Genomic DNA, 57,671 nt, shown 5'->3' on the forward strand with positions numbered 1-57,671 from the left:
AGAGGTATTGTGGGAAGGATGGTTTAGGTTACAAACCATCCTTGAGGGTTACGAATTGGCCATGTCTCTCAATCACGAAGACTTGTGATCAAGAGACAGCCCTCGGGTGGCTTTATTACCTTTAACGCTTTGCCCCATTCATTTAGCTTTGCCAAGCAAGCTAAAATACGGCCGAGCAATAATACCTTGAGTGATTCAAGAAGAAGCGAACCAATGATCTAGGCCGAAATTGCCAATGGTAAAACTGGCGTCATATCTTTAGCCTTAGAGATTTGCCAAGAGAACCCAGCAAGAAACGCCTTCCCCGCCTTTATCCCTTGCTGGTAATCAATCCGTAAATCCACATCTGTACTGCCTAACAGCTTGCTCTGTAAGGGCGCCTTCGCAAAAATCTGCACAATTTCAACATCATCGGGAGGATTGGCAATAAAGTCTAGCTCGGCCTGATAGGCCTCTTCATGCTGCACTAAGTAATCAATGGTCTTAGGACAAAAACCAGAAACACAGATCCACGATTTAAGCTTATGTACCCAAGCCGATTGGGCTTGAAAGTCCTCATTGACTGTTCTCACTACCACAATTTTGCGGGCCCCCCGTTTATACGCCTCACGCACGGGCAGCGGCGCCGCTAAGCCACCATCGAGGTAATAGTCTTGCTCGGGTTCGAGTGCCGCATCGCTATGATTAGCAGATCCAATCCCTAACCAAGGCGTTAACTTGACCCCCTGTTTATATAAAAAAGGCAAGGCGCTAGAGGCTTTGAGTAGTTCACGCCAGTGCTCATGACTGGTTGGACTCAAGAAATACCCTTGGCGATCAGAGACTCGTGTGGTGGTTATAAGGAGTTCTCGCCCATTAAGGGATTGACTCGCCGCCGCTAAATCCAGCTTAAAACTGCCACGCTGAGTCTGCTCGAAATACCAGTCGAGATCGATCACATTGGCGCCAATCAGACCTCGTCCTAATTGATAGAAGCGTTTATGACGCGTTAAGCCACGGATGAGTTTTTTAGCGTATCCCTTTTGCCTAGCTAAGAAACTCGTCAAGTTTTGCGAGCCAGCGGAGGTACCAATCAATAAATCGAAAGGGTCGAACTCCGCATCAAGCCAAGCATCGAGTACGCCTGCGGTAAAAATACCGCGCTGACCACCACCCTCTGCAATTAACGCCACTTTAGGCGCGGTAACAGATTGAGAAGCTGAGGATAAATGGTTAATCGGCGGCATAACTGACCTTATCGCAATGGAGAATAGATAAGCCCAGTCTAAACAAAGAAAGCCATAGTAAAAAACGGATAGAATCTATTGTTGTAATCGCTAAATAAATATAAGAAGCGTTTTGCGTGAATTAAAGCACTTTAGCAACGATGCAATACTCGCATACATAGTTAAAAGCTATAGGTAAAGTTGCTTGTAGATACAATGCGTTGCATATGCAATCTAAGCCCGCGAATCGTCACGCTGGCTTAGATTGCACTTGGTTTCTTAACGTTAGAACTTATGGCTCAGTTCAAGCGTGACATTGCGCGGCTCGCCAGGGAAATGACCATTGCGTTCACTAAACCCGCTGACAGCATATTCCTTATCGAAGATATTCTTCAGATTTACGCGCACTTGGGTTTGGTCCCACTGGGTCGTCCAGCTCATATCAAACACTGTATGGGGTTTCACCGTTTGACCATTGAGGCTAAATTGCTCGCCCACATAGTCCATCCCAAAAGCAATGGCCGAATCAATCGCTTGAATATCGTAGCGCGTCCATAGCCCTGCTTGATGGCGCGGCGCATTGGCAAAGTGTTTGCCGTCGCCAAAGGTGTTGGTTAGGCTGTCGTTGGTCACGCCCTTGATCACTTCGGTATCGTTATAGGCATAGTTAGCCGTTACGGTAAGGTTATCTGTGAGATCGCCCACCAGCGTCCATTCCACCCCTTGGCTACGTACTTCGCCAAAATTAACTAAATTCGGAATACCATCGTCATCTCCAGTATCTAAAGGGTTAGCCTGGGCCACATTTTGTTTTTCAATGCGATAGAGTGCGAGTGTGGTCATAAACTGGCCATCGAGCCACTCGTTTTTCATCCCAAGTTCTATTTGATTACCAGTTTCGGGATCGAGTGCGCCGTCGCTTTTGATGCTCTCTTGATCAGACAATGCTGCCGGATTGAAACTCTCTGAGTAGTTCAAGTAGAAAGACATCGCATCGATTGGACGATAATTCAATCCAGCCCTTGGGGTAATGGCATTATCGCTAAAGGAAAACCCGGTCTTTTTATCGTAATCATCAAACTGGCTGAAGCGTAGACCCGCAATTAAAGACCACTGCTCGTTGAAATGCAGATGCTCTTGCAAATAGAGGCCAAAACGGTTGGCACGGGTACCGTCGGTATCCATGTCTTTCAACTGATAAGCACTTGGGTTTGTTTCGCCGTAATTCAGCTCAAAGATATTCAGATTACCCACGCCTTCCTTACTGGTCGCCAACTTGTAATGGTATTCGGTTTCGACGTAGTGATAATCACCACCAAACAGGAACTCATGCTCAAAACCTAAGGCATTAAAACGATAGACAAAATCATTGGTTAAACTGATTTCGTCATTGGCACGGGATTGGACACGATATTCACGTTTGATCGTACCATCTGCGCTGTTTGCCTTGCCATCACCATTCACATCGACCCAACCACGGGATTCGTGATATTGCTGATCGGATTCATTATTCAGGTAACGAATTTGAGTTTTTACCGAAAAATCATCACTAAATTGATGATCGAGAATCGCTTGCAGCACCAAGGCATCCATTTTCTGGAAATCGCTTTTCTCGTTGGCATTGTAGGAAGGATCAACAAGGAAATTACCCGCATCATCCACGGGTACACCACGGAGTCGATTGCCACCCAAATCCTGCCTTATCAGATCGAAGGTGGTGGTGAGCTTGGTATCTTCACTGATTTCATAGAGTAAACCACCTGCCACTTCGGCATTTAAGCTATCGGCATTGTTACGAAAGCTATCTTCCTGCTGATAGTAGCCCCCCAATCGATAGGCTAAATCCTCGGTTAAGCCGCCAGTGAAATCCAGCGAGCCGCCCATCATGTCGTAGCTACCCGTGCTTAGGATGAGATCTTTACGCTCGACAAAGGTCGGTTTCTTCGTCACATAGTTAATCATTCCGCCGGGTTCACCGCCGCCATAGAGTGCCGATGCAGGGCCTTTTAATACTTCAACCCGCTGTACGTTGAACAGTTGTGGCACCGAAAATCCCGAATACGGGTCGCCACGTACACCATCATAAAACACGTTTGCATCATCGCGAAAGCCACGAAAAGTCACGCCGGAATAGCTAAATTCACTCACACCGGCAATGGAGCGATATAAGTCAGTAATATTACGAGCGGCTTGATCGTCAATCAGTTGCTCGGTCAGCACTTGTACAGACTGCGGCAATTCCATCACATTGATTGCCGTTTTAGTGCCGATTTCAGTCTCTTTATCAACATACATTTGCATGGCGCGACCACGCACCACAATTCGCTCTGGCGCCTTAGTCTCAGCTTGTGTGCTGGCTTGCGCTTCGGCCTGTGTGTTGGTTTGTATATCGGCTTGTGCCGTTGAAGCACTTTCTTGCTCGGGTTTACTCTCTTGAGCGTTAGGCGCAACCGCAAAGACCAAATGCGGCATCAGGGCAAGCGTTAGTATTGAATAGGCAAAACGTGATTTCACAAAGTCCCCCAACCTTGAGCAAACCGGTGGTTTACCCATGTCATCTAAAATGTGCCGTCATTATAAAGTTTGATTATTAGATGACAATAATTCTCATTTAAATTTACATCGGTCAGGATTTGTAACAATTGTAAAGAGAGTCCATTCGTTAGGTGTGGATATAGCGGCATGGCTCTTACTGAATGGCTGAATGGATCTTAGTGCATCGCTCTTACTGAATGGCGCTGAATGAAAGCTATCTTAATAAAAAAGCCAGCATCACACTGCTGGCTTTGACTGGTTGTAACACTTTGAAGGTAAAACTTAAAAAATCGCCTCATCGAGTGTAGTTAGCATCTCACTCGCCTGCTCCAATTGTTTACGCAGGCTGCGGCTCTGCACGCTCCAATACGCCATATAAAAGTCCGCCGTTTTCAGTTTAGCCTGGTAAAAGTCAGCCTCTTGTGTGCCGTTTTCGAGCGCAGTCAGGGCAATCTTAGCCGTACGCGCCCACATCCATGCAAGGGCAGTAATGCCAAATAACTCGAGATACGCCATTGATGCCGCGCCGATAATGTCGGGATTGCTGGCCGCATGGGTCGCTATATAACCGCTCGCCTTTTGTAAATCGGTGGCGCAATCCATTAGCCCACTGATATAGGGCTGCATTTGCGGATCTCTGCCCTGTGATTGAATAAACTCAGTCACTAGTGCAGACCATTGTTGCATGGCAGCGCCGCGATCACTCAGCAATTTACGCCCAACTAAATCGAGCGCCTGAATACCGTTAGTGCCTTCATAAATCAAGGCGATACGGCTATCACGCACGAATTGCTCCATTCCCCACTCATGGATATAGCCATGGCCACCAAACACTTGTTGGGCATCCACACAGGCGTTAAAACCACGATTTGTGATAAAGCCTTTCACCACTGGCGTAAATAACGCCGCTAACTGGGCAGCCACCTTCGCCTTGGCAGGATCGCTATGGCGCTCTGCCTCATCGAGCCACAGCGCCTGCTGGCCAACGAGTGCCCGAGCACCTTCATTAAAGGCTTTTTGCGATAACAACATCCGGCGCACATCACCGTGTACCAAAATCGGGTCGGCAGCTTTTTCAGGCGCTTTAGCGCCACTAATGGCGCGGCTCTGCAATCTGTCCTTGGCATAGGCTAAGGCATTTTGATAGGCGATTTCGGACACGCCTAATCCCTGCATTCCAACCCCCAAACGCGCTTGGTTCATCATGGTAAACATGGCGCGCAGCCCTTGGTGGGGTTCTCCCACTAACTCACCGAGTGCACCCTCAAATACCATCACACAGGTTGAGTTACCGTGGATGCCCATTTTGTGTTCAAGCCCACTGGCATAGAGGCTGTTCGCCTCACCTAAACTGCCATCACTGTTCACAAACACTTTGGGCACAGCAAACAGCGAAATGCCCTTAACCCCTTCGGGCGCATCGGGCAAGCGTGCTAACACTAAGTGCACTATGTTATCGGTAAATTGATGGTCGCCCGAAGAGATAAAAATCTTCTCACCAGTGATCGCAAAGTAGCCGTCCGCCGCAGGCACGGCCTTAGTACGCAATAGTGCTAAGTCGGTTCCGGCATGGGATTCAGTTAGATTCATGGTGCCAGTCCATTCACCACTCACTAATTTCGCTAGATACTTCTGTTTAAGTGCCTCACTGCCGTGGGCATGAATGGCCGCATAGGCGCCGTGGGTAAGGCCGGGATACATGGCAAAGGCCATATTAGTCGAGGTTTGCATCTCGGTGGCGAAAATCCCGACTACTTCGGGCAGTCCTTGGCCACCGTACGCAGGATCGCAGGTCAGTGTCGGCCAACCATTGTCGACAAACTGCTGATAGGCGTCGGCAAAACCTTCGGGGGTAACCACTTTGCCATCCACGAGTTTGCAGCCCTGCACATCCCCTACGCTATTTAACGGCAACATCACCTCAGTACTGAAATCCGCCATACCTTGGAGGATGGCATCGACCAAATCGGGGTCGATCTCATCGAAGCCTTTTAGGGCATCTTGCTGATAAATATGCAACATTTCATCGAGGATAAATTGATAGTCACGCAGTGGTGCTTGATAGACTGTCATAATCGCTTCCCTTTCTTGTTTTATGGCAATGGACTAAGTGCTCTGACCACTTTAGCTAAATCTGTTGAAAAAGGAAGCATCTGAGCCTCTGTGCAGTGACTTTTGTTTGCACAATCGAACAGCAAAACCGTAAATTGATCGCAACAAAGGCTTATGCTCAAGTGCAAAAGTTTGTAAGCTAAGTGTCTGTATTGCTGATACGTCATCAGGTTGAGGATATTGTTACTATGGGTTCTGTTACCACCAAAAAACACGCAAACGGGCTCGATTATGTCGAAGTGAACACTGCGTTATGCCAAGCAAGGATTTTTTTACAGGGCGCGCAAATCGATCATTTTCAACCCGTAGGTAAGCCCCCCTTGTTGTGGGTGTCTTCAGCGGATGACTATCAACCTGGTAATGGGATCCGTGGCGGAGTGCCCGTCTGCTGGCCTTGGTTTGGTATGAGCAATCAAGCTAATTTCCCACAACATGGTTTTGCCCGTACCCGAATTTGGACACTCGAGTCGGTTGAGATGCGTAATCAACTGGTGGATTTACGTTTTAGCTTAGCCATCAGCGAAGAAGATAAGGTCTTTTGGCCGCACCATACCCAAGTCAACGTACTCTTTACCTTAGGTGAAACCTTAAGTATCAGCTTAGTTAACACTAACCTTGGCGATGTCCCGGTTACACTCACCCAAGCGCTACACAGCTATTTTCCGATTGAAGATATTCACCAGCTTAAAGCCACTGGTTTTAGCGGTGCTCAATATATTGAGTTTTCCGAAGGGCCTTACCCGCAAACGACGGATGACGTGCTATTTGACCGCGAAACCGACCGCGTTTACACCAACCTAGGTCCAGTACAACACTTACATACGCCCAAAGGTGTGATTGAAGTGAGCCGTGAAAATAGCCACTCGGCCGTGTTGTGGAACCCTTGGATTGAAAAATCGACCCGTCTTGCCCGCTTTAATGACGATGACTATCTCACCATGGTGTGTCTCGAAGCCGCCAATGTGCTTGAAGATAAGTTAACGCTGGCTCCCGGCGAGAGTCACAGTTTAGTTACCCATATTCGCTGGGCAGACTAATCGGTCTTTATCACCTCATCAATGAAAAGCCCAGTGCATGACTGGGCTTTTTTATACTATCAAATTCACGATGGTCATCTATTTGGCAATAACCGCCTACTTAGTGTTTTTCTCAAAACGGGCTAACAAGCTTGAGGTATCCCAGCGATTACCGCCCATGGCTTGAACTTCTGAGTAAAACTGATCCACAAGTGCGGTTAAGGGTAAGTGCGAGCCATTGCGGCGAGCTTCTTCTAGGGCAATGCCTAAATCCTTACGCATCCAATCAACGGCAAAACCAAAATCATAGCTTTGGCCCCACATGGTCTTGTAACGATTTTCCATCTGCCAGCTTTGCGCCGCACCTTTACTGATCACTTCCACCACTTTTTCACCGTCAAGACCGGCCTTACGAGCAAATTGCAGCGCTTCGGCAAGGCCTTGAACCACACCTGCGATACAAATTTGGTTGACCATCTTAGTGAGTTGGCCGGCACCTACCTCACCTAAGCGCTCTGCGCAGCGCGCAAACGCTTCGATAACGGGCTTTACACGCTCGAACGCGGCTTGATCGCCCCCGACCATCACAGTCAGTACGCCATTTTCGGCACCAGCTTGGCCACCCGATACAGGCGCATCGAGAAAATCGACGCCTTTTTCGGCCAGCACTTTATGTAATTCACGGGCCACATCGGCTGAAGCCGTCGTATGGTCCACCAATACAGTGCCTGGCGCCATTCCATGGATCACGCCATCATTGCCTAATACCACTTCACGCAAGTCGTTATCGTTGCCTACGCAGGTAAAAACAATATCTTGGCCGATTGCCGCCTCTTTAGGCGTTGGGCAGCAGCGACCACCGTAGTTCTCGACCCAGGTTTGTGCCTTGGCAAAAGTGCGGTTATACACAGTAACCTCATGGCCCTTGTTGAGTAAGTGTCTTGCCATGGGGTAACCCATTACGCCTAAACCAATAAATGCGACTTTTGCCATGAGGAACTCCTTTAATTGATAAACAAGGTGAAACGTTTTACACCACACATTTGCACTGCGTTCATTTAACCTCACTGAATTAACACAATAGATTAACGACACACAGGATGCGCGCTTATGTTACTCCGAGAAAGACCCGACCCAAACTAAAAAAATGCGAGCAAGTGTTTCAACTTAAAAGGTCAATCTGTAGCTAAAACGGTGGCGGCAGTGTAGCACTCGATTAGGCGAGCGTCAGAGTAAAAATGCCCTTGGTAACAAACGCAGTGTTCGACAGAAACAACAAAGGCGCACAGAGGCGACTTTGTTTTTATAACTAACCCAAATCACTTTTGTACGTGTGCTTCCATTTCGGCGCCAATTTTCTTGCGCATTTCCATTAAGCGCAGTGCGGAATCACGCAGATGAATATCATATTCAGTCTGCGGCACCCATTCAGGCACGGGTGTCGGTTGTCCGTTTTCATCCACGGCAACCATGATGACGATACAGTGAGTGGTGAGATGACGCTCAGAGACCTTAGGATCCCCTGCCCGCACATCAATACCGATGTGCATAGAGGTCTTACCGGTATAAATCACCTTAGCGCTGACTTCGACGATATTTCCCACGAGGATAGGCTGAACAAATCGAATTCCACCCGCATAGGCGGTAATACAATATTTACCACTCCAGCCCGCAGCACAGGCATAAGCCGCAAGGTCAATCCATTTCATCACAGCGCCACCGTGAACCTTACCACCAAAATTCACATCTGCGGGTTCTGACAAAAATCTCAGGGTAATTTGTCTATCGATACCAGCCATATAACCTCAACTTATTCAGCCTCTGTGGCTCAATGATTTTGCAATGAGTTGAGTTTACGATAGAAATGCGCAATAGCGTAAAGATAATTACGATTGTCCCAGTGAAGAGAACCGATTTAGCCAAAGTAACTTATCAACCCACAGGAGAGTAATAATCCCGGCAACGCCAGGCGATACAACCACAGCTGTAATTGACTGCTAACAAAGCGAGTGCCCTTGCCATAAGTGTAAACACCCAACCCTGCCAAAAACAGCCCAATCACTTCAAATCCCGATGACATATGGTTACTGCCACCGACACTGATGGCGGTCACCAATAACGCGAACCACACCAACACATATGCCGCAATCGCAAAGGTGAAGGTCTTCATGCCGATATCCATATTAGGATGCCAAGCTTTGGATTCACCACGAATTAATTCGGTCAAATTTGCGGTTACGGCACCAACGATAGGCACAAGCGGGATCACCAGAGGGTTTAACATGACAGATTTCCTTTTAAATAGAATATGCCTGTCATTATCGGCGGCAAAGGGCATTAAACAAGCTTGATGAACAAAGGTTAACTATTTGGATATCAGCAGGTTAGAAAGTGATATTAGGCACAATTCGAGCATAAAAAAATGCGCCAGTAGGCGCATTTTTTATCGAGCTAACCGCTGTTTAGACTTTCTTAAACAGCAATGAACCGTTAGTGCCACCAAATCCGAAGGAGTTACACAGAGCATACTCTAACTTTACATCACGGGCAGTATGCGCCACGAAGTCTAAATCACAGCCTTCATCTGGATTATCGAGGTTGATGGTCGGTGGTACGGCTTGATCGCGCAGCGCAAGCAGAGTGAAAATCGCTTCAACCGCACCCGCAGCGCCCAGCAAGTGACCCGTCATAGACTTAGTCGAGCTGACAAGCAGGTTGTAGGCATGATCGCCAAACACAGATTTCACCGCGGCCGCTTCCGCTTTATCACCCGCAGGCGTTGAAGTGCCGTGCGCATTGATATAACCAATTTTTTCAAATGGCAGCTTAGCATCATTCACTGCATTGACCATAGCCGCCGCAGCGCCCGCACCATCGCTTGGCGGCGATGTCATATGGAACGCATCACCGCTCATACCAAAGCCAACGAGCTCACCATAAATGGTCGCACCGCGCGCCTTCGCGTGCTCGTATTCTTCCATCACCATCACACCCGCACCATCACCGATGACAAAACCATCACGGTCTTTATCCCATGGGCGACTGGCCGCCGTTGGGTCATCGTTACGGGTTGACAGCGCTTTAGCTGCGCCAAAACCACCAACACCGAGTGGACAAGTGACATCTTCGGCGCCACCGGCAACCATCACGTCAGCATCGCCATAAGCGATAGTGCGCGCCGCAAAACCGATGTTGTGCACACCGGTTGTACAAGCGGTCGTGACGGCAAAGTTAGGGCCTGTCATTCCGTACATAATCGATAAATGGCCGGCAATCATATTAATGATGGTGCTCGGCACGAAGAAAGGCGAAATTTTACGAGGGCCACCACTTAATAGCGCGCTGTGGTTTTGTTCAATCAACCACATACCGCCCATGCCAGCACCGATTGCGGTACCCACACGGCCAGGGTTTTCTTTACTCATATCCAGACCTGAGTCTTGGATAGCTTGGATGCCCGCAGCCATACCATACTGAATAAAGAGGTCCATTTTGCGGGCGTCTTTTTTAGTTAAGTACTGCTCAACATCGAAATCTTTTACAGAACCACTGAAACGAGTGGTAAATTCGCTGGCATCAAATTTGGTTATGGGCGCAATCCCACTCTTACCCGAAAGCAGGGCTTTCCAAGTAGTGTCGACAGTATTGCCCACGGGCGTTACTAATCCTAAACCGGTTACCACTACACGACGTTTAGACACGGCAGTCACCTTTTGAATGCTAAATAGATTAAGTTATGACAGACAAATGCGGTTCTATCATTAAAATGTCTTCGCCAATCTGCGGCGAGCATCTCATGGATAAATTCAACACAGCTTCCAGAGACGATTGAATGGCACTATTGCAGAATTAGGCGGGGATAAAACAAAAACAGGCGGCATATTTGCCGCCTGTTCTCTAGAATTCAGAATTACTGATTCTTAGAAACGTAATCGATCGCTGCTTGAACAGTAGTGATCTTTTCAGCTTCTTCATCAGGGATCTCGGTATCAAACTCTTCTTCCAGAGCCATAACCAACTCAACAGTGTCCAGAGAATCTGCACCCAGATCGTCAACGAAAGATGCCGCTGGTTTAACGTCTTCTTCTTTAACGCCCAGTTGCTCTACAATGATTTTCTTTACACGTTCTTCGATGTTGCTCATTAGTTTTCTTTCCTATTCAAATTACGCACTTGCGTAAGATTGCGAGTAGTTTATTAGATTTGGCTGACAATGCAAGCTTAGTTTTCGTGGTCTAACCACGAAATTTAGCGACCAATTGATACAGATCACTACTCAGTTGCGACAGTATCCCTGCCATCCGCCCTTAAACCATGTACATTCCGCCATTCACATGCAAAGTCTCGCCTGTGATATAAGCGGCAGAGTCCGACGCCAAGAAGAGTACGGCATTGGCAATTTCTTGCGCTTGCCCTAATCGTTCCATCGGAACCTGAGACATGATAGCTTTTTGCTGATCTTCGGTCAGCTCATCAGTCATATCGGTCTGGATAAATCCAGGAGCGATAGCATTAACTGTAATTTGACGAGATGCAACCTCTCTTGCAAGAGATTTTGTAAATCCGATCAAACCAGCTTTTGCTGCCGAGTAGTTAACTTGACCTGCATTGCCCATAGTGCCTACCACTGAACCGATATTGATGATCCGGCCGAAACGCTTTTTCATCATGGTACGCATCACAGGTTTTGATAGTCTGAACAATGATGTCAGGTTGGTATCGATGATATCGTTCCATTCATCATCTTTCATTCGCATCAGCAAATTATCACGGGTGATACCCGCGTTGTTGACTAGAATATCAACATCACCCGCTTTTTCTTTGATCGAATCGAATAAATCGGTGACGGATTGACTATCGGTAACATTAAGCACTAAACCAAAACCTTTGTCACCCAGATATTCTTGAATTGCTGCGGCGCCCTTCTCACTTGTGGCAGTTCCAACCACAATCGCACCGGCTTCGACTAAGGTTTCGGCAATCGCACGGCCAATACCACGGCTCGCGCCTGTCACTAAGGCAACTTTGCCCGCTAAACTCAGATTGATACTCATACAAACTCCTTATTCAGTTAACGCGGCAAGGGATGCAACGTCATTAACTGCTTGGGCAGAAAGAGATTTATTAATGCGTTTCGTAAGACCTGTCAATACTTTACCAGGACCGCACTCAACTAACTGGGTAATACCTTTTTCGGCCATTAATTCAACGGTTTCGCTCCAGCGTACTGGGCAATACAGTTGACGAACCAGCGCATCTTTAATGTCGGCAACCACAGTGGGTGATGCCACATCTACGTTATTAATAACGGTGATGCTCGGCGCATTAAACTGCACATCGTTTAACGCAAGAGCTAATTTATCAGCAGCAGGTTTCATTAATGCGCAGTGTGATGGCACGCTGACAGGCAAGGCTACCGCCATTTTGGCGCCCGCAGCTTTACAGGCCGCAGCAGCGCGTTCAACCGCATCTTTTTGACCGGCGATAACCACTTGGCCAGGGCTGTTGAAGTTAACTGGGCTTACCACTTCGCCTTGAGCGGCTTCAATACACGCATTAGCAATACCGTCATTATCTAGACCGATAATCGCGTACATAGCGCCAGTACCGGCGGGTACGGCTTGCTGCATCAATTGACCACGTAGCTCAACCAGTTTGATCGCATCTTTAAAGTCGATGACACCAGCACAAACTAATGCAGAATATTCGCCTAGGCTGTGACCCGCTAACATCGCAGGCATAGCTTTACCAGAGGCAACATAGGCACGCCAAATCGCCACACTTGCCGCTAATAAAGCAGGCTGAGTTTTATCGGTTTCATTTAAGGTTTCAACGGGGCCGTCTTGCACTAATGCCCACAAGTCATACCCTAACACCTCACTCGCTTCGGCAAAGGTTTGTCCCACAATCGGCTGTACAGCAGCCAGTTCGGCTAACATGCCTAGGGCCTGTGAACCTTGGCCTGGGAATACAAAAGCTACATTTTCCATATCAAATTACCTATGGCGAACTTAATTTATTGAACACTAAACCGTTATCTTGGACAGCTAACCAAGATAACGATGAGCAGGAATTTATTCGTATACAGATACGGTTAAAAACGGACGAGCGCACTGCCCCACGCAAAACCAGCGCCAAAGGCTTCGAGCAGCAAGAGCTGACCACGTTGGATCCGACCATCACGCACAGCTTCATCCAGAGCAATAGGTACCGAAGCCGCCGAGGTATTACCATGCTTAGCAAGGGTTAACACCACTTTATCTAAGCTCATGTCTAGCTTTTTCGCCGTGGCATTAATAATGCGGAAGTTAGCCTGATGGGGAACCAACCAGTCGATTTCCGACTTATCGATATTATTCAGGCGCAAGGTTTCAGTCACGACATGGGATAACTGGGTCACCGCCACTTTAAAGACGTCATTGCCTTTCATCGTCATAAAACCAACCGCTTCAGAGGTTTCCCCCTGACGTGGTGGGAAAGCGCACTTAAGCAAATCGCCTTGACGACCATCGGCATAAATATGGGTTGAAATAATCCCGGGCTCATCGGAAGCACCGATAACCACCGCCCCCGCACCATCCCCAAACAGAATGATGGTGGTACGATCTTCCGGCTCACACAGACGGGATAAAACGTCAGCACCAATCACTAATACTTTTTTCGCGGTACCGTTTTTAACGAATTGGTCCGCAACCGATAAGGCATACACAAAACCTGAACAAGCCGCCGCAATATCAAAGGCTGGAATGGTATGCACACCGAGCATGGCTTGGATTTCGCAGGCCGCGGCAGGGAATGCATTTGCCGCACTGGTTGTACCGCAAATGATCATATCTAAATCTGATGCCTCAATACCGGCCATCTCTAACGCATTTAATGCCGCCTGATAGCCCATCGTTGAGACAGTTTCGTCTTGCGCTGCAATGCGGCGCTCTGAAATACCAGTGCGTTCAACAATCCATTGGTCACTGGTTTCCACCATTTTTTCCAAATCTTGATTACTACGCACCTGCACCGGTAGGTAACTACCAGTTCCGAGAATTTTTGTATGCATAAGGAGGAATCAGTTATTTATATCTAAAAGAATCGACTCCAAACGATCTTTTATCATTTCGGGGAGTCGACGTTGCGCTTCAGTCACTGCCAAACTAATTGCTTGTAAATAGGCAGTTTCATCCGCATTTCCATGGCTCTTTACAACTATGCCGCGCAATCCTATCAGACTTGCACCATTATAGTGGTCGGGGTTCATCTGGCTGAGAACCGCCTGAATGCGGGGGGCGATGAGTTTTGCCAAAAAACGCACGAAGAAACCTTGAGTTAGGCCCCGTTTTAACTGATGTACCAATAGCTTGGCAATGCCTTCAGAGGTTTTGAGCGTGATGTTACCCACAAAACCATCACAAACGATCACATCAACATTCCCAGAATAGATTTCATCACCTTCAATAAAGCCGGTGTAATTAATCTGATCAGTGTTTTGCAGTATTTGTGCCGCTTGTTGAACCTGATCGTTGCCTTTGATTTCTTCTGTGCCCACATTAAGGAGTGCGACTTTAGGGCGGGATTTTTTATCCACGGCCTCACACAGTACTGAGCCCATCACGGCAAATTGGAATAGCGTTTCGGAATCGCAGGAAATATTGGCACCTAAATCCAATAAATAAACTGGCTTTTGCGTCACGGAGGGTAAACAACTGACCAATGCAGGTCTGTCCACGCCGGGCAAGGTTTTTAACAGCACCTTGGCCATCGCCATTAACGCGCCGGTATTTCCCGCACTCACACACGCAGCAGCACGTCCATCTCGCACCAGTTCAATTGATAAACGCATCGAACTATTTTTACGAGTGCGCAAAGCGTGCACGGGCCTGTCAGACATACTCACCACTTCATCGGTGTGGATGACTTCAATACGGGAGAGTAACTCTTGTTCTGCTTGGTGCAGATAGACATCTATTTCAGTCTTATCACCGACTAAAATGATTTTAAGGGAAGAATGAGATTTTAGTGCCCGCAAAGCTGCAGGCACTGTGACGTGGGGGCCATGATCGCCGCCCATCGCATCTAACGCGAGCGTCAGACTCGTCATTAGGAAACCAACAAATTACTTGTTGATTACCTTTTTACCGCGATAGAAACCATCAGCAGTCACGTTGTGACGCATATGGACTTCACCGCTGGTAGCGTCTACAGACAGCTGAGCAGTGCTCAGTGCGTCATGTGAACGGCGCATACCGCGCTTTGAACGAGATTTTTTATTCTGTTGTACAGCCATTGGCCCTGTCTCCTAGATTACTTGCTCTTCAGTTTTTCTAACACTGCAAACGGATTTGGACGCTCCTCTTGAGCGGGTTCGATCTCGCCTACAACTATATCCATTGACCCGATATTGCAATCAGTTTCTTCATGCATCGGGATGATGGGCATAGCGACTATCAATTCATCTTCGATCAATTGATGCAGACGTACTTCGCCAATCTCATTGCACTCAATTGGGTCATACGCATCCGGGAGCTCATCGATTTCTGCCTTAGTCCGGCATGGACCGAAGCAAAACTCGACCGTAACCTCAGTGGTAAATAGTGTCATGCAACGTTGACAAACCAGAGTGAGCTCCGTCACAGCCTTCCCTTTCAGGTAGACTATCCCCTGCAAATCTACGCCACATTCAAGCGACACTGCCACATCGGAACAGTCGCCGGCACATAACTCATTTAATCTTTTCAATTGCTGCCCGGGCACAATCCCCTCATAGGTAGAACGGCTCGAGGCGGCGCGAATAGGATCAATTGAAACCGGTATCTTTACTGTTTGCATAAGGCGCGCATATTATAGTTTGAAAACGCTAGAGTCAAAGAAAAATTTCTTACTTAAGTCCCAGTTTGCAACTTAAGCGATTCTCTAGCCCCAACATTGAATTAATGGAAGCGAAATTTTACCCAAGCAGGGGGCGGCACACAAGCGTAAGCCGTCTAAAATAGCCGCATTCACCGAAAGAATCCTTAATTACCTTCCTAAAGTGACAGCATCTGTTGCCACGGCTTGCATTCAATCATCCAGATTGGCGACAATAAGTGAAGTTTTCTAATGGATTATTAATGATGACGCCCCAGTTAATCCTCGCCTCCACCTCCGTATATCGGCAAGCACTGCTGAACAAATTAGGCTTACCCTTTGAGTGCTGCGATCCCAAGGTTGATGAAACCTCACTGCCTAATGAGTCAGCGCAAGCCTTAGTACAACGATTAGCGCAGGCAAAAGCAGAAGCTGGTGCAAAATATTGTCCTGATGGTCTGATTATTGGCTCCGATCAGGTTGCCGTGATCGATGGCAAGATCATCGGTAAGCCATTAAATCGCGATAATGCGATTAAGCAGCTCAGTCAAGCCTCGGGGAAAGCCATTACCTTTTATACAGGTCTTGCGCTTTATAATGCTCAAACGGGTGAAATGAATGCCCAAGTTGATCCTTTTACAGTGCATTTTCGGCACCTTACAGCATCACAAATCAGTGCTTATGTGGATAAAGAGCAACCGTTTTACTGTGCAGGCAGTTTTAAAAGTGAAGGTTTAGGCATTGCACTCTTTAATCGTTTAGAAGGACGAGATCCTAATACGCTCGTGGGATTACCTTTAATCTTACTCACGGAAATGCTGCTCAGCCAAGGCATAGATGTATTAGCATAATGCTTATAAATGCTGAAGGAGCTGCTGCGGTGAATCAATCAATGCTATCGGCTTAGCTTGTCGTAATACCGCCTCACTATGGGCGCCGTAAGTCACACCGATGCTATCGATACCTGCGTTCGCTGCCATGGTTAAATCCAGTAAAGAGTCACCGACCATCAAAGCACGCTCAGGCTGAATGCCCAGCTCCTGCAATAGGCTGATGATCATCTCAGGATGGGGCTTACTCTGCGCTTCATCGGCGCAGCGGGAGGCAATAAAGTAATGCCCTAATCCAGATTGTTCCCACACGCGCACCAGACCAGCTCTCGCCTTCCCCGTCGCCACGGCTAACTGATAACCCTTTGCAGATAATGATTCGAGCAATTGTGGTGCTTGGTCGAAGATTGGCGTTGGCGTGGTATCAAGATGCAAATACTGCGTCTTAAACTCGGCGCGCATCGTGATGTAACACTCTTCAGTGCCAGTGCTGACAGTAGAAGCAGTAGACATATCCTCTTCAGGAAACGCCGAAAATCGCTGTGATGAAGACAATAATCCGCAAGGAAACAACACTTGTAACGCCTGCGTCATCGACAAGCCAATCACATTACGAATATCCGCCTCAGCAGGAACAGGCAGCGCCAGTGCCCTAGCCATATTCTCAATGCAAATAATGATCTTACCGATGGAATCCATCAAAGTGCCATCCCAATCAAAAATCACTAAATCATATTTACGCAGGGTAGAATGGTTGGCAGCCTTCATACTTCAAGGTTATCCACGGGTATATAGAGGAGCGGGAATTAAACCCGCTTTAACTTATTCAACAGTTGCTGCAGATTATCATCCAGTGGTGCAGAAACCCGCATCACTTCATCGTTTTCAGGATGGATAAACATTAATTCTGCAGCGTGTAAAAACAATCTACTCAAGCCAAGCGAGCGCATACTGTCATCGAAAGCTTGCTCACTGTACTTATCATCACAGGCAATGGGATGCCCGGCATATTGACAATGCACGCGAATTTGATGAGTACGTCCCGTGACCGGACTCGCCTGCACCAATGTACAACCTTGATAACGCTGCACAATTTTAAAACGCGTTTCTGATGGTTTGCCTTCTGCATTGACCCGCACAATGCGCTCACCGGATTTAAGTGTCAGCTTTAATAAAGGTTGTTTGACCACTTTATCCTGCGCCGACCACTCCCCCTTAACTAAAGCTAAGTAATCCTTCTGCATTTTTTTATAACGCAGTTGATCGTGCATATGTTTAAGCGCACTGCGTTTTTTAGCGACTAACAGTACGCCAGAGGTATCTTTATCAAGGCGATGAACCAACTCTAAAAACTTCTGTTGCGGACGTAAGGAGCGCAGCGCTTCAATCACACCATAATCAACACCACTGCCGCCATGAACCGCAATACCCGCAGGTTTATTGAGCACAATAAGATGATTATCTTCATGCAAAATACGATCTTCGAGTTGCGACACTTTGCTCAAGTTAGCCGAAGGCGCAGTCCGATTATCAGACTCAGCCATTCTCACGGGTGGCACACGTACCACATCACCAATTTGTAATTTATATTCTGGCTTAATGCGCTTCTTATTCACCCGTACTTCGCCCTTACGGACGATACGATAAATCATGCTCTTAGGTACACCTTTGAGCGCTGTGATTAAAAAATTATCAATTCGTTGGTCGAGGTGGTCTTCGTCAATGGTGATCAACTGCACCTGTTGCTGTGGAGATTCTGTATTCATGATGTGCCATCTGCTTATAACGGCGGCCATTGTACAACAACTCACAAGAATTGTGCCTTTCCATTGCTGAATTTTTTGATTATTGCTATATTTCACCAGCGATTAGGGATAAGCCGTGAATAAAGTGTTCACAAACTCCCTGTCCCAAGTGAAAAGTTTTATAGATCAAAAAAGATTTTCTTGATAGCAAATCATTGATTTGCAAATCGTATACTGAGTAAAAATACCACAAATGCGTTTTTTACGATTAAATCGAGAATCTCACCTTACTTTATCAAGGTTTATCTAAAGCTTTTCTCACCGATTTCGAAATATATTTTAACTTGTCGTCAGACAAACCGATTCGACTTGGGCATTACCGGAACGAAATTAAAGAATTTATGGGGTTGGTTGATGTTTTACAACGAATTCCTTGTTTTTGTAATCATTAAAAAATAAGCCATAAATAGGATGCGACACGCAGCGACTGCGTCTAACAGTAATGCGCACCTTGCCTAGCTCACCAGCCGTGAGGCTTTGTTCACCACAGCTAGGCCCGTAATGCAACGAAACGCGATTGTTTGATGACCTCCATTTAAAGAAGAATGACGTCATCATGAAACGTATGTTAATCAATGCAACTCAATCAGAAGAGTTGCGTGTTGCCCTCGTTGACGGGCAACAACTGTACGACCTCGATATTGAAAGTCCTGGTCATGAGCAAAAAAAATCAAATATTTACAAGGGTAAGATCACCCGCGTAGAGCCCTCTTTAGAAGCCGCTTTCGTAGACTATGGTGCTGATCGCCACGGCTTTTTACCATTAAAAGAAATTGCCAGAGAATATTTCCCTAAAGGTTATTCATTCCAAGGTCGCCCGAACATCAAAGAAGTCGTCAGTGAAGGACAAGAAGTTATTGTTCAAATTGACAAAGAAGAACGTGGCAACAAAGGCGCGGCGTTGACCACCTTTATCAGCCTTGCTGGTTCTTACTTAGTGTTAATGCCAAACAACCCACGTGCAGGCGGTATTTCTCGCCGTATCGAAGGGGATGAGCGTACTGAATTAAAAGAAGCTATGGCCGATTTGGAAGTCCCTGCTGGTATGGGCCTTATCGTCCGTACCGCTGGTGTGGGTAAAGAGTCGACAGAGCTAAAGTGGGACTTAAAAGTTCTGCAACACCACTGGGCGGCGATCACTGAAGCGGCGCAAACCAAAGGCGCACCTTTCCTCATTCACCAAGAAAGTAACGTGATTGTTCGCGCCATTCGTGACTATTTACGCCGTGATGTCGGGGAAATTTTAATCGACCATCCACGTATTTTCGAAGAAGCTAAACAGCATATCGCACTTGTGCGCCCAGATTTTGTTGAACGTGTAAAACTCTACGAAGCTGAAGTACCGTTATTCACTCACTTCCAAATCGAGTCGCAAATCGAATCGGCGTTCCAACGTGAAGTACGTCTGCCATCGGGTGGCTCAATCGTCATTGACCCAACTGAAGCCTTAACCTCTATCGATATCAACTCTGCCCGTGCCACCAAGGGCGGCGATATCGAAGAAACCGCATTAAATACCAACCTTGAAGCCGCCGATGAAATTGCCCGTCAATTACGTCTACGTGACTTAGGTGGCTTAGTGGTTATTGACTTTATTGATATGACGCCAGTGCGCCATCAACGTGAAGTCGAAAACCGCCTACGTGATGCCGTGCACCATGACCGCGCTCGCGTTCAATTAGGTCGTATTTCTCGTTTCGGCTTGATGGAAATGTCACGCCAGCGTCTGCGTCCATCATTAGAAGAATCCGCTGCACATATCTGCCCTCGCTGTCATGGCCAAGGCACTATCCGCAGTACTGAATCTTTAGCGTTGTCGATTCTGCGTTTGATGGAAGAAGAAGCCATCAAAGAAAATACCTCACAAATCGAAGCCATTGTGCCTGTCGATGTGGCTGCATTCCTGCTTAACGAGAAACGTAAAGCGATTCGTATCACCGAACAACGCCATGACGTGGAAGTCTATGTGATCCCAGATCCACATATGATGACCCCAGATTATCGTGTGATCCGTCACCGCACCGACGATGAAATCGATGAATCCAGCTACAAGCGCATTGAACAGCCTGAAGCAAAATTGTACGAGCCACGTAAACTGGAACGTACTGCGGCGCCAGCTCCAGCCCTAAAAGGCTTTGCTGCTCCACAAAAAGTGGAACAAGACACTGCACCAGTTGCCAAAGTTGAAACCGCACAGCCGGGTTTCTTCAGTAAACTCTTCAGTGCAATTGGTGCTTTCTTTAGCTCAAGTGATAACGCAGTCGCAGAAAAGAGCACCGAGACTAAGAAGCCAGATAGTCAAGCCACGAATGCCAACCGTCGCAATCGTCGTAACGACACTCGCCGTACTCGCAATCCACAAGATACTGAAAAAGCGAAAGAAGGTACTCGCGAACCACGTACTCGTAATGCTAAAAAAGTCGCCGATGCACCACAAGCTCAAGAGCGCCCAATCCGTGAAAAGGATGAAAGTGCGAAACGTGCTAAGTCTGAGCCTAAACCCCGCAATCAAGCAGTTAAAGAAGTGACTGCGGATGTTCAAGACGAAGCACCAAAGCAAGAGGTCGTCCGTGAACGTCGTCAGCGCCGTAATATGCGCCGTAAAGTTCGTATCGACAACACCACAGATGTTGTAGAAACGTCAATTCAGGAAGAAGCGATTTTAGCTGAGTTGGTTGCAATCAATGCCGATGTCACGGTAGAAGTTCAACCGGAAGTGAAAGCCCCGCGCCGCCGCCAGCCACGTAAAGAGGTTACGGTTGCGAATGAGGTCGGCAACACCACAGTATCAGAAGCTGCTGATGTGGTAGAAACTAAGCCAGCCGATGCTATTGTTGATATGCCTGTTGTTGAAAGCCAAGCAGACACTCAAGTGGATGCTAAGTTAGACACTCAACCAGCGGTCATTGATGAGGATAACGCCGAAGCAAATGTTGATGCAGATGACAAAGCCAAACGTGAATCCCGTGATGGACAACGTCGTAGCCGCCGTAGTCCTCGCCATCTGCGAGCTGCTGGCCAACGCCGTCGCCGCGATGAAGATGAACAAGGCACAACGGCTCCTGCGCAGTTCATTCCTAATGATGCGTTAGGCGAAGATCAAGACTATCCAGCACCAACTGCAGTTGTTGAAACGGCTAACTTAACAGAGCAAACCGTGGCTGAAACGGTTGCAGTTGAAGTGGAGACTACAGCAACGCAGCCTGCGCCAATTGTGCACACTGCTGATGTGATCTCCTCAACTGAAGCCGCAGTCTCTCAAAGCATAGCGACTGAAAGCACGGTATCAGATACCACAGTAACTGAATCCTCCGCGGAAATTAAGTCTGATACTGTTGTCGCTGAAGTCACATCTAAACCTGTCGTTAACGATAAGGCCGCTGAAACGGTTAAAGCATCTGATGCCGAGCCACAATCAGCAACAGCACCAGCAGTGCAAGCCACAGAGGCTATGCAAATAGTGACTGATATAACTCCTGAAGCAAAAGCCGAAGAAGTGACACCTGTTACAGAAAAGACTGAGCCGAAAGAAGCGGTAAAATCAGTCGCATCAGCACCGATGGCGAAACCTGCAGCGTTTGTTAAACCTCAGGCAAAACCTGTAATGGCGCAAGCTGCTACGGCTCAACCAACGGAAGTTGTCGTCAGCAAACCGAAAGCGTCTAGCCGTTTTGGTGCTATGGTATCATCTGAAATGACTAAACCAACGGTAGAAGTCAGAGCGCAGGTTGAAGTGCCTAAAGGCCGTGAGTATGAAAATACCGCCACCGCTGAAGCCACTGAACCTAAGCTGAAACACAGCAATAGTGCTGAATCGGATATGGCTCGTCCATAGGACCCTTCCACAATCTAAAAAGCCATGCATCTGCATGGCTTTTTTATTTTCAGCTAATTAAGGCATATTTCAGGTTTAGCTCAATCAGTTTATTTGATAGTATGCGCGGCTTATTTTGTCTACACACCAGTAACAGAGGTTTCATGTTCGATCTCTTCCGCCACAAAACATCTAGCTACAAAGCCGATATACTCTCAGGGCTAACCGTCGCACTCGCACTGATCCCTGAGGCTGTTGCCTTTGCTTTTGTTGCCAATGTCGAACCTATGGTGGGCCTCTATGCGGCTTTTATTATGGGATTGGTCACCGCACTGATTGGTGGTCGACCTGGGATGATTTCTGGTGCAACAGGAGCGATGGCCGTGGTCATGGTGTCCTTAGTAGTTGAACATGGCGTGCAATACTTATTTGCGGCTGTCGTGCTGGCAGGATTAATCCAAATCAGCGCTGGCATCTTTAAACTGGGGAAATTTATTCGCATCGTACCCTATCCGGTGATGATAGGTTTTGTAAACGGTCTCGCCATTGTGATTTTTTTGGCACAACTTGGCCAGTTTAAAGTAAAAGACACTGCTGGAAACTTAGTCTGGTTACCACCAGAGCCGTTGTTGCTGATGTTTGGTCTCGTAGCATTAACCATGGCAATTATTTATTTCTTGCCTAAGCTGACCACTGCAATACCGTCCTCGTTGGTCGCAATTCTTAGCGTCACGGCTATTGTTGTTAGCTTTGATCTTGATACTCGTAACGTATTGGATTTTCTCAAGACTATGAGTGGTGACGAGAATGCGACAATTGCAGGCTCACTCCCAAGCTTTGCTATCCCACAGGTACCTTTTAACCTTGAGACGCTCTACATCATTCTGCCCTATTCCTTTATTTTAGCCGCAGTCGGATTAATCGAATCCCTGTTAACCTTAACGGTTATCGATGAGATGACCCATACCCGGGGACGCAGCAATAAAGAATGTATTGGCCAAGGTGTAGGTAACATCACCAGCGGATTTTTTGGGGCTATGGGTGGTTGTGCCATGATCGGTCAATCGATGATTAATATTAATTCTGGTGGCCGCGGCAGGTTATCAGGGATTACCGCGGCCATTGGCCTACTGGCATTTATTCTCTTTGGTGCTGCCTTTATCGAAATTATTCCGTTAGCAGCCCTCGTTGGGGTGATGTTTATCGTTGTACTCGGTACGTTCGAATGGGCAAGTTTTAAGTTTATGGGCAAAGTGCCCAAACATGATGCCTTTGTGATCGTTCTTGTAACCACAGTAACTGTGTTTACTGATCTCGCCTTTGCTGTATTTGTGGGAGTGGTGGTATCCGCGCTGGTATTTGCTTGGCAGCATGCGAAACACATTAGCGTCAAAGTGACTCAAAACTCTCAAGACTGGAAAGTCTATGAGCTTAATGGGCCACTGTTTTTCGGTTCTGTCGCGAGTTTCCTCGAGTTATTTGATGCTTCACAGGATCCACAGGATGTCGTCATCGATTTTAAGTTTTCTCGCGTAGCCGATCACTCCGCCTTAGAAGCGATTGATACGCTTGCAGAGCGTTATGTGTCCATAGGCAAAAGACTACATTTGGTGCATTTAAGTGCTGATTGTAAAGCCTTACTTCATAAGGCAGGTGATCTTGTTGAAGTGAATCTGTTGGATGACCCACATTATAAAGTCGCGGATGATAAACTCGACTCCTAATGAAGTCACTATCGATCCTTAAGCAACGGTCCACGGCACTGCAATATGGCTGTGGGCTGACAGTTATCGCTCTGAATGTTCGCGTACGTAAATAGTCAATTTTCAAGCCAAGCTTATATATTTATTAATATAGTTAACAGCGAAATAAACAAAATTCACGGGAAAAATGATAACAGCTAACAGCAGATTAATCTGAACGAGGTCTTAAAAGTGAGAGAAATGAGAGATGTAAGTATTAAGATAAAACAGCACAAATAAAAAGAGCTATGGTAAAAACCACAGCTCTTAAATCCATCGCTATTAGCGCCTAGGCTAACAGCACTGAAAATTAACCGATTACGGTTACGTTTTCAGCTTGAGGACCTTTTTGACCTTGGGTCACAGTGAAAGACACTTTTTGACCTTCATCAAGAGTTTTGAAACCGTCAGAGTTGATTGCACGGAAGTGAACGAATACGTCTGGACCAGATTCTTGCTCGATGAAACCAAAACCTTTGTCAGAGTTGAACCACTTAACTACACCAGTTACTTGAGACATGATATAAATCCTGTAAATAAAAAATTAAAGCCTTAACGGCGGTGGAGCTGGAAAATGCCGGTATTACTTATGTTTACAGGACGAACGGGTCGTATTGAACACATAAATATAAGCCCAACCTTCAAGCTAGTAAAACTATAAACCATTCTAAAGATAAGTCAACATACTGCGACACTTTGAAAAATTTATTTAAACAAAGCCTTTTAAGGTTTTGCTACCGGCTCGCAGAACAATATGTTCTTACGGCTTAAGCGTTGACAGTAAAGCATTTTAAATAATTTATTTCAATAGGTTAAAATCAGCCCCTAGACTGAAATGCGATGTACTTCAATCTGGAAATCTAACTCACAGCTTAATCCGCGCTGAGAAAATGCTTGTTTCTGCTCTGCGGTAAACTTCCACGCATAGGGAGTCATTTCGAGAAAATTGCCGATATCTTTACTGTCATTAAGATCGAGTTGCGCGCTAAGCCGCTCTTGATGTAGGCATTCAAATCCATCAACTCTGGCCTCAGACTCAGGATGCAATCTTGGCTGGTCATAAATCTGTTGTTTTAGCGCAAAATGATGCAAAGGCCCTGGCGATACCGTGATAAGAATGCCGCTAGGTGCCATGATCCGCTGAAGTTCTTCTACTTTTGATGGTGCATAAATTCGAATCGCTAAATCAATGCTATTAGATGGGATCGGCATTTCATAGGCACTCGCTACACAAAAGCTTAAGTTAGGATAGCGCTTGGCTGCATATTTTATTGCCGACTTAGAGATATCAACGCCCTGTAAATAACAAAAATGATGAGCAACAAGGGCATTATATAAACGATGACTGTAGTAACCCTCACCACAACCTATATCAAGGATCTGCTGTGCACTACTGGCATATTGGAGTGCCAGTTGATTAACTCTATCACTTAAGATTTGATAATAACCCGCATTTAAGAACTCCCGACGAGCAAACATCATTTGCTGATTATCACCTGGATCTTTCGAGTTTTTTTTCTGAACGGGAAGCAAATTGACATAACCTTCTTTCGCCATGTCAAACTTGTGTGCCTGCGGGCATCCCCAAGTTCGTTGTGTTAGGGTGAGGGGTAACGCGCACAAAGGACATATATATTGCATTGATTAACTCTATTTAAAATGGGGGATGTCAAGCTTATATCTCATCTTCCATTAATCGCTCGACCATTTGCAGTAATTCAGGAGACGCGAGTAGCTCAAAACACTCAAGTTTCCTTATGGCTTTGTCGATATTCTGGCTATCATTTGCGGCGCGACTAAAGCTCGGGCGCTCAAACATGTGGGTATAAGTTCGAAAAAGCCATTGGCGCTTCTGTTGTAGTAATGGATCTAATCGTACGGCCTCTTCAGCTAAGCCAGTATGGTATTGACCGAGTTCACCCCGTAAAAATGCTTGTAACTCCAATCTTATCTGCTCAATTTCGGTGAGGTAAACCGCAAGGGATTCCGATGTCGCACCGTAATCGTACTCCCTAGCAAGAATAGCCTTAGCCATCATCAGTACTCTCGGCTCATGTAAGCCTCTTACGTCGGATTCAAGTGTTACAAACTCGAACTTTGATGCCGATTGCAAAGAGAATGTTACACTTTCTCTCACATCAACTTTAATTAAAATTCCTGCCCGAAGCTCTTGGGCAACAAATTTAGGGGCAGTCCCCATTCGATGATAAAGCCGTACGCCTTGACCCAAGCACCTTGATACAGGAGCACTTAGCCCTGCGTCTGCAACTGAAGTTGTGTTTAGTGTTAGCCCTAAAATCGTTTGAAGGCGCACTGCAATCTGTGGTGGAGTTTGTGAAACGACAATCAGCTCAAGTAGGGGAGCTCCCATCGTTTCAAGCACAATAAAATCACTCATGTTGCTTGGTAACGTTATGATCAATGACGACGTCTGTGCGACATCGAGTATCATAGGTTCATTGAGATATTGATGATGCATAAGACTGATCCCCTGTTCAATGGGAATTGTAACTGCCAATCGTGGTAAAGATCACCTGTTAAGCGCTTCTCTTTTCAATATAATTTATCCATCAAGGTTTTTGCTGATCAATATTGGGGTGAGTTTAACGGCTAAGATGCTATCATTCGACAAAACCGTCATTTGATTGAAATTATGTATACAGCATCTCAGCCAAGTATTTTTTGGCACGACTATGAAACATTCGGTGCCAACCCAGCCCAAGATAGACCCGCCCAATTTGCCGGGGTCCGTACCGATTTAGATCTTAACATTATCGGTGAGCCAGAGACTTTTTACTGCAAACAATCAACGGATTACCTGCCCTCACCCGAAGCGATTTTAATTACAGGGATCACGCCACAACTAGCCAATTTAAAAGGTTTACCTGAAACCGAATTTATGGGTCGCATCCATACTCTCTTTAGCCAAGCCAATACCTGTGTCGCAGGCTATAACTCGTTACGATTTGATGATGAAGTCACCCGTTATGGTTTTTACCGTAACTTTATCGATCCCTATGCCCGCGAATGGCAAAATGGCAATACGCGCTGGGATATCATTGATTTAGTTAGGGCTTGTTATGCCTTTAGACCAGATGGGATCCATTGGCCATTAAAAGAAGACGGTTCACCCAGCTTTAAGCTGGAACATCTGACCCAAGCTAATGGTTTAAGCCATGAAAAAGCGCACGATGCCATGTCAGATGTTTACGCCACCATCGCAATGGCAAAACTGATAAAAGAAAAGCAACCTAAGTTATACCAGTACTATTTTGAATTGCGCCGTAAACAAGCCGTCAGCGCGCAAATTGACGTATTAAATATGCTACCGCTTGCCCATGTCAGTTCGAAGATAAGTGCAATGCACGGTTGTACAACCCTTATCGCCCCCGTTGCACACCACCCAAGTAACAAAAATGCCATTATTTGCGTGAATTTAGCGATGGATTTAAGCCCACTGTTTGAGCTGGATGTCGAGCAGATAAAAACGCGCATGTACACGCCCAGAGCGGAGCTTGCCGAGGATGAGTTACCCATCCCAGTTAAACAGGTGCATCTTAACAAATGCCCTTTTATTACTTCGGCCAAAATTTTAGATGATGTGCAGGCAGAAAGACTCAACATTGATAAAGCCTTTGCCAGAGAACAATACAAACGCTTAAAGTCTCACCCGGAATTACGGGAGAAGCTGGCGCAACTGTTTGAGCATGATGGCGAAGTAACCACCACGGATCCTGACTTAATGTTGTATTCGGGTGGATTTTTCAGCCCTGCCGATAAAGCCAAGATGGAGATCATTCGCCATACCTTACCTCAAAATTTAGCCGCACTTGATTTGCAATTTGATGATGGACGCATCCCAGAAATGCTATTCCGTTATCGGGCGCGCAATTATCCCGAATTACTTGATGATCAAGAGTCCCATCGCTGGCGCACCTTCTGTCAGCAGCGTTTGGCCGATCAGGATTATCTGCTCAAACTTGAAAATTTGTTGCAAGATACCGAAGGCGATGAGCATAAACAAAAACTACTCGCCGCCCTGTGCCACTATTTGCGTGGATTGTAGACCACAAAATAGCCCATGTTTTTTGTTGATTTAGCGCCTATGATTGATAACTTCTTTCAGATGTTAACTAACAGGCGCTTAATTGAACCATAAACGCGAACTAACTCGCATTTATACTGTAACAAAATTACTAGAATGTTCTTCCATGAACTTAACAAACAAGGAGTCGGGAAATGCAAGATAGATTTATCCGAAGCATAACCCAGCTGCCAACCCCATTGGCTGACGCATTAATTCCCTTATTACATCAAGGTTTTGCGGGACATATCGATGCACAGCAACTGGCAGAGTTAGTCAAAAGCAGCAATATGACCGAATCAGAGGTGTTACTGGCTTTGTTACCTATTGCCGCCGCCTTGGCCAAACCACCCATTAGTGAGTTTTATGTTGGTGCAATTGCCAAAGGAAAAAGTGGCGACATTTATATGGGTGCCAACTTAGAACTGCCTGGCGAAGCCCTCTTCCACTCAGTACACGCAGAGCAAAGCGCTATTAGTCACGCGTGGCTTAGCGGCGAAAGCCAGATTGTGGATATGATAGTGAACGCCAGTCCCTGCGGTCATTGCCGTCAGTTTATGAATGAATTAGTCGAAGGCGGCCAAATCAAGATCCATTTGCCATCACAGGATAGCCATTTATTGTCCTATTATCTGCCCTATGCGTTTGGGCCAAAAGACTTAAATGTTCAGTCACCGCTGTTAGTCAAGCAGGAAACTGAATTTGCACTCGATAGCAGTGATCCTATGGTAATTGAAGCCTTAGATCATGCGGGCTTAAGCTATGCACCTTATACCCAAAGCTATGCGGCGGTTGTATTAGAAACCGCGGATGGCGCAACCTACTGTGGTCGCTACGCTGAAAACGCCGCGTTTAACCCATCGATGCTCCCAATGCAAATGGCGCTATCGAATCTGACTCGGCATAATCGTGATTTTGGTGAGATCCGCCGCGCGGTATTGGTGGAATCCTCCCAAGGTAAAATCAGCTTAGTGGGCGCAGCAATGGATGCATTGCATGCTGTTGCCGCGATAGAACTCGAACATATTGTGGTTGATCCTATCTAGTCAGTTAACGCGGCGCTTCTGTTTTTATACTTCGGTATTGACTTAAGTTGCGCCGCGATGCTTTGGCCTATTTTAGCTGCTAGGGCGTTTTGCCATAAAAACGGCTTTGCGCTCAGCCATTTTAAGACAACAGGCGCTTCGCTGCTCCTCTGTCATGTTTCGCCACGCCAAAATCTCCTCAAGATGCCTAAAACACCCCATGCAGATATCCTGCTGATCGAGACAGCAATTTCGTACACAGGGCTGATAAATACTGTTATTCTGACCAGACCGCATATTCATTGCCCGCAGGCTCGATAAAATGGAAACGTCGACCACCTGGGAAGCTAAAAATCTCAGTGCTAATGGTGCCGCCAGCCGCGATCACGGCGGCTAAAGTTTCTTCCAAGGTCTTACTGTATAGCACAATCAGGGGACAGCCCTTTTCTAGGGTAAAACAAACCTCAGCTTGATAAAAACCACCCGTTATTCCCGCATCGATAAAGCAACTGTACTGTGGGCCATAATCCTCAAAACGCCAACCAAATACAGTATTGAAAAACGCTTTAGAACAATCAATATCAGATGTTGGAATCTCTAAATAATTGATAGTGTGATGACGATTCATAATCTTCCCTGCCCAATGAATAACTTAATCAATAAAAAAGGGAGCCATTGCTCCCTTCGCGATAGTGGCTAATCTCAGATTAGCCCTGTACTAAGGCGGCGACAAGTCCGATGGCTCCACCAAACACACCGCCCCACACCACGAGCCAACCTAAATGCGTTTGGATCATCTCCTGAACTATCTGCTTAACCATTTGCGGGGTTAATTCATTTAAGCGTTGCTCAACGATATTAGCAATCTTCTGTTGTAAATCGGCCATCACATTTGGCTGTTCAAGCTCTTGCTTCAATAGACTGCGGAATTGTTCACTCTCGGCCATATCGACCAATGAAGCTTTCATCTTCTCAATAAAGGGTTCTTTTAGCGGCATTAGCGCCTCAGTCCCCCCAAACATGGCTAACATGCCACCAAATGAAGATTGTGCCACAGTATTGACTAAGGCATCGAAAGACGGTGCTAAGTCTACTTTCTCAATCACAGGCGCCAAATCGATTTGGCTTATACCTTCTTTTTCAGACAAAAAACGATCAATGTTTTCAGCGGTAAAAAACTGTTTCATCATCAGATGAGCAATGCCGAGTTTAAATTCTTCAAACCGCGAAGGCACCACACCAGAACCATACAAACCAGGGACTTTTTCAAACAACATATACACCGCAAGCCAGTTGGTTATCGCACCAGATAATGCAAACAACCCAACATTAAATAGAATGGGTAAGCTCAGTGCGTATCCCAAGATCACACAAATGGCTGCCAACACATTGGTCACTAAACTCTTATTCAATCGTTAATCCCCCTATTACGCAATTTCATCGATTGCAAATGGCGCTAGTTTAGCAAGCGAAGGGGAGTAAGGTCTAATGCTGTAAAACAATACTAACACCACCAATCAGCCGCAAAACAGAGCGCAAACTCAGCAAATACTCAGCGGAGCGGCACAAGCACAACATCAAGACAAACTCGATAAACAGATTTTTGTTATTTCATTAATTAACATTAACTTAGTTTAATGATTTACAGCAGAAAATAATGTCACATTTCTGGATCTGCTTAGGAATTATTGAAAAGCATCGTCTACACTCAAAATACTAATCGCCTCGCCACAAGGCTCAATAACATAAAGGACGCGCTTATGGACTCTGCATTTAATACCGCTGGTGCCTTAGGCTGGCATGAACTCACGACCCACAACACTGAAGAGGCCATGCGCTTTTATGGTGAAGTATTTGGCTGGCAATTTAGAACGGTCAAGATGCCCCATGGTCAGTACCACTTGATTGAAAATCAAGGTGTAGGTATCGGCGGTATCACTGATAATCAGCTCCCGACGCTACCTTCGCACTGGACAGGTTATGTCACGGTCGCCGATGTCGACTTGGTCGCGATTAACGCTAAAAAACTTGGTGGCGATATTCTGTTTGGTCCAGAAGATATTCCGAAAGTGGGTCGCTTTTGTTGGATAAAAGATCCACAAGGCGCCGTCATCGCCGCAATAAGTTATCTCACCACTTAAACTAAGCTATTCGTATTAAAAAGCTTAGCGGTCATAAAATGCCCACTAGAGACACAACATGTTACCCTCGTAAAGCGAGGGTTATGAGTTAACATACATTCTGACTCACATTGGTTGCCATACGGTAACACTCAGATTTAATTGACAAAACACCAAAAAAATCATGCAGAGATAAGCATTATTCGCTAGAATAACCACATTTATTGATAGATTTCGCGCCAGCGTGCGTATTGGAGCATTAATCTGACTATGCTAACTCAACTATCACGGTTAAAACTCGTGTTTTTTAGTCGCCCCCGATACCAACGAGTTCTCGTCTATTTAACCATTACCTACTTAAGTTACCTTATCGCCCTCGGATTAATACTCCCCAAGGCTATCGTCGCCTTCGCCCCAGAGAAGCTTTCACAGCTATTAGGACGTCCGGTCAGTTTACAGGGTATGCATATCAATCCTTTTAACTACCGCGTCAATATCGACCAGCTCGCCGTTAAAGAGAAAGATAATCGGGATTTTGCCGGATTAGCACAGCTCCAATTTGAGGTGCATTTTTGGCAGTCTATATTCAATCAAGCCTTAGTGATTGATCATATTCAGTTGCAAACGCCCTTTGCTCATATCCAACGGTTTAAAACTCATGGGGCAACTCAGTTTAACTTTGACGACATCGTTACCACCCTCAACCAAGCTAAAACCAACAGCAAACCAGGCACGAGTGCTGAACAAGCACGTCCTTTGCGCATCATCTTAGGTGAGTTAACCGTCAGTGCAGCCAAGTTCAAATTTGATGACAAGATAACCAAGGCGCAAATTGATTACCCCAATATCAACTTCAAACTCAGTCAATTAGATACTGAATACCTGATGTTATCTAATCCTGCTAGCGTAGCTAAGACGTCATCAACCAAAGATGCGGTGACAAACAATGCCGTTCCAGCAACAACTACGGCGAATACTACTCCAGCAACATCGGCGACAAATGCCACTACGACTATCGTGCATAACCAATTTGTCGCCCAGTTGCAGGATGCCCACGCAGGTGAAGTGAGCCTTGCCGGACAATTTCAGCTGTTTCCCTTTAAGCTCGTCGGGGATGTACAGCTTGCCAAACTCAAACTTGCTCCGCTTTGGCAATTTGTTGCCGATCAATTCAATGTCAAACTGGGGACAGGTGAGCTCAGTATTAACGCCCATTACCAAGTAGATTTACCCGAGCAAGGTGAATTACAACTCACTGCCGAACGTGGACAAGTGATTGTTGAAAAAGTGAATTTGCTCAATGGTGATCAATCGGTTATCACCCTGCCCCTGCTGGCTGTAGATGGGATCAGCGCCAATCTGGCCAAGCAGCGGGTCAATATTAAGCAAATCCACACTGAAGGCTTAAGTCTTAAGGCCAAGCTAGATGAACAAGGTATTGATTTAGCACCACTGTTGATGCCCAAATCGATGGCAGCGACCTCTGGTACAGCAACAACCCCTGATGTAACTGAAGCGTCTGAAGCGATAGTCGCTAACCCTACCACTTCGCAAGCTGTGGCGAGTAACAGTACCACTGAAAATACCAATGGATGGCTTGTCACCTTGGGAGGACTGAATGTCGAAAACTATGATATTCAGCTTGAGGAGCACAAACTCAGCAAAACGGCGCAGCAATGGCGAATCTATCCATTAGATTTTGCGACTCAAACCATAGTGAGCGATTTAAAAGCCCCGATTGAATACCAACTCTCCTTTGAGCTAAACGATAAAGGCCATTTTTCCTCGAAGGGGCAAGTCGATGTCCTTGGGCAAGCCATCAGCGCTAACCTCAAAGTGGAGCAGTTGGCCTTAGCCCAATTTCAACCTTACCTTGAGCCCTATGTCAATATGCAGCTAAAAAGCGGCCTATTCAGTAGCGATGGCGAGGTTCATGCCGATGGCAAAGGCAAAGCCATTTATCAAGGTAACGTTGAGCTGGATGATTTGAATATCCTCGACAGCATCCGCAAAGCGCCATTGGTAAAATGGCAAAAAATGCATATTAATCAGCTCGATTTTGACCAGCAACAGAATCAAATCAAGATTGATCATTTAAGTTTTGAGCAACCTTATGCCAAGGTTGTTATCGCGAAGGATCGTACAACCAATATCAGCAATCTGATTATTGAACAGCAAGCCATTGCCGATGGACAAATGGCGCAAGGCATTCAAGCCGAAAGCAGCACCAATACAGTTGCACCATCCCAAACCGCAGCTAAAAAGCCCGAGTTAAGCTTAGATATTCAAAAAATTAGCTTTAACCAAGGATCAGCATTTTTTGCCGATAATTCGCTAACACCTAACTTTGCCTCAGGCATCGAGCAGCTAGAAGGTTATATCAGTCACCTATCCTCCAAGCCGGGTACTAAGGCATCTGTCGATATTAAAGGCAAAATTGACCGCTATGCACCAGTGACATTAAAGGGGGATATTAATCCCTTGTTAGATAAACCTTATCTTGATTTAGACTTGGTTTTTAAGAGTGTTGAGCTGACGTCAGTAAACCCATACTCTGGCACCTATGCGGGCTATTACATTGATAAAGGGCAATTGTCGTTAGCACTTAACTACAAACTTGAGCAAAACCAACTCAAGGGCAGCAACCACCTAGTGATTAATCAACTCAAACTGGGGAAACGCAGTAACAGTGATTTAGCCACCAGTTTACCCGTAACGTTAGCGATTGCATTATTGCAGGATCGCCATGGCGTAATTGACCTAGGAATGGAAGTCTCTGGCGATCTAGACTCACCCAGCTTTAGTGTTGGCAGCATCATCATGACAGCCATTACCAATGTGATTACTAAAGCCGTCACAGCCCCCTTCTCTTTCCTTGCAGGTCTCATTGGCGCTGATGACACCTTAGATAAAATCCCCTTTAATCCTGGGCAATTTACCCTCACTTCCCGTGAACAAGAAAGCCTAGATAAGCTCGCCAAAGGATTAGAGGATAGACCCATGCTACAGCTCAGTCTTGAGGGCAGTGTCGATGCAATAAACGATAGCCAAGCAATTAGCGAGCGTATGATGAAACGCAAGCTGGCTGCCTTAGCGAATATTCAGCTGACGGAATTGCCGGCAGATCTCAGCCCGAGTCAGTTTCCGACCCAAGGACCTCTAGCCGATGCCCTTCTCAAACTCTATGAGCAGGAAGTTAAAGCCAATCCTGATGATGTGAAAGACAATATTATTTCTGAAACCAAAGATGCACCACTGAGTAAAGAGGAACTGACCACCCGTTGGCATATCGCGCTTTATAACCTTTCGCTAAAAGCGCAAACGGTCGGTCAAGACAGGTTGGGAGATTTAGCGCAGGAGAGAGCGAAATCAGTCAAGGCCTACCTTGTTGATAGCAAGGGCATCGCACCTGAACGCATTTTCCTACTCGAAAGTCGCGTCACCCTCAATCAAGATGCTGCCCAAGTGAATATGAGCATCGAAGCTAAATAACGCGTTGTACAAGACCATAGAGAATCAAATGCCCAGTATTCACTGGGCATTTTTATTGGTTGATTAAGGTAGCGCCCCCTCGTTCTATTACTTGGCCTAAAACATCCATTAGGTTAAACTCTGCGGCTTTATGCGAGCGGAATCACATTCCGCGCGTCAATCCCCTTTCGCACAGCCAATATTGCGGCGCGCTAAAACACTTTTACTCGAGGTAGTTATGTTCATTATTCGCTGGATTTTAGGCCGGATCATTTTGTTGCTTAACTTTGTGTTCGCCCCAAAGAAACTCAAACGCCCATCAGCAGAACAACAAAAAATCGATGCGCAAACTCAAGCACTGGCGCTATATCAGTACAATGCTTGTCCTTTCTGCGTAAAAGTGCGCCGAGCTATGCGCCGTCAAGGGCTGAATATCCAAACCTTGGATGCAAAAAAATCCCCACATAAAGACGAGCTCATCGCCCAAGGTGGCAAGAAACAAGTGCCCTGTTTACGGATTGAAGACAATGGTCAAGTGCAATGGCTATATGAATCTAAGGATATCATCAGCTACTTAGAACAACGTTTTGCCTAGCACAACAATGCGCGCCCCACGGCGCGCTTTTCATTTACGCCACAAGTACTCACGGTCAGAATAATCAAACAACCATTGGGGTTGATACACCACCAACAGCGTTACCGCCATGCCATTTAGCAACGCCTCAGGAAAGGCTAATAACGGGATCAACATCAGATAGTTATCAACTAACATGCTCCAGTCATAATCCGCCGACAACCAAAGCCAAAATGCCCAACTAAATTGATGAAAAACCGTCGATAATCCTGCATTAATAAAGGCGCCAACAAAAATAAACACAAAAAGATGCTTAGGAAATAAATGGTAACTGCGGCTGTAAAGCATAAACGCACAGAATAACGGGAGGGCTATTGCAAACAAGCCAAATGCACCAAACTCATCAGGCTGCTTTAGGACAAATATGCTGAAAAACGCACTTGGGAGGAGTAAGGCAACCGTCGCTAAGCGCCAACCAAACATCAATAGACAAGTGACTATCCCTAAAAAGTGTAAATGCAATCCCACTTGAATACTGGCATTGAGGAGCCATAAGGTATTTACCGCAATCAGCGTTAACAACAACCGCCATTGCAAGCCTTTATCCTTAACAACCTGCAGTAACTCTTCCTTAGGCCAAATAGCATAAATCCACAGACCCAGCAGTAGCAGGCTTAAACCCTGTAATGGGCTGATATTCCAGTCTATTTCAGCAAATCGCTTGGCCCAAAAATCCAGCATCAGTAAGGCTCCGGAGTAGATGCCCATTCAACCTATCGCGACAAGTTTCAGAGCAGATTCAAGTTGTTTCGGTATTAGGGTGATTAACCAACCTATTCGGGCGAATAAACTTCTTTAACAGTATATCGCGAATAAAACCGATAATTGCATGATATTGAGCGACATATTAAGGTATTCTTCGCTAAGTAAATCATCTAAGAGTAATCCTTGATATGCCATTGAGATCGATAAGCCTGACATTATTGAGCTGCTTAACATTACTCGCTTGCAGCAGCGCTCAGATAGACCCCTCTGAATTTGCAGGTAAATTTAAAGACAAACTCACCACTGATATCCGCGCAGATGGCCTTAAACTCTTTACCTATCAGGCAGGTTTTGCGGAGGAATACTCACCAAGAGATGTCACCGAACGCCCCTTCCCCCACGAAGAACGTATGCGTCAAGTCGCGCAAGATCCCCGCGAGCAGCGTCGTTTATACCAACAACAAGCGGATGCACTCGATATCTGGGGCAGACAAGTTGAATTGGGACTCGAGAAAACCTTAGAAATGACAGGTTACTGCCGCGAAGGTTACTTTGAGTTGAGCCGAATAATAGAATCAGGACGGGGAGAAATACGTGGTGAATGTAAAGAAGGCGCCACTGAGGAAGATAAACAAAAGTTTGTGCGCTTTTAAGTCATGAAAAGGGCGAGATGATCGCCCTGTTCTCTACACTTATGCACGGCGGTGTCGAAAGTACACGACTTAGCTCAAACCGTTAAGTTCAATAACGCTGAGTTTTATGCCTAAAAATCAAACTGCTTCATTTAACGGTAAGGCACGATTTTCCAATAACACTGGGATGCCATCGGTAATGGGATAAGCTAATTTGTCCGCTTTACAAATCAATTGCTGCGCCGCCTTATCGTACTCCAACTTTCCTTTACATACTGGACAAGCAACGATATCTAACAGTTTTTTATCAAACGCCATGGGATTTTCCTTTTTTAGCTGCAGCCACAGAGCGTAATCGGCTCAGCAACTGTTGATCAAATTGTGGCGATAGCTTGGCATCGACAGCCAAATACCACCAGTTTTCTTGTGCAAAATCGCGACATTTAACCGCATCTTTTTCAGTCATCATCAAGGGGCGAGATGCTGCAAGCTCGCATAACACGTGTTTATCGTAGGCTTGGTGGTCATCAAAACCATGGGATAACGCGAGTTGAAAACCTTGCTGCGTTAAGGTTTCAAAAAAACGCGCCGGATGACCAATACCCGCCATTGCCACCACGGGCTGGGTCGGATCAAACACGGCCTCAGCCTTAGGATTTACCGGCAACACCGCACTTGGGCTCAGCTGCATCTCATATTGATTCGCCTGCGCGGGTCCACTATTGACCACCACAAAATCCACTTGATTAAGACGCCAAGCACCTTCCCGTAGTGGGCCTGCTGGAAGCAAATGACGATTCCCTAAACCGCGCTTTCCATCAATCACCACCAGCTCAATATCACGGCCGAGGGCGTAATGTTGCAAGCCATCGTCACAGATAATGACATCCACGGCAAACTGCGCCAGCAAGGTTTTTGCGGTATCAACACGTTTAGGGCCCACCACCATAGGCACACCAGTACGCGCCACAATCATAGCTGGCTCATCGCCCACATCAGTTGCAGCATCCTTTACGCTAACGACTTTTACCCCTTGGATATGCGCGCCATAACCACGGCTGATCACACCCGGATTAAACCCCTGTTGACGCAGCAGTTCAATCAAATAGATGACTGTGGGGGTTTTACCACTACCGCCAACGGTAATATTGCCCACCACGATCACGGGGACTGGCAGTGTGGTTTGTGATTTAATCCCTAAACGAAATAAACCACGGCGAATTGCGGTAATAAGCGCAAACAACGCAGAAAAAGGCAGTAAGAGCCACCGTAATGGGTGGCCTTGATACCAAATTTTATTCACTAACGCCTGCATTTAGCTACCAAACTGCATTTGGTATAACTTGGCATACATGCCGCCAAGTTCGAGTAGCGATTTGTGGGTGCCACGCTCAACGATGCGACCTTGATCGACCACTAAAATTTGATCGGCACTTTCAATCGTTGATAAACGGTGAGCAATCACAACCGAGGTGCGGTTTTGGCGCAAATTGTCTAATCCCTGCTGAATCGCTTTCTCAGATTCAGTATCAAGGGCCGATGTCGCTTCATCCAGAATGAGCACTGGTGCATCACGTAACATTGCCCGCGCAATCGCAATCCGTTGTCTCTGACCGCCTGACAATAGCACGCCGTTTTCACCGACTTGGGTATCTAAGCCATCGGGCAATTGCTCAATAAATTCCATCGCATGAGCTAAGGTCGCCGCCTCAATAATCTGCTCGCGGGTGACTTCGCCCGGATAGGCATAGGCGATATTATTGGCAATAGTATCGTTAAAGAGTGTCACTTGCTGCGATACCAAAGCCACTTGGCTACGTAATGATTTCAATGAGTAATCATAAATACTCACATCATCAAGCAGAATATCGCCAGACGCTAGTCCGGTGTAAAAACGAGTCACCAAGCTTGCGATCGTCGACTTCCCCGACCCAGAGCGCCCGACTAAGGCTAAGGTTTGCCCTTGGGACACTTCAAAGTCAATTTTATCTAAAGCGCGGCGCTCCTGGCCTTCGTAACTAAAAGAAACATTATCAAAACGTAAGTTGCCCTTAGCACGCTTGACGGTATAAGTACCAGTATCCGATTCTGGCAAAGTGTCTAACAGTTCAAATACTGTGGTGCACGCTGCAATACCACGTTGAAATTCGGCATTCACACGCGTGAGGTTTTTGATGGGTTGCAGCATGGCCATCATCGCGCCCAGAATCGTCGCGAAGGTACCTGCGGTCAAATCGGCTTTCATGCTATCTAGGCTCGCCGCATACAGCACAAAGGCCAAGGCAAAGGAGCCAATCACCATGATAAGCGGCTGGCTGATAGCCTGTGCGATCGCAAGTTTCATATTTTGATGGCGGTTTCTGTCATTAATTTTGGCAAAACGAGCCGTTTCTGTTTCTTGTCCACCAAAGGCCAGTACGTTTTTATGACCTTTGATCATCTGCTCCGTTGCGGCACTGACATCCCCCATCGCCGTTTGGATTTGTTTCGACACCTTACGGAAGCGGCGACTCACAATAGTCATCACTAATCCCATAATCGGACCTATCACTAAAATACACAGTGAAAGCTTCCAAGAGTTATAAAACATCAATCCCAGCATACCGATAACGGTCACACCGTCACGAACAATCGAAATCAAGGCACTGCCCGATGCACGGGCAATTTGCTCGGTATCGAAGGTCACTTTTGAAATTAAATTGCCCGTGTTTTCCTTATCCATGTAACTCACGGGTAAACTTAGATAATGTTGAAACACTTGCTGGCGCATATCCATAATTAACCTAGCGCTCATATAAGAAATGCCGTAGGTGGATACGAAGTTTGCAAAGCCGCGCAGGGAGAACATTAAAATAACCACGATGGGCGCCATTAATAGCACTTGGTTATCGGCATGAAAGCCTTGGTTCGTGGGGAGTGCAATACCGTTACTGATCGCTGGTGTACTGCTGGAAAACCCTTTATCGATAAAAGGGCCAATAAAAGAAATAAAAGCCGCATCGACAAGCCCATACACAATAAGGCCAGCAACTGAAAGCAAAAACATGCCCTTCATCGGTTTGAGATAGGCCAGTAATCGCTTGAATACGGTCCACATTTCGTCTTTAGGATATGCTGTCATTGGTAACACTAAATTATGGCAAAGTGCTCATTCTACTCTGGATTAATCAAGTCACCAAATCTAAACAAGCGGTTATACCAAAATGGAGCTAAATCTTGCCGATAGGTTTTTACGTCGAGTCGCCCTTGTTCAAAAGTAACGCTAATTTGTCCTTCAATCCCGGTGGTTAAGTGGTTTATCTGCAAAGCTTGGTAGCGGGCAACGACATCGGCTTTAGGAAAGCCATAACGATTATTCAACCCCGCTGGAAAAAGTACTAACTCCGGTGCCACCCTTTCAATAAATGCCAGCGTAGATGAGGTGCGGCTTCCATGGTGTGGAGCAATAAGCACCTGACTTTTAAGTATAAAGCCCGCTTGCACTCGCTCAATCAATATACTCTCAGTTTCCTTTTCAATATCACCGCTCAGTAATAGACTTTGCTGACCATCATCAATCCGCAGCACACAAGAAGCATTATTGCCACCCGCCTGGGTTTGTGGGGAAATAAAGCGTAAGGTAAGTTGTTGCCAATCAATCTGTTGTGGCAAACAAGGCTGAGCATTTAAGTGGTCAACATCAGTAATCCATTTTGCCTGAGGATACGCTTTTGCCAGTACTTGAGCGCCTCCAGCATGGTCGTTATCGCCGTGGCTGATCACAATAAAATCGATATCAGTTAATCCTCGAGTATTAAGAAAAGGGATAATCACACGGTCACTGTAGCTAAAATCATCGCCAAATGCGGCGCCCGTATCATAGATAAGTGCCCTATCATCCTTTTCAACCACCACGGCTAATCCTTGCCCGACATCAAGTAAATGTAGCGTCCATTGAGTGGTTTTCGATGCTGTAATGCGCTGAAAAACAGACAATGCCAGAGGAAGAAACAGTAACCCTATCAACAAATGCCAGTGCCAATATTGGCGCCGATGAGGAACATATCGCCACAGAATCAACGCAAAAAGTGCGCACAGGCCGCCTGCTAATAATGTCTCGGAAACCACATGCCAATGGGCGGGTAAATCGACGCTGAGTTCAAGTAACTTGCCGTAGGGAAATAGTGCTAAATCCGCCAAATCGAATAATCCCAGCCACGATTGCCCCAAAAACGTACCTAACCACCAGATGATAAAAGCCAGCATCGATAGCGGAATGACGATAAGACTAAACCAAGGCACCACCAGCATATTCATCCACAAACTATGGATACTCACACCACCAAAAAAGATGGCTTGCAGCAGTCCCAATATCAGGCTTAAGCGCCATTGTATTGACCAAAACTGTATGACTCTGACTCGCGACTTGGCTAAAAAAGTTGTTTTACTATCAACAGACTGTGTAAATTTGGCACTTTCTAAGGTATATAAAATAATCGCCAAAGCACAAAAAGAAAGCCAAAATCCAGCACTTAAACAAGCGAGAGGATCAATGAGTAACACCACAAATAAGGCAAACAGCAAACGGTCCCATGCGCTTGAGTAGCGTCTTAATAAACTCAACAGCATAACCAATAAAATCATCACTAACGCACGCTGTGTTGACACGGCAAAACCGGCTAAATAGCTATAAAATAGAGCACTCACTCCTGCTAAAATGAGCGCAATAACTATATTTCGTCGACTTGGATGTGGCGCCAAACGCGTAAGAAAAAACAAAGCGCAAGCATAGACCCAAGCGGTGATCACCGATAAATGTAATCCCGATATCGCCACCAGATGGCCCGTGCCCGTTTGCCTTAGCGCCTGCCACTTAGTTTGCGAGATAAGTTGTTTATCTCCGAGGATTAACGCCAGCAGAATATCCCCCTGTGTTAACGCAGATAACTTTGGAGCAAGTCGTGTGATTAAGTGATGTCTTAACGAAAAACGCTCAGCTTGAAGCCTTGCATGCATAACGCGGCCTTTACCGACAATATGCTGACTAATCAATTGCTTTTGTTCGTTATATCCTCCTTGATTGAGTACACTGGATATACTTTTAGGCATAAAAGTGAAATCCCAAACTTGCCCAACTTGCAGTGTCGCCTCGGATTGCCAGGTTAAACGCAACTTAGCCGTTGGCCCAAAGATTAAATTTGGTTTATCGACAACAATATCGAAGCTAACCCAGTCGCTGTTTTGACTAACTAGTGATATGATTTCGCCCCTCACCTGTATAGGCTGTTGGGATAAAGGAAGATCCTGCCGAGATAACACTAAGCAAAATCCTGTTAGCCAGAACATCGCAAAGAGTGTGCCAGATAAGCTAGGTGCTTTTTTGAATAAGATGAGAGCCCCAAAGCAAAAGTAGGGTAGATAAGTAATTGGCGGCAGCGAAGGCCATAACATCGCTGACAGTAAGGTGGCACTAAAGCCAAACATGAATCCATTCATAGTGAATTAAGTTAAGACAGCAATTTCAGCCTATGCCAAAAAAATTAATAAAAAGATTTATGCCTAAGCCTGAAACCCTGCGTGAGCACAAACACCTACGCATTTTCGGTCGCTTATTACACAATCCTAATCTTTGGGCGCTTAATCGACGCTCTGCACCGGGGGCCTTTGCCATAGGCTTGTTTGTCGCTTGGATCCCAATGCCTTTTCAGATGGTGGTCGCCGCGGCCTTTGCAATCCTTTTTAATGTCAATATTCCCGTTTCCGTCGCTTTAGTCTGGATCACCAATCCACTTACGATGCCAGTTATGTTTTATGGGGCTTATTTATTAGGTGCAAAAATTCTGGGCCACGCACCGCAGGAATTTGCCTTTGAGGCAAGCTGGCAATGGATAGAAGCCTCATTAGCCACAATTGGGCCAGCATTCCTACTAGGTTGCCTAGTATTAGGGATCGTGTTTTCCACTGTAGGATATTTAATGATCAGTAACCTCTGGAAATACTCGATCATGTTTAAGTGGCAAAAGCGTAAGACCAAATAATTGCGACTTTCAGATACAATGGCTTAACTTGTTTTATGTTAGAGAAATTGACTTTCCTAATTGAACAAGTTAAGCATTAACATCCTTTTTAGCGTTTGCATCTCTGTATTTCCTTTACGTCCTCTATTGTAATTTATTCATACCTTATCAATAGATTAAACCACGACGATAAGACTATCTTTATCCCTTCACCCGGACACTTACTTACAAGCTACTCATAAGTAGATATATACATTCATTTAATTTGCAGCTTAAAATACTTTTCGTGTTTCACTACTACGCTGTCACTATGTTGAATATTGATGAACCTGCACATTTACAACCTAAAATACCGCTTTTCCGCTTAGGTTTTAGACCTTTCTTCTTATTTGCGAGTCTATTTAGTCTATTAAGTTTAGGGATCTGGGGAGGATTTCTTTCCGGTCTGTCATTACTTCCTAACAACATCAATCCTTTATGGTGGCATGGTCATGAGATGATTTTTGGGTTTGCCTGTGCCGTCGTCGCAGGCTTTTTACTCACCGCAGTACAAAACTGGACAGGGCAACCTGGGTTGAAAGGCTTACCCCTTATAGGGCTATTTACGGTCTGGTTACTACCAAGGCTTTTATTTATATTGCCGCTAGATATTCCGTTTGTGGCGATCATGATCATCGACTTGATGTTTTTACCCTTAACCGCAATTACATTATCTATATCCGTGGTTAAAGTACGCCAATGGCGTAACTTTGTGTTTATCCCTATTCTCAGTTTACTCACGCTGTTTAATGGATTTAGCTATTACGGTTTAATAACTAATCAATTACAGTGGGCTAATAATGGTCTTTATGCAGCAGTCATCCTTGTTGGGGTAATTGTTGCTCTGCTTGGTGGTAGAGTGATCCCATTCTTTACTGAGCGCGCCACCCAATGGCAAAGACACTCCGCCATTCCCGTACTGGAGTGGTTAAGTTTTGCCAGCCTATTATCGCTTGTTGCGAGTCTCTTTTTACCGCAGATAATATTACTGACGCGCGCTCTGGCTGGTATTGCGGGTCTGGTGCTGTTACTACGTTGGTCTCGTTGGGGATGGCAGGCAAGTTGGTCTGTGCCGCTGTTATGGTCACTGCATTTAAGTTACTTATGTATTCCCATTGGTTTGATACTGATTGCTACAGGACTACCACTTTCCGTAGGAATGCATGCCATTACTGTTGGAGGACTTGGCGGCATGATCCTCGCAATGATGTCGAGGGTATCGCTAGGCCATACCGGCAGACAACTAAAACCCGCTAGGCCAATGACACAGGCTTTTGGGTTAATATTACTGGCTACAGTGTTCCGTGTCTTAGCGGGTTTACCCAGTGCATGGTTTATCGAATTAATGCTCGCAGCCATTATTTGTTGGATGCTGGCTTTTGGGTGTTTCTGTTACTACTACGCACCAATGCTTTGTCGCGTCAGAGCCGATGGACGGCCAGGCTAAGCAAGGTGACTCGAGAAAACTCATGGCGCGGTACCTATAGCAGACAACCAATTACTATCTTGTGAATTGAGTCACAGAGAATCGCGTCTCTTTTCCCTACCTAAAGTATTTTTACTGTTACTATTTACAAAAATATTGAGTAGGGAGTACCCATGCCATTTTATCGTCAATATGGTGCCAAAGGCTTAAAAGCAGTTGAGCATCTCGTCTTAATCATCATAGCAATAGCGACTGTGGTTGCTATTGGTCAAGAAATTGTCCATGTATTTAATGTCGGCGCAGTCGCCCTTGCCGATCTGTTGTTATTGTTTATTTATCTCGAAGTACTGGCCATGGTTGCTAATTATGCAGAATCGGGAAAATTGCCCGTGCGCATGCCGCTGTATATTGCCATTGTTGCCCTTGCACGTTATTTGATCTTAGATATGAAGAGTATGGATGACTGGCGCATCGCCGCAATTTCGCTTTCAACCTTGATCCTTGCGGCAACGGTCATCGTGATCCGTTGGGGCCAATTAAAAATGCCCTATCCTAAAAATCAAGAATACGATAACTAATGACTACTGGGCGCCATTGCCAACCAAGCTCAATGGCGCCATTCTTTACCTGCAAAATCCTTCCAAATCCCTCGCTTTCAGATTGGTATTCTGCCAAAAAGCAATTATGCTAGTTTTACTGAGATCAATTATTTACGGGACAATTGAGTTATGGGTGAACATCCAGTTGGATTTGAAGAAAAACGCAGCTCACTTCGAGTAGATATGGAAGCTGAACGCGTGCTCTTGCATTGGACTGATAAGAATGGCGTTGAACATACAGACGAAGGCGTATGTATCGATTTAGCCCGCAGAGGCATTCTGTTTGATTATAAAAACCCATTTGAACTCGGTGAATTAGTTAACGTGACATTCAATCCAGAAACATCCCGACAAAATAGCGTAAAAGGCCAAGTTTGCCGCTGCTCTAAACGTCATGATCAAAGTTATCATGTCGCGATGCAATTGCTTTAATTTCAATCTAGCTACGCAGGGTCGATTGAGCTGTTCTACACTGAATTAGTTGAACTATTCGTACAAAGGACATTGCTATGATATTGCTGGTGGGTGGAGAGAAAGGTGGCAGTGGCAAGAGTTGCCTTGCGCAAAATCTTGCGGTTTATATAAAGCAAAAATTTGCCGCCAATGTACTAATGGTAGACTGCGATCCCCAACGTACAACATCCGATTGGATCCAAGCTCGAAACAACGACCCTAGCCTCCCTGCAATCAATTGTATTCAGCTCTACGGCAAAATACGTAACGATCTGCTCAGTCTTAATGAACGCTTCGACTACGTCATTGTTGACTGTGGCGGTCAAGATAACCTTGCCATGCGCGCCGCCATGTCGGTAGCCACTTACGTAGTTATCCCACTTAGACCCAAACGTCGCGATCTTAAAACCTTACCCCATATGGAAGATATGCTCAGCACCTGTAAGATGGTTAATCCCAAAATGGTGGCAACCATTGTGCTAACCCAATGTCCCGCTTTGCCCACCCAAGTAAAGCGTATTTTAGAGGCCAAAGAAGTGGTCCAATCCTTTGGATTACGCGTACTCAATTCGGTGACTTTTTGCCGAAATATCTACGATGACAGTGAGGAAAAAGGATCGTCCGTAATGGAAATTGAGCCAGATGGGAAAGCGGCCGACGAGATCCGCGCCATAGTGGATGAGCTGTTCACCTTACCACCAGAAAATAGTTATGAGCTTAACTGATCTTAAACGCAAGAAACCAAAACAAGTTATCAAAACGGTTTCTATTGAGGATTTTATCGAAGATGCCAATAACTATGCTTTAGGTAAAGCGAGTATTTTAGCGGTGCCTCCCGCAGAGCCAAAAGGCTTAGATAAAAAGTCAGCCAAAATTTATCGCCATGCCACCTTTACCTTAACGGAAACCAGTATTACCCAATTAGATGGGCTCGCTAAAGGAACTAAAATCGCCAAATCACGCTTATTGCGGATCTTGATTGATGAATTCAGTCAAAAAACAACTGCAGAACAGCTTGAAGTGGTAAATAAAAGTAAGCAGGATGAGCATTAATCTTCATGGCATCAAGGTAAACCAATCCGCTGATCACCCTTTCTTTAACAGCAAGTTATGGCCTATGACCCCAAGCTATTGCGCGGCTCATAGACCAGATTAGCCATACTTAATGATGAGAATGATGACACTGCCGCCCAGCAACAAGGGCGAGCCCTTGCGCTGATTCTGCCATTTTCCCTTTACTCAACAACAAAAAAATTAACTCCTCCGCAGTAAGGTTTTCGGCACTACAAGTGTGATAACGCGCTGCTTCACCAAAGGTTTCAGTCATCAGAGCAATAAACTGAGGCTTTAAAACGGGATGAGCTTGCGCTACCATCAGCGCCATAACGTCATGACCGTGAACAGAATCGGACATAGTCTCTCCAAAAGATGCAAATAAGATTAGGCTTTATAACCGAACTGTTGAATTTTAACCCTGATCTCGCGCACATACTGCCAATGTCAATAACTGCGCTGACCGCTGTGACGATAAAGTGAGCCACTATGTCCTTGATCTTGCTACTGACCCAACAGATGTCACTTTATTTAGTGATTGTTTATTTAGTCAGTAAAACACCTCTTTTTAAACTGTTTGCAGAAACATCACCGCGCCTACCTCATAAAATATTTATTTATCTGGTTTTTTCTAGCTTTTGTATCATGGCGACCTATTTTGGTGAGCAAACTTCAGGGGCCATTGCCAATACTCGCGCCATGGGTGCCGTGCTAGGCGGTTTACTCGGCGGTCCTGTCACCGGATTTTTAGTCGGATTCACTGGCGGTTTACACCGCTACAGCATGGGTGGCTTTACCGATTTAGCCTGCGCGATTTCAACCACTCTCGAAGGACTCTCCGCGGGAATGATCAGTTTTTACCTACGCCGCGCGGGTAAAAGTGAACTTATCTACAATCCTCTCTTAGTCTGTTTGGTGACCTTTTACGCCGAAATGATGCAAATGAGCATTATTTTGCTGATTGCACGCCCGTTTGATGCCGCATGGGAATTAGTGCGGCAGATAGCTCCGCCTATGCTGTTGGTTAATTCCATTGGCGCAGCGCTGTTTATGAGCATGATCCGCGACCAAAAAACCATGTTTGACAAGCTCTCCTCTAGTTTCTCAACCAAGGCGCTTAAAATTGCCGAGCGCAGTGTTGGGCTGCTTTCTAAGGGGTTTAACGAAGAAAGCAGCGGCAAGGTCGCGCAAATTGTCATTGAAGAAACCAATGTGGGTGCTGTTGCCATTACGGACAGAGAAAAACTTTTGGCCTTTATCGGTATTGGTGCCGACCATCATATCCCTGGAACACCGATTTCCTCAAAAATCACTCTTGAGGCCATAAACCAAAACAAGGTGATGTTCGCCGATGGGGTGGAGATGCCCTATTCCTGCTCGATTTCGAGCCAGTGTAAACTCGGTTCGAGCCTTGTGATCCCACTTCGCAGTGACACCGAAGTCATTGGCACCATCAAGTTATACGAGCCAAAAAATAAACTATTTTTGAACATTAATCGCACCTTAGGGGAAGGGATTGCTCGGCTATTGTCGAACCAGATCCTCTACGGCCGTTTTGAACAGCAGCAAAACCTGCTCACCCAAGCGGAATTAAAATTACTGCAAGCTCAAGTGAATCCACACTTTTTATTCAACGCTCTCAATACCATCAGTGCGATTATTAAGCGCGATCCCGATATGTCGAAGCAACTGTTGCAGCAGTTGTCACAATTTTTGCGGATCAATTTAAAACGTACAACGGGTTTAGTGACACTCGGGGATGAGCTCGATCACATAGCGTCTTATCTCACCATTGAGAAAGCGAGATTTATTGATAAATTACAGGTCAACATTGCTATACCTGAATCACTTTACCACTGTAAAGTGCCTGCATTTACCCTACAACCCATCATTGAGAATGCGGTAAAACATGGCACCTCCCATATGATTGAGCAAGGACAAATCAAGGTCACGGGACGCATGGATGACCATATATTAGCCCTTGAGGTGACAGATAACGCTGGCCTTTATCAACCCTCAATCGATTCTGAGGGATTGGGGATGAATTTAGTTCATAAACGGATACAAAATCTGTTTGGCGAACAGTATGGCATCCAAGTTGAATGCAAACCGGATGAATACACCAAGGTGACCATCCGCTTACCCATAGAACAGACGGAAACTAGCACGTGATCACTTGTTTGATTGTCGATGATGAATTGTTTGCTCGCGAGGAGCTTGCGGATTTGCTCGGCCAAGAAGCCGACATTGAAATTATTGGCCAATGCAGCAACGCCATAGAAGCATTGCAAACCATTGCCAAAGAAAAGCCTCAATTAGTTTTTCTCGACATCCAAATGCCACGTATTTCAGGCATGGAACTGATTGCTATGCTCGATCCCGACACCTTACCTAAAATCGTGTTTGTCACTGCATTTGATGAATTTGCCGTCAAAGCCTTTGATAATCATGCCTTTGATTATTTACTTAAGCCAATAGATGCCGATCGACTCAGCCAAACCCTAAAACGTGTTCGTAAGGACCTCACTCCGCAAGCCGTTAATCTGATCGCGCCTCGATGCCTCGAGCACCTACCCTGTTACAGCGGTAGTAAATTAAAAGTGATCCCCATTCAAGATGTTGAGTATGTTTTTAGTGATTTAAGCGGTATTCATGTCGCCTGTATCAAGGGCAAAGTCCATACCCAACTTACCCTTAAAGTGCTGGAAGAAAAAACACCGCTAGTGCGTTGCCATCGCCAATATCTGATTTCACCCAAAGCCATTGCCGAAATAGAGCTGCTCGATACTGGCGCCGAAGTCACGACTCTGCTTGGCGACAAAGTGCCCGTTTCTCGCCGTTATTTAAAAAGTCTTAAGCAATTGTTCGGCTTTCAATAGCCCCATTGTTAACCACTGATGCTCATATCCTAACCGCTCGGGGCGTTTAATACTTATGAATGACATACGTATGCAACCGCTCGCCCCATTCTATTGCCGCTGAGTCAGCATTATCGACCTCTCACCCAGTTAACCCTGTTTTATGTAAACAACTTGTTTACACTCTGCACAACTCAAAATGGGGAGATAACTAAAATGATGTGGTTCCTACTCTGTGTCGGTCTATTGATCGGCGGCTACTTTATCTACGGTACCTTTGTCGAAAAGGTATTTGGTATCAACGAAAAACGTCAGACACCGGCTTTTACCCAAACCGACGGTGTGGACTATGTGCCTATGTCGAAAGGCAAAGTGTACTTAATCCAATTATTGAATATCGCGGGTGTGGGTCCAATCTTCGGTCCAATCCTCGGGGCGCTCTACGGTCCTTCAGCGATGTTGTGGATTGTGATCGGCTGTATCTTCGGAGGAGCGGTGCACGATTACTTCTCCGGTATGTTGTCGGTCCGTAATGGTGGTCAATCTGTACCAAACCTTGCTGGTAAGTATTTAGGCAAAAGTGCCAAGCACTTTATGAATGTGTTTGCCATCATTCTATTATTGCTCGTAGGTGTGGTGTTTATCTCTGCGCCAGCAGGCCTGTTAGGCAAGCTAACGGGTTGGGATGTTAGCATTTTCGTTGCGATTATCTTCGTTTACTACCTGATTGCCACTGTTGTACCTGTCGATAAAATTATCGGCCGTTTATATCCTTTCTTTGGCGCGCTGTTGTTCTTCATGTCATTTGGTTTAGCCTTTGCGATTATGTTTTCTAGCGAACATACGCTACTGCCCAATGTGCAAGCGGGCGACTTCTTCCAAAACTTAAACCCTAAAGATATGCCATTATGGCCTGCGCTGTTTATCACCATCGCTTGTGGTGCGATTTCAGGCTTCCACGCTACGCAATCACCACTGATGGCACGTTGCGTTGAAAACGAAAAGAACGGTCGTTTTGTGTTCTTTGGTGCCATGATCGGTGAAGGTATCATCGCCCTACTCTGGTGTGCGATTGCACTGTCTTACTTCCACGGTGTTGAAGGATTAAGCACAGGCATGGCGGGTAACCCTGCAAACGTTGTATACGAAGCATCAACTGGTCTGTTAGGCGCAGTGGGTGGCTTTATGGCAATCCTTGGTGTGATCATTCTGCCAATTACTTCAGGCGATACGGCTTTCCGATCTGCTCGTCTGATTTTGGCTGAATTCTTTAACATGCCGCAGGTGGCTTTACCTAAACGTTTAGTGTTAGCTATTCCATTGTTTGTGATTGGTGGCTTACTGACTCAAGTCGACTTCGGCGTGATCTGGCGCTACTTCGGTGTGGCTAACCAAGCGACTGCTGTATTAATGCTCTGGACGGCCTCTGCTTACCTACTGCGTCACAATAAACTGCACTGGATCACCACCATTCCAGCCATGTTTATGACCACAGTGGTTATCACCTTCCTACTTAACTCTGCAACTTTAGGTGCAGGCTTACCGATGACCTTATCCACCATCGCAGGGACTGTTTCAACGCTTGTCATCACAGGCTTACTGATTGTGAAAACCAAAGGCAAAGGTGAAGTTGATAGCGACAGCGAATTACCCGATGAAGCTTAATTTCTAACAATATTGATATACAAAGCAAACGGGCACTGATGAGTGCCCGTTTTTTTATCTATGATTTTAGTCAATCGGTATAATACTGGTATAATCCGATTATTGTTCACGGTAATTTATACAAAATGACTCAAGAAAATAACCCATTACATGGCATCACACTCGAAGCCATAGTCACCCAACTGGTGGAACACTATGGTTGGGAAGAACTCGGCGCGCGCATCAAAATCCGTTGTTTTACTGAAGATCCGAGTATCAAATCGAGCCTGCGCTTTTTAAGAAAAACCGACTGGGCACGGGAAAAAGTAGAATATTTATATTTAAAAACCAATAAACTGCCGTTGCCCGCAGCGAAAACATCCAACGCACCAGCGAAGACATCGGCCAAAAAACCTGCAAAACCAGCACAGAAACCAGCTCAGGCAAGTACGGCTACATCGATAGCCGCAACAGATGGCCAGATTAATAGCCATATCTGGGGCAAGCGCGACTAAATTTCGCGTGAATATTCAAACGCATATTCACAAGAACAGATAAAAATGCGCGGAATAATTAATTCAATTATCCCGCGCATTATTTTTAAGCCGTCTATCAGCTAGATTAGCGCCAATCCAATATCCTTCGGTGGGCAACCTGATTGGCAAGAGCCCCCTGCTAATCAAGCCAACAGCTAAGAATAAGCGTTTAAGACTTCACCTATTGGCTACTTTGTCTGCGGATAAGTGACGCGATAGATTGCCCCTGCATAATCATCCGATACGAGTAAACTGCCATCGGCCAATTCAGCAAAGGCCACTGGGCGCCCAAAGGTTTGCTCATCCTGCATAAAGCCGGTTAAAAATGGGGTGTATTTGACCACCTTGCCTTGCTCTATCGTCGCCACGGCCACTTTATAACCCGCTTTTTTAGTACGATTCCACGAACCATGCTCAGCCACAAACAACTGCTGTTGATAATCGCTAGGGAACTGTTTACCAAGATAAAAATGAATGCCCAGAGGCGCCACGTGAGCCCCTAAGGAGAGCGCAGGAGCGGTGTATTTGGCTGGATCTTTACCTTGGCCAAACTCAGGGTCAATAATCGTACCTGCATGCACATAGGGAAAACCAAAATGTTCACCCAAGTAACTGACCTTATTGATTTCGCAGGGAGGAATATCATCGCCCATCATGTCGCGGCCATTATCGCTAAACCAAAGAGTTTGAGTGCCAGGCTGAAAATCAAACCCGACCGAATTACGAACCCCTTGGGCAATGGTGGTTAATTTTTTAGTCTCAAGATTGAGTGAGAAAATGCGCCCATAGCGTTCATTCTCCGCGCACACATTACAAGGCACGCCTACAGGAATGATTAACTCGCCAGTCGGTGAAACCCCTAGTACTTTCCAGCCATGGTGGGTTTCAGTTGGAAACCAATCGAAGACCACCTCAAATGTTGGTGAGTTTAAGTGGTTATCAATATCCTTGAAGCGAATGATGCGCTCCACTTCTGAGACATAGAGGTCGCCATCTTTGATCACCACACCTGATGGTAGCTTTAGTCCCGAGGCAACTAGGATTTTCTCATCGACAACACCGTCCTGATTACGGTCGATAAGGGCATAAACATTCCCGGCCTTCATCGAACCCGCATAGACAATGCCTTTTTCGGATACGGCAATTTCGCGCACATTGTCAACATTATCTGCAAATAAGTTCAGGTTAAAGCCTTCTGCAACGGTCAGTTTATCTAAAATATTTTTAGCCATCACAGGCACACTTATTCCACTCAAAGCCAAAAATGCAGCGCATGTTATTTGTAGTTTACGAGCCATATCTTTCATATCCTTATCAGTCAAAAAGTGAACGACCTTAACCATTAATCCCCTAACCTATCCTAGATACGCCTTTTGTATCAAATAGGATGCTTAACACTTAAGTTTTTTATCTCAAGGCCGATAATTCGATAAATAACCTTCAGGTACTTATGGAGCCTATCGTGAACATTAATGGATTAAACACGACCGCAAATAGCAGCGCCTTCAAATCTGTTTCCAGCGCTTATATCACCACTACGCCAACAGCTAGCTCAGCTTCTGAGAATTCGTCGGCAGAGACCGGCACGCAAGAAACGGTCAATATATCCAATGCCGGAAGACAAGCTCTCGCTACCGAAGTAGGCGCTTCTCTCAGAGGTCAAACCGCGGAAAAACGGCAACAGACGGAAAGTGCTGAGAATGAAGAACCCAAATCTATCATCGACGAACAAATTAAGCGTCTGAAAGAGCAAATCAAAGCTTTGCAGGAGATGCTCACGAAACTGGAAGGGGATGATTCCGAGGCCGCAGCTCAGCAACGTAAGCTATTGCAGGAACAAATTATGCAACTCGGTAACCAAATTGCCGTGTTAATGGACCAGAAAATGCGCGATGCACAAAAAAACGCAGGCTAAGCTGAGTACAGAATCATTTTCAATCTTGGTAGCTGTGAACTAGATTGGGAAACTAAACAATAAACGCCAAATATTTAACCCGTCACCGGTTCGATAACTGATGCCAATTCTATCTATGCCGAGGAGATCGCCGCCCAAAGGCTTAGAAAATGCCAGTGTGGCACCAAACTCATAGCTTCCGGAGACTATGGTTTCATCTTCAGCATCTTGGCTAAAATCCAGCTCGTTGAAGTACCAATAACCGACCGCAAATAATCTAGGTTGCATTTGGATATTCAACCATTGCCAGCGCGGCGAAAGGCCAATATCTACCCCAGTTTGCAATACCGCAAATTGGTCGGTTAATTTTCCTACCCGTTCACTGTAGCCCGCAAACCTTAACCTCGATACCCAGACGCTGTCTTCACCCGCGAGACTAAAATCATACAAGGTGCTTACACCTGAGGCTAAAATCGCCACATTCGCATCGGTCTCAAAATTTGTCCCAAAGCCCACATCCAAATAGGCTTCCATCCGCGTATTTGCCGTTGCCTGCCAATGGTGCTCAATGCCGGGCGTTATCGTCATGGTGCCAACTGACGATGGCAATTCGCCGTCGGTGATGTCTTTGGCTAAGTAGTCAAAAAAACCGAAGGATAAGGGTAAACGCAGCCAAGTCTGACTACTATCATCCTTCAAAAAATCAAAGTTTAACGGAATACTAACGACGGTGGCATTTTGCTCAGCAGCTCGATATACCCCTGTGCCAAGGTAACTGCCAAAGGCATAAACAGAGTTAGGATTATTTTTCCCATCAATCGGCGTTTCAGGGCTAATCTTCGAAAACGCTTGGGAAGATTGGGGGGCAAATGCTGCAATATCTTGCGGGTGACTGGAGTTGGAAACAGGCTCTGTCGACGCCAACAGCGGGAAAACAATCCCCATTGATAGCGCCGAAATGGAGCAGAGGTTGACGATAAACCGACTAAAAATGATATTCAATTTACGCAAACAGATCCTAATTTGCAGCCTAATCGGTAAATTTATTGCACTAAGAACTACTGTTCATCCGTAAAATGATACTCAGACATCATATGCCCAAGCTCAGTGGACTTAGTCTTTAAGTAAGCCTCATTATAGCGATTTTTACCGACTTGTAAGGGTACGCGCTCAACCACTTCGATGCCGATTTCTTTCATCGCTTTGACTTTGCGAGGGTTATTGGTCATTAAGCGTACATGCTTTACGCCAATCTGCTCAAGCATAGGCTGGATCAAATCATATTTACGCATGTCCGCAGGGAAACCTAACTGTTCATTCGCCTCAACCGTATTGGCGCCTTTATCCTGCAACTCATAGGCACGGATCTTGTTTAGCAGACCAATACCACGACCTTCCTGACGCAAATATAAGATAAACCCACTGCCAGTCTCGGCAATGTTTTGCATCGCGGTTTGCAGCTGGAATCCACAGTCACAGCGTAAGCTGAATAAGGCATCGCCCGTGAGACACTCAGAGTGAATACGGCCTAAAACAGGAGCATCGCTACTTAGGGTGCCAAATGTGAGGGCAACATGCTCTTTACCGGTTTCGGTATCTTCAAAACCGTGCATGGCAAAAACGCCCCAGGGAGTGGGTAATTTTGACGTCGCGACATATTTTATCGACATGACTTAACCTTAACGACAACTCTCATTCCATGAGACGGAAGGAACATCCATAAACAAAACAATGATTAGGTACTTAGCCTACGGCGCACCTATTCTAAAGTGTTTTCAGCAATCACGAAATACTTTAGTAATTTAATCAACTACAAAACTAAGCTATTAACTGCGTGACTCATTTAGCTCAATGGGTAATTTGTCGAGCCAAGGCGCTGCAAAATAGATAAGTGTTCTATTTTGCAACTCATTGAATAACTTAGCAATGTAGCTTAAAATTTTGCTGGTGCAAAACCTGTTACTTCAGTCAAGCCCATTTCACGCCCTAAAGCAGTCATAGGGTGCACAACAACTAAGCCTTTTACTGACTTTTTCAGTTGACCCATATCGGCTTGCTCGGCTTTGGTAAGGGCACGATGAAATGGCAAGTGCTGAATATCCACCCCTTGCTTTTGTAATAAACGCGACTGCTGCGTTTTTACGCTATTGATTTGCTTAGTAACAGCCTCAATCTCGCGTTTAAACTGCGCCACGATGACAACATCGCCACGTTGCTCTGCCGCCGCCAGTTTACGACGAAACTTATCTAACTTATCGTTTAGCTGCTGCAGTTCTTGCTTTAAATTCATTATGTTACCTTAAATTACTTTAGCGAATCCCAGTCGATATTGACCTAATCTTTGGCCTGTTTGTCTGGGTCACTGTGTCAAGGTGTGGGATTATAACAGCAAGTTAGCGATCCTCGTTACCGCTTTTATAAGAAACGGATCACCTGATTACTGCTACCCCGATATGGAAGGCTCGGAACTGCAAGATTTTGCTCGAATTTGCCATCCACCAGCACATCTACATATTCCAGCACCGCACGCTGCTTATCGCTCAATTCATTCCATACATAGCCCGTCCACAGCCAAATATCTTTACCGGGACATTCAGCTTTGACGCGCTTAACAAGCGCCAAAATCCCCTCAAGATTGGCGGGTAAAAGTGGATCGCCGCCAGAGAGTGATAAGCCACGGCGAACGATCCGCGTATCCTGCAAATCGGCGATGATATTATCTTCCATTGCCTTATCAAATAAATGGCCAGAGCGCACATCCCAAGTACTTTGATTATAGCAACCACGGCATTGGTGCTCACAGCCTGAAACAAATAAGGTGGCCCGAGTGCCTGGGCCGTTGACCACATCAACGGGATAATATTGCTGATAGTTCATTGTATAAGTCCAATACGAAATACAAGGAGCGCCAGACTGGCTAAAAATCAAAGCACAGTCCCATGCTAAGCGACTGTGCTGATATCAGTGTAACAAACACAACAAGGCAAAAATGTTACAAGTGTTTGATCCTACGCTTCACTTCTTCTTGCTTACCATGGTTGAACGGTCTGGCATCGGGACTACCTAAGTAACCACACACACGGCGCGTAACAGACACTCGACTTGGCTCATGGTTGCCGCATTTAGGGCAAGTAAATCCTTTACTAGTACAGCTAAATTCGCCGGTAAAACCACAATCATAACATTCGTCAATCGGCGTGTTAGTACCGTAGTAAGGTACACGGCTATAGCTGTAATCCCAGACATTTTCGAGAGCTTCGATATTGTGCTGCATATTAGGATATTCGCCGTAGCAAATAAAACCACCATTGGCGATGGCGGGATATGGCTGCTCAAAATCGATTTTATCGTAAGGATTCACGTGCTTTTCCACATCTAAATGGAAGCTATTGGTGTAATAGCCCTTATCGGTTACCCCCGCAACCACACCAAACTGGCGCGCATCGAGCTTACAAAAACGACTGCAGAGACTCTCACTTGGGGTGCTATAAAGGCTGAATCCATAACCCGTTTCGGCCTTCCATGCGTCGGTAGCCGCTTTAAGGTGCGCAACAATCGCCACCGCTTTTTCACGAAGCTTAGCATCATCAAACACATGGGTTTCAGTGCCATAGAGCGCATTAATGGTTTCATGTAAACCGATATAACCTAATGAAATTGATGCCCGACCATTTTTAAAGATTTGGGCGATATCATCATCGGCACGCAAGCGCACGCCACAGGCACCTTCCATATACAAAATCGGCGCAACTCTGGCTTTCACTCCGTTTAACCGTTCGATACGCGTATCTAATGCGCGGCGGGCAAGTAATAGCCGCTCATCCAGAATACGGTAGAACTCAGCCTCATCGCCATTCGCTTCTAGCGCAACACGTGGCAAGTTTAAGCTAACAACGCCAAGGTTATTGCGGCCTTCATGGACGAGTTCACCATTTTCTTTATAGGAACCTAAAAAGCTGCGGCAACCCATAGGGGTTTTAAACGAACCCGTCACTTTTTCCACTTGCTCATAGTTCAAAATATCTGGATACATGCGCATACTGGCGCATTTAAGGGCCATTTGTTTTACATCGTAATTGCAATCACCGACTTTGTGGTTAATACCATCACGGATGGCAAACACCAATTTAGGGAACACCGCTGTTTTACGATTTTTACCTAACCCCGCCATGCGTACTTTCAGCATCGATTGTTGAATTAAACGCGACTCCCACGAAGTACCTAGACCGAAACCAAAGGTCACAAACGGGGTTTGTCCATTAGCGGTATGTAAGGTATTCACCTCATATTCAAGGGATTGGAAAGCATCGTGGCATTCTTTTTCAGTCTGAGCAGTGGCATAGGCTTTAGCATCTTTAATCTGCCAGTTCAGTGCCACTTGATAATGTTTGTCATAACTCTTGGCCACAAAAGGCGCTAACACTTCATCAATACGATTAATCGTGGTGCCGCCATAGATATGGCTTGCCACTTGGGCAATAATTTGCGCCGTCACGGCCGTAGCGGTAGAGATCGATTTTGGGGTCTCAATTTCGGCATTGCCCATCTTAAAGCCATGGGTCAACATGCCCGCCAAATCAATCAACATACAGTTAAACATCGGGA

At 45.8% G+C, this 57,671-nt stretch carries 55 protein-coding genes (1 of these 55 running past the window's edge); 21 read left to right on the plus strand and 34 right to left on the minus strand.

Features of this window, described 5'->3' with window-relative positions:
• Positions 1–218 precede the first annotated feature (218 nt).
• The 3 genes from HG547_RS18355 to HG547_RS18365 form a co-directional block, all read right to left on the minus strand.
• Positions 219–1,226: a patatin family protein gene (locus tag HG547_RS18355; protein ID WP_169548672.1), complete on the minus strand. Its 1,008-nt coding sequence runs from the start codon at positions 1,224–1,226 to the stop codon at positions 219–221.
• A 264-nt stretch (positions 1,227–1,490) separates the two neighbouring features.
• The gene (locus tag HG547_RS18360; RefSeq protein WP_169548673.1) at positions 1,491–3,719 is read right to left on the minus strand and encodes a TonB-dependent siderophore receptor; all 2,229 of its coding nucleotides are present in this window, start codon (positions 3,717–3,719) and stop codon (positions 1,491–1,493) included.
• 303 nt (positions 3,720–4,022) lie between these two features.
• Positions 4,023–5,813: an acyl-CoA dehydrogenase C-terminal domain-containing protein gene (locus HG547_RS18365; protein WP_169548674.1), complete on the minus strand. Its 1,791-nt coding sequence runs from the start codon at positions 5,811–5,813 to the stop codon at positions 4,023–4,025.
• Positions 5,814–6,040: 227 nt separating this feature from the next.
• Here HG547_RS18365 and HG547_RS18370 point away from each other — a divergent pair, with 227 nt between their 5' ends.
• Positions 6,041–6,889, plus strand: coding sequence for a D-hexose-6-phosphate mutarotase (locus HG547_RS18370; RefSeq protein ID WP_169548675.1), 849 nt, complete (start codon positions 6,041–6,043; stop codon positions 6,887–6,889).
• A 96-nt stretch (positions 6,890–6,985) separates the two neighbouring features.
• On the opposite strand, the gene HG547_RS18375 is transcribed toward HG547_RS18370, so the two are convergent.
• The 11 genes from HG547_RS18375 to yceD all read right to left on the minus strand — a co-directional run bounded on the left by HG547_RS18375 (position 6,986) and on the right by yceD (position 15,688).
• Positions 6,986–7,861: an NAD(P)-dependent oxidoreductase gene (locus HG547_RS18375; protein ID WP_169548676.1), complete on the minus strand. Its 876-nt coding sequence runs from the start codon at positions 7,859–7,861 to the stop codon at positions 6,986–6,988.
• Positions 7,862–8,187: 326 nt separating this feature from the next.
• Complete coding sequence (locus tag HG547_RS18380) at positions 8,188–8,667, minus strand: acyl-CoA thioesterase (RefSeq protein ID WP_037419717.1); 480 nt, start codon at positions 8,665–8,667, stop codon at positions 8,188–8,190.
• A 116-nt stretch (positions 8,668–8,783) separates the two neighbouring features.
• Positions 8,784–9,152: a hypothetical protein gene (locus tag HG547_RS18385; RefSeq protein ID WP_037419714.1), complete on the minus strand. Its 369-nt coding sequence runs from the start codon at positions 9,150–9,152 to the stop codon at positions 8,784–8,786.
• A 178-nt stretch (positions 9,153–9,330) separates the two neighbouring features.
• Positions 9,331–10,569: a beta-ketoacyl-ACP synthase II gene (fabF, locus tag HG547_RS18390; RefSeq protein ID WP_037427243.1), complete on the minus strand. Its 1,239-nt coding sequence runs from the start codon at positions 10,567–10,569 to the stop codon at positions 9,331–9,333.
• A gap of 209 nt (positions 10,570–10,778) precedes the next feature.
• Positions 10,779–11,012 carry an acyl carrier protein gene (gene acpP, locus HG547_RS18395; protein ID WP_006081231.1) on the minus strand — a complete coding sequence of 78 codons (234 nt, stop codon included), beginning with the start codon at positions 11,010–11,012 and terminating at the stop codon, positions 10,779–10,781.
• A 163-nt stretch (positions 11,013–11,175) separates the two neighbouring features.
• Entirely contained in the window at positions 11,176–11,922 is a 747-nt protein-coding gene (gene fabG / locus HG547_RS18400; RefSeq protein WP_011623152.1) for a 3-oxoacyl-ACP reductase FabG, read from the minus strand.
• 9 nt (positions 11,923–11,931) lie between these two features.
• Positions 11,932–12,858, minus strand: a complete 927-nt coding sequence (gene fabD, locus HG547_RS18405) for an ACP S-malonyltransferase (RefSeq protein ID WP_169548677.1) — start codon at positions 12,856–12,858, stop codon at positions 11,932–11,934.
• Between the two features lie 104 nt (positions 12,859–12,962).
• Entirely contained in the window at positions 12,963–13,922 is a 960-nt protein-coding gene (locus HG547_RS18410; RefSeq protein WP_037419694.1) for a beta-ketoacyl-ACP synthase III, read from the minus strand.
• A gap of 9 nt (positions 13,923–13,931) precedes the next feature.
• The gene (gene plsX, locus HG547_RS18415; protein WP_037419691.1) at positions 13,932–14,960 is read right to left on the minus strand and encodes a phosphate acyltransferase PlsX; all 1,029 of its coding nucleotides are present in this window, start codon (positions 14,958–14,960) and stop codon (positions 13,932–13,934) included.
• A gap of 15 nt (positions 14,961–14,975) precedes the next feature.
• On the minus strand, positions 14,976–15,146 hold the full coding sequence (rpmF, locus tag HG547_RS18420) for a 50S ribosomal protein L32 (RefSeq protein WP_011072715.1): 171 nt from the start codon (positions 15,144–15,146) through the stop codon (positions 14,976–14,978).
• A gap of 17 nt (positions 15,147–15,163) precedes the next feature.
• Entirely contained in the window at positions 15,164–15,688 is a 525-nt protein-coding gene (gene yceD / locus HG547_RS18425) for a 23S rRNA accumulation protein YceD (RefSeq protein ID WP_011072716.1), read from the minus strand.
• Positions 15,689–15,972: 284 nt separating this feature from the next.
• On the opposite strand from yceD, the gene HG547_RS18430 reads away from it, so the two are divergent.
• Entirely contained in the window at positions 15,973–16,557 is a 585-nt protein-coding gene (locus tag HG547_RS18430) for a nucleoside triphosphate pyrophosphatase (protein WP_211164721.1), read from the plus strand.
• A 3-nt stretch (positions 16,558–16,560) separates the two neighbouring features.
• Here HG547_RS18430 and HG547_RS18435 read toward each other — a convergent pair whose 3' ends face one another.
• Both HG547_RS18435 and rluC read right to left on the minus strand, forming a co-directional pair.
• A complete protein-coding gene (locus HG547_RS18435; protein WP_169548679.1) occupies positions 16,561–17,304 on the minus strand; it encodes an HAD-IA family hydrolase in 744 nt (247 codons plus the stop codon).
• A gap of 38 nt (positions 17,305–17,342) precedes the next feature.
• Positions 17,343–18,302 (minus strand): 23S rRNA pseudouridine(955/2504/2580) synthase RluC, encoded by a 960-nt coding sequence (gene rluC, locus HG547_RS18440; protein ID WP_069455170.1) that lies wholly within the window; start codon positions 18,300–18,302, stop codon positions 17,343–17,345.
• Positions 18,303–18,897: 595 nt separating this feature from the next.
• On the opposite strand from rluC, the gene rne reads away from it, so the two are divergent.
• On the plus strand, positions 18,898–22,176 hold the full coding sequence (rne, locus tag HG547_RS18445; RefSeq protein WP_169548680.1) for a ribonuclease E: 3,279 nt from the start codon (positions 18,898–18,900) through the stop codon (positions 22,174–22,176).
• 143 nt (positions 22,177–22,319) lie between these two features.
• Positions 22,320–23,879 (plus strand): SulP family inorganic anion transporter, encoded by a 1,560-nt coding sequence (locus HG547_RS18450; RefSeq protein ID WP_169548681.1) that lies wholly within the window; start codon positions 22,320–22,322, stop codon positions 23,877–23,879.
• A gap of 328 nt (positions 23,880–24,207) precedes the next feature.
• Here the strand turns inward: HG547_RS18450 and HG547_RS18455 are convergent, their stop codons facing one another.
• From HG547_RS18455 to HG547_RS18465, 3 genes are all read right to left on the minus strand, one after another.
• Positions 24,208–24,417, minus strand: a complete 210-nt coding sequence (locus HG547_RS18455) for a cold-shock protein (RefSeq protein WP_011072720.1) — start codon at positions 24,415–24,417, stop codon at positions 24,208–24,210.
• Positions 24,418–24,722: 305 nt separating this feature from the next.
• Positions 24,723–25,538 carry a 23S rRNA (guanine(745)-N(1))-methyltransferase gene (rlmA, locus tag HG547_RS18460; RefSeq protein WP_037427260.1) on the minus strand — a complete coding sequence of 272 codons (816 nt, stop codon included), beginning with the start codon at positions 25,536–25,538 and terminating at the stop codon, positions 24,723–24,725.
• 34 nt (positions 25,539–25,572) lie between these two features.
• Positions 25,573–26,376, minus strand: a complete 804-nt coding sequence (locus HG547_RS18465; RefSeq protein WP_169548682.1) for a hypothetical protein — start codon at positions 26,374–26,376, stop codon at positions 25,573–25,575.
• Between the two features lie 174 nt (positions 26,377–26,550).
• On the opposite strand from HG547_RS18465, the gene sbcB reads away from it, so the two are divergent.
• Complete coding sequence (gene sbcB, locus HG547_RS18470; RefSeq protein WP_169548683.1) at positions 26,551–27,963, plus strand: exodeoxyribonuclease I; 1,413 nt, start codon at positions 26,551–26,553, stop codon at positions 27,961–27,963.
• 173 nt (positions 27,964–28,136) lie between these two features.
• On the plus strand, positions 28,137–29,027 hold the full coding sequence (cdd, locus tag HG547_RS18475; protein ID WP_037419666.1) for a cytidine deaminase: 891 nt from the start codon (positions 28,137–28,139) through the stop codon (positions 29,025–29,027).
• Positions 29,028–29,099: 72 nt separating this feature from the next.
• Here cdd and HG547_RS18480 read toward each other — a convergent pair whose 3' ends face one another.
• The 3 genes from HG547_RS18480 to HG547_RS18490 all read right to left on the minus strand — a co-directional run bounded on the left by HG547_RS18480 (position 29,100) and on the right by HG547_RS18490 (position 30,418).
• On the minus strand, positions 29,100–29,309 hold the full coding sequence (locus tag HG547_RS18480) for a DUF1289 domain-containing protein (RefSeq protein WP_169548684.1): 210 nt from the start codon (positions 29,307–29,309) through the stop codon (positions 29,100–29,102).
• A complete protein-coding gene (locus HG547_RS18485) occupies positions 29,284–29,634 on the minus strand; it encodes a VOC family protein (protein WP_037419661.1) in 351 nt (116 codons plus the stop codon). The genes HG547_RS18480 and HG547_RS18485 overlap by 26 nt, the downstream gene beginning before the upstream one ends.
• A gap of 79 nt (positions 29,635–29,713) precedes the next feature.
• Positions 29,714–30,418, minus strand: a complete 705-nt coding sequence (locus HG547_RS18490; RefSeq protein ID WP_169548685.1) for a DUF445 domain-containing protein — start codon at positions 30,416–30,418, stop codon at positions 29,714–29,716.
• A gap of 348 nt (positions 30,419–30,766) precedes the next feature.
• Between HG547_RS18490 and HG547_RS18495 the strand changes: the two genes are divergently transcribed.
• The 3 genes from HG547_RS18495 (at position 30,767) to HG547_RS18505 (ending at position 35,192) form a co-directional block, all read left to right on the plus strand.
• Positions 30,767–31,147: a VOC family protein gene (locus tag HG547_RS18495; RefSeq protein WP_037419655.1), complete on the plus strand. Its 381-nt coding sequence runs from the start codon at positions 30,767–30,769 to the stop codon at positions 31,145–31,147.
• A 249-nt stretch (positions 31,148–31,396) separates the two neighbouring features.
• The gene (locus tag HG547_RS18500) at positions 31,397–34,618 is read left to right on the plus strand and encodes a DUF748 domain-containing protein (RefSeq protein ID WP_169548686.1); all 3,222 of its coding nucleotides are present in this window, start codon (positions 31,397–31,399) and stop codon (positions 34,616–34,618) included.
• Positions 34,619–34,835: 217 nt separating this feature from the next.
• A complete protein-coding gene (locus HG547_RS18505; protein WP_169548687.1) occupies positions 34,836–35,192 on the plus strand; it encodes a glutathione S-transferase N-terminal domain-containing protein in 357 nt (118 codons plus the stop codon).
• A 30-nt stretch (positions 35,193–35,222) separates the two neighbouring features.
• Here the strand turns inward: HG547_RS18505 and HG547_RS18510 are convergent, their stop codons facing one another.
• Positions 35,223–35,912 (minus strand): energy-coupling factor ABC transporter permease, encoded by a 690-nt coding sequence (locus HG547_RS18510; protein WP_169548688.1) that lies wholly within the window; start codon positions 35,910–35,912, stop codon positions 35,223–35,225.
• A gap of 212 nt (positions 35,913–36,124) precedes the next feature.
• Here HG547_RS18510 and HG547_RS18515 point away from each other — a divergent pair, with 212 nt between their 5' ends.
• A complete protein-coding gene (locus HG547_RS18515) occupies positions 36,125–36,589 on the plus strand; it encodes a hypothetical protein (RefSeq protein WP_169548689.1) in 465 nt (154 codons plus the stop codon).
• Positions 36,590–36,706: 117 nt separating this feature from the next.
• On the opposite strand, the gene HG547_RS18520 is transcribed toward HG547_RS18515, so the two are convergent.
• Genes HG547_RS18520 through HG547_RS18535 form a run of 4 tightly spaced genes read right to left on the minus strand, consistent with a single transcriptional unit; the run spans position 36,707 to position 42,043 of the window.
• Complete coding sequence (locus HG547_RS18520; protein WP_037419644.1) at positions 36,707–36,886, minus strand: Trm112 family protein; 180 nt, start codon at positions 36,884–36,886, stop codon at positions 36,707–36,709.
• Positions 36,876–37,883 (minus strand): tetraacyldisaccharide 4'-kinase, encoded by a 1,008-nt coding sequence (gene lpxK / locus HG547_RS18525; protein WP_037427268.1) that lies wholly within the window; start codon positions 37,881–37,883, stop codon positions 36,876–36,878. Before lpxK ends, HG547_RS18520 begins: the two co-directional genes overlap by 11 nt.
• Positions 37,884–39,689 carry a lipid A export permease/ATP-binding protein MsbA gene (gene msbA, locus HG547_RS18530; RefSeq protein WP_037419637.1) on the minus strand — a complete coding sequence of 602 codons (1,806 nt, stop codon included), beginning with the start codon at positions 39,687–39,689 and terminating at the stop codon, positions 37,884–37,886.
• A gap of 32 nt (positions 39,690–39,721) precedes the next feature.
• A complete protein-coding gene (locus HG547_RS18535) occupies positions 39,722–42,043 on the minus strand; it encodes a DNA internalization-related competence protein ComEC/Rec2 (protein WP_169548690.1) in 2,322 nt (773 codons plus the stop codon).
• 32 nt (positions 42,044–42,075) lie between these two features.
• Between HG547_RS18535 and HG547_RS18540 the strand changes: the two genes are divergently transcribed.
• From HG547_RS18540 to HG547_RS18565, 6 genes are all read left to right on the plus strand, one after another.
• Entirely contained in the window at positions 42,076–42,585 is a 510-nt protein-coding gene (locus tag HG547_RS18540; protein ID WP_037419631.1) for a DUF2062 domain-containing protein, read from the plus strand.
• A 289-nt stretch (positions 42,586–42,874) separates the two neighbouring features.
• Positions 42,875–44,050, plus strand: coding sequence for an NnrS family protein (locus tag HG547_RS18545; protein ID WP_169548691.1), 1,176 nt, complete (start codon positions 42,875–42,877; stop codon positions 44,048–44,050).
• 152 nt (positions 44,051–44,202) lie between these two features.
• Entirely contained in the window at positions 44,203–44,607 is a 405-nt protein-coding gene (locus HG547_RS18550) for a phosphate-starvation-inducible PsiE family protein (RefSeq protein ID WP_011623180.1), read from the plus strand.
• Positions 44,608–44,757: 150 nt separating this feature from the next.
• A complete protein-coding gene (locus HG547_RS18555) occupies positions 44,758–45,060 on the plus strand; it encodes a PilZ domain-containing protein (RefSeq protein WP_037419625.1) in 303 nt (100 codons plus the stop codon).
• Positions 45,061–45,137: 77 nt separating this feature from the next.
• Positions 45,138–45,806, plus strand: coding sequence for an AAA family ATPase (locus HG547_RS18560; protein ID WP_011623182.1), 669 nt, complete (start codon positions 45,138–45,140; stop codon positions 45,804–45,806).
• The gene (locus HG547_RS18565) at positions 45,793–46,134 is read left to right on the plus strand and encodes a hypothetical protein (protein ID WP_037419622.1); all 342 of its coding nucleotides are present in this window, start codon (positions 45,793–45,795) and stop codon (positions 46,132–46,134) included. The genes HG547_RS18560 and HG547_RS18565 overlap by 14 nt, the downstream gene beginning before the upstream one ends.
• Positions 46,135–46,243: 109 nt before the next feature.
• Here the strand turns inward: HG547_RS18565 and HG547_RS18570 are convergent, their stop codons facing one another.
• Positions 46,244–46,495, minus strand: a complete 252-nt coding sequence (locus tag HG547_RS18570) for a YecH family metal-binding protein (protein WP_037419620.1) — start codon at positions 46,493–46,495, stop codon at positions 46,244–46,246.
• Positions 46,496–46,623: 128 nt separating this feature from the next.
• Here HG547_RS18570 and HG547_RS18575 point away from each other — a divergent pair, with 128 nt between their 5' ends.
• The 4 genes from HG547_RS18575 (at position 46,624) to HG547_RS18590 (ending at position 51,151) form a co-directional block, all read left to right on the plus strand.
• Complete coding sequence (locus HG547_RS18575; RefSeq protein ID WP_037419617.1) at positions 46,624–48,306, plus strand: sensor histidine kinase; 1,683 nt, start codon at positions 46,624–46,626, stop codon at positions 48,304–48,306.
• Positions 48,303–49,013, plus strand: coding sequence for a two-component system response regulator BtsR (btsR, locus tag HG547_RS18580; RefSeq protein ID WP_037419615.1), 711 nt, complete (start codon positions 48,303–48,305; stop codon positions 49,011–49,013). The genes HG547_RS18575 and btsR overlap by 4 nt, the downstream gene beginning before the upstream one ends.
• A 195-nt stretch (positions 49,014–49,208) precedes the next feature.
• Positions 49,209–50,657: a carbon starvation protein A gene (locus HG547_RS18585; protein WP_037419613.1), complete on the plus strand. Its 1,449-nt coding sequence runs from the start codon at positions 49,209–49,211 to the stop codon at positions 50,655–50,657.
• A gap of 125 nt (positions 50,658–50,782) precedes the next feature.
• On the plus strand, positions 50,783–51,151 hold the full coding sequence (locus tag HG547_RS18590; RefSeq protein ID WP_169548692.1) for a VF530 family protein: 369 nt from the start codon (positions 50,783–50,785) through the stop codon (positions 51,149–51,151).
• Positions 51,152–51,360: 209 nt separating this feature from the next.
• Here the strand turns inward: HG547_RS18590 and HG547_RS18595 are convergent, their stop codons facing one another.
• Positions 51,361–52,470: a PQQ-dependent sugar dehydrogenase gene (locus HG547_RS18595; RefSeq protein WP_211164719.1), complete on the minus strand. Its 1,110-nt coding sequence runs from the start codon at positions 52,468–52,470 to the stop codon at positions 51,361–51,363.
• Between the two features lie 164 nt (positions 52,471–52,634).
• Between HG547_RS18595 and HG547_RS18600 the strand changes: the two genes are divergently transcribed.
• Positions 52,635–53,087, plus strand: a complete 453-nt coding sequence (locus HG547_RS18600; protein ID WP_047537480.1) for a FlxA-like family protein — start codon at positions 52,635–52,637, stop codon at positions 53,085–53,087.
• Between the two features lie 39 nt (positions 53,088–53,126).
• Here HG547_RS18600 and HG547_RS18605 read toward each other — a convergent pair whose 3' ends face one another.
• The 5 genes from HG547_RS18605 to nrdD all read right to left on the minus strand — a co-directional run.
• On the minus strand, positions 53,127–54,011 hold the full coding sequence (locus tag HG547_RS18605; protein WP_169548701.1) for a hypothetical protein: 885 nt from the start codon (positions 54,009–54,011) through the stop codon (positions 53,127–53,129).
• A 113-nt stretch (positions 54,012–54,124) separates the two neighbouring features.
• Positions 54,125–54,736 carry a GTP cyclohydrolase II gene (gene ribA, locus HG547_RS18610; protein WP_169548693.1) on the minus strand — a complete coding sequence of 204 codons (612 nt, stop codon included), beginning with the start codon at positions 54,734–54,736 and terminating at the stop codon, positions 54,125–54,127.
• Positions 54,737–54,999: 263 nt separating this feature from the next.
• Positions 55,000–55,356: a YibL family ribosome-associated protein gene (locus HG547_RS18615; RefSeq protein ID WP_037419602.1), complete on the minus strand. Its 357-nt coding sequence runs from the start codon at positions 55,354–55,356 to the stop codon at positions 55,000–55,002.
• 125 nt (positions 55,357–55,481) lie between these two features.
• Complete coding sequence (gene nrdG, locus HG547_RS18620) at positions 55,482–55,943, minus strand: anaerobic ribonucleoside-triphosphate reductase-activating protein (protein WP_169548694.1); 462 nt, start codon at positions 55,941–55,943, stop codon at positions 55,482–55,484.
• A 115-nt stretch (positions 55,944–56,058) separates the two neighbouring features.
• Positions 56,059–57,671 carry the 3' portion of an anaerobic ribonucleoside-triphosphate reductase gene (nrdD, locus tag HG547_RS18625; RefSeq protein WP_037419596.1) on the minus strand. It continues 505 nt past the right edge of the window, so 1,613 of the gene's 2,118 nt are visible here — the last part of the coding sequence; its start codon lies off the right edge, out of view; it ends in the stop codon at positions 56,059–56,061.

The organism is Shewanella sp. DNRA4, assembly GCF_012843185.1.
GTDB lineage: Bacteria > Pseudomonadota > Gammaproteobacteria > Enterobacterales > Shewanellaceae > Shewanella > Shewanella xiamenensis.

What these genes read in the sequence shown, in the direction of transcription:
- HG547_RS18355 (WP_169548672.1), bottom strand. Translation starts at nt 1,226, where the DNA reads ATGCCGCCGATTAACCATTTATCCTCAGCTTCTCAATCTGTTACCGCG.
- HG547_RS18365 (WP_169548674.1), bottom strand. Translation starts at nt 5,813, where the DNA reads ATGACAGTCTATCAAGCACCACTGCGTGACTATCAATTTATCCTCGAT.
- HG547_RS18370 (WP_169548675.1), top strand. Translation starts at nt 6,041, where the DNA reads ATGGGTTCTGTTACCACCAAAAAACACGCAAACGGGCTCGATTATGTC.
- HG547_RS18375 (WP_169548676.1), bottom strand. Translation starts at nt 7,861, where the DNA reads ATGGCAAAAGTCGCATTTATTGGTTTAGGCGTAATGGGTTACCCCATG.
- HG547_RS18380 (WP_037419717.1), bottom strand. Translation starts at nt 8,667, where the DNA reads ATGGCTGGTATCGATAGACAAATTACCCTGAGATTTTTGTCAGAACCC.
- HG547_RS18385 (WP_037419714.1), bottom strand. Translation starts at nt 9,152, where the DNA reads ATGTTAAACCCTCTGGTGATCCCGCTTGTGCCTATCGTTGGTGCCGTA.
- acpP (WP_006081231.1), bottom strand. Translation starts at nt 11,012, where the DNA reads ATGAGCAACATCGAAGAACGTGTAAAGAAAATCATTGTAGAGCAACTG.
- fabG (WP_011623152.1), bottom strand. Translation starts at nt 11,922, where the DNA reads ATGAGTATCAATCTGAGTTTAGCGGGCAAAGTTGCCTTAGTGACAGGC.
- fabD (WP_169548677.1), bottom strand. Translation starts at nt 12,858, where the DNA reads ATGGAAAATGTAGCTTTTGTATTCCCAGGCCAAGGTTCACAGGCCCTA.
- HG547_RS18410 (WP_037419694.1), bottom strand. Translation starts at nt 13,922, where the DNA reads ATGCATACAAAAATTCTCGGAACTGGTAGTTACCTACCGGTGCAGGTG.
- plsX (WP_037419691.1), bottom strand. Translation starts at nt 14,960, where the DNA reads ATGACGAGTCTGACGCTCGCGTTAGATGCGATGGGCGGCGATCATGGC.
- rpmF (WP_011072715.1), bottom strand. Translation starts at nt 15,146, where the DNA reads ATGGCTGTACAACAGAATAAAAAATCTCGTTCAAAGCGCGGTATGCGC.
- yceD (WP_011072716.1), bottom strand. Translation starts at nt 15,688, where the DNA reads ATGCAAACAGTAAAGATACCGGTTTCAATTGATCCTATTCGCGCCGCC.
- HG547_RS18430 (WP_211164721.1), top strand. Translation starts at nt 15,973, where the DNA reads ATGACGCCCCAGTTAATCCTCGCCTCCACCTCCGTATATCGGCAAGCA.
- HG547_RS18435 (WP_169548679.1), bottom strand. Translation starts at nt 17,304, where the DNA reads ATGAAGGCTGCCAACCATTCTACCCTGCGTAAATATGATTTAGTGATT.
- rluC (WP_069455170.1), bottom strand. Translation starts at nt 18,302, where the DNA reads ATGAATACAGAATCTCCACAGCAACAGGTGCAGTTGATCACCATTGAC.
- rne (WP_169548680.1), top strand. Translation starts at nt 18,898, where the DNA reads ATGAAACGTATGTTAATCAATGCAACTCAATCAGAAGAGTTGCGTGTT.
- HG547_RS18450 (WP_169548681.1), top strand. Translation starts at nt 22,320, where the DNA reads ATGTTCGATCTCTTCCGCCACAAAACATCTAGCTACAAAGCCGATATA.
- HG547_RS18455 (WP_011072720.1), bottom strand. Translation starts at nt 24,417, where the DNA reads ATGTCTCAAGTAACTGGTGTAGTTAAGTGGTTCAACTCTGACAAAGGT.
- rlmA (WP_037427260.1), bottom strand. Translation starts at nt 25,538, where the DNA reads ATGCAATATATATGTCCTTTGTGCGCGTTACCCCTCACCCTAACACAA.
- HG547_RS18465 (WP_169548682.1), bottom strand. Translation starts at nt 26,376, where the DNA reads ATGCATCATCAATATCTCAATGAACCTATGATACTCGATGTCGCACAG.
- sbcB (WP_169548683.1), top strand. Translation starts at nt 26,551, where the DNA reads ATGTATACAGCATCTCAGCCAAGTATTTTTTGGCACGACTATGAAACA.
- cdd (WP_037419666.1), top strand. Translation starts at nt 28,137, where the DNA reads ATGCAAGATAGATTTATCCGAAGCATAACCCAGCTGCCAACCCCATTG.
- HG547_RS18480 (WP_169548684.1), bottom strand. Translation starts at nt 29,309, where the DNA reads ATGAATATGCGGTCTGGTCAGAATAACAGTATTTATCAGCCCTGTGTA.
- HG547_RS18485 (WP_037419661.1), bottom strand. Translation starts at nt 29,634, where the DNA reads ATGAATCGTCATCACACTATCAATTATTTAGAGATTCCAACATCTGAT.
- HG547_RS18495 (WP_037419655.1), top strand. Translation starts at nt 30,767, where the DNA reads ATGGACTCTGCATTTAATACCGCTGGTGCCTTAGGCTGGCATGAACTC.
- HG547_RS18500 (WP_169548686.1), top strand. Translation starts at nt 31,397, where the DNA reads ATGCTAACTCAACTATCACGGTTAAAACTCGTGTTTTTTAGTCGCCCC.
- HG547_RS18505 (WP_169548687.1), top strand. Translation starts at nt 34,836, where the DNA reads ATGTTCATTATTCGCTGGATTTTAGGCCGGATCATTTTGTTGCTTAAC.
- HG547_RS18510 (WP_169548688.1), bottom strand. Translation starts at nt 35,912, where the DNA reads ATGCTGGATTTTTGGGCCAAGCGATTTGCTGAAATAGACTGGAATATC.
- HG547_RS18515 (WP_169548689.1), top strand. Translation starts at nt 36,125, where the DNA reads ATGCCATTGAGATCGATAAGCCTGACATTATTGAGCTGCTTAACATTA.
- HG547_RS18520 (WP_037419644.1), bottom strand. Translation starts at nt 36,886, where the DNA reads ATGGCGTTTGATAAAAAACTGTTAGATATCGTTGCTTGTCCAGTATGT.
- lpxK (WP_037427268.1), bottom strand. Translation starts at nt 37,883, where the DNA reads ATGCAGGCGTTAGTGAATAAAATTTGGTATCAAGGCCACCCATTACGG.
- msbA (WP_037419637.1), bottom strand. Translation starts at nt 39,689, where the DNA reads ATGACAGCATATCCTAAAGACGAAATGTGGACCGTATTCAAGCGATTA.
- HG547_RS18535 (WP_169548690.1), bottom strand. Translation starts at nt 42,043, where the DNA reads ATGAATGGATTCATGTTTGGCTTTAGTGCCACCTTACTGTCAGCGATG.
- HG547_RS18540 (WP_037419631.1), top strand. Translation starts at nt 42,076, where the DNA reads ATGCCAAAAAAATTAATAAAAAGATTTATGCCTAAGCCTGAAACCCTG.
- HG547_RS18545 (WP_169548691.1), top strand. Translation starts at nt 42,875, where the DNA reads ATGTTGAATATTGATGAACCTGCACATTTACAACCTAAAATACCGCTT.
- HG547_RS18550 (WP_011623180.1), top strand. Translation starts at nt 44,203, where the DNA reads ATGCCATTTTATCGTCAATATGGTGCCAAAGGCTTAAAAGCAGTTGAG.
- HG547_RS18555 (WP_037419625.1), top strand. Translation starts at nt 44,758, where the DNA reads ATGGGTGAACATCCAGTTGGATTTGAAGAAAAACGCAGCTCACTTCGA.
- HG547_RS18560 (WP_011623182.1), top strand. Translation starts at nt 45,138, where the DNA reads ATGATATTGCTGGTGGGTGGAGAGAAAGGTGGCAGTGGCAAGAGTTGC.
- HG547_RS18565 (WP_037419622.1), top strand. Translation starts at nt 45,793, where the DNA reads ATGAGCTTAACTGATCTTAAACGCAAGAAACCAAAACAAGTTATCAAA.
- HG547_RS18570 (WP_037419620.1), bottom strand. Translation starts at nt 46,495, where the DNA reads ATGTCCGATTCTGTTCACGGTCATGACGTTATGGCGCTGATGGTAGCG.
- HG547_RS18575 (WP_037419617.1), top strand. Translation starts at nt 46,624, where the DNA reads ATGTCCTTGATCTTGCTACTGACCCAACAGATGTCACTTTATTTAGTG.
- HG547_RS18585 (WP_037419613.1), top strand. Translation starts at nt 49,209, where the DNA reads ATGATGTGGTTCCTACTCTGTGTCGGTCTATTGATCGGCGGCTACTTT.
- HG547_RS18590 (WP_169548692.1), top strand. Translation starts at nt 50,783, where the DNA reads ATGACTCAAGAAAATAACCCATTACATGGCATCACACTCGAAGCCATA.
- HG547_RS18595 (WP_211164719.1), bottom strand. Translation starts at nt 52,470, where the DNA reads ATGGCTCGTAAACTACAAATAACATGCGCTGCATTTTTGGCTTTGAGT.
- HG547_RS18605 (WP_169548701.1), bottom strand. Translation starts at nt 54,011, where the DNA reads ATGGGGATTGTTTTCCCGCTGTTGGCGTCGACAGAGCCTGTTTCCAAC.
- ribA (WP_169548693.1), bottom strand. Translation starts at nt 54,736, where the DNA reads ATGTCGATAAAATATGTCGCGACGTCAAAATTACCCACTCCCTGGGGC.
- HG547_RS18615 (WP_037419602.1), bottom strand. Translation starts at nt 55,356, where the DNA reads ATGAATTTAAAGCAAGAACTGCAGCAGCTAAACGATAAGTTAGATAAG.
- nrdG (WP_169548694.1), bottom strand. Translation starts at nt 55,943, where the DNA reads ATGAACTATCAGCAATATTATCCCGTTGATGTGGTCAACGGCCCAGGC.